Source organism: Caenimonas aquaedulcis (assembly GCF_015831345.1).
Lineage (GTDB): Bacteria > Pseudomonadota > Gammaproteobacteria > Burkholderiales > Burkholderiaceae_C > Ramlibacter > Ramlibacter aquaedulcis.
This window is the reverse complement of record NZ_JADWYS010000001.1, coordinates 3657207-3711571: the sequence shown is the minus strand read 5'-3', so window position 1 is coordinate 3711571 and position 54365 is coordinate 3657207. Positions and strand designations below refer to the sequence as shown.

Genomic DNA, 54365 nt, shown 5'->3' with positions numbered 1-54365 from the left:
TGTGCGGCACGGCGAACTCGATCACATCCTGCCCTGCCGCCGAGTGGCCGCGCAGCATCGCGCGCGTGCTTTGCAGGGCCTGCAGCATCTCGAGCGATTGCGAATAGAGCGTCTCGCCCGCGGGCGTGAGCCGCGTCGGGTACGAGCTGCGGTCGACGAGGTCGGTGCCTGCCCAGGCCTCCAGCGCCTGGATGCGGCGCGAGAACGCGGGCTGCGTCACGTGCCGCAACTGCGCCGAGCGGCTGAAACTGCGCGTCTCGGCCAGGCTCACGAAATCTTCCAGCCATTTGGTTTCCATGGCGCAGATTATGGGGACTGCGCGGCGCGCGCATCGCAGCTCACGCGATCCATCGGGAAGTCGATGCCGCGCAAGGTGCCGCCGCGCATGCCTTCGATGCGCGCGGCCAGTCGTGTCTCGCTCTCCATCCTGTACATGACCCGCTGCGGAAATTCGTGCTGCAGGTTCTCGAAGACGACCTCACGCTCGCCCAGCCGCAGCACGGGGAAGGCATCGGGCGGCTTGCCCGAGGGCATGGCGAAGAAGGTGAGCGCGCCGCCGGGGCCGGGGCGGATCTGCATGAACTCGTGCGACACCGTCCTGCCCTGCTTCACGGTGCGTCCCATGCCGAGCATGGAGTCGCCGGCGGGAGACATCCAGTGCTCCTCGGTGCCCGCTTCGGCGTCGGCGGCGCGCCAGCAACCGGCGAGCCACGCAACGCGCGACAGCTCGGATTGCGCGTACGAACCGGCGGCGCACGTTGCGATCAGGGCGGCCGTCACGATCCGGCGCGCCGAAGGTTGCGCAGCGCTCATGGCTGTCTCCTCCAGGTTCTCAATAGGGCTCGAAATCCACGCCGTGCTTCTTCAGCGTCGCAACGATGAAATTCTTCCAGCGGCCGTCGGGGGTCCACACTTTCGACACGGACGGATAGGCGGCTTCCGGGTTCTCCTTGCCCACGATCACGCGGTACAGGAACACCATCGAGGAGGCGCGCATGTTCACCTGGCAATGCACCAGGACCTTCTTGCCCTGCAGGCCCGCGAGCGCGTCGGTAAAGGCCTCGAAATCTTTCTCGCCCGGCTGGTTGAAGGTGATCGGGATGTTGGTGAACGAAATGCCCTGGCGCCGCAGGATCGCGGCTTCATCGGGCACCGCGTCCGGCACGGTCAGGGGTGCGAGGTAGATCACGCCCTGGTAGCCCGCCGCGCCGAGCGACGCGAGCGATTCCCGCGTCGGCTGGCCCGATGTGGTCAGCTGCGGCGTGATGGGCACGACGTTGGGTGCGGTGACACCCGCCTGTTGCGCGAACGCGGGGATGGAGACAGTCATCGCGATGCACGCCAGTGCCGTGAGGAGGAAGCGGCGAATCATGGAAACCTTCGGAGCCGTTGCAGCGGCCCCCATGCTACTGCGGCGCCGCGCGCGCTGCACGCAGGCGCTCGCCGTACAGCCTGGCGCGAGCCGTGTCGCCCGTCGCCGCGTACAGCTGCTCCAGTTCCTCGAACACGTACGGGTCCGGCTCGCCGGCCGCGGCCCATTCCTGCTCGAGCCGCAACTGGATGGCGATCGCGTCGTCGAACTTCTTCTGGTCGCGATAGGTCCGCGCGATCATCCAGTGCGCGACGCGCACCGCGTAAGCGTTTCCCTTGCGCTCGTGCGCGGCGAGCGACAGCCGGAACTGCCGCAGCGCTTCCTCGTAGTCGCCTTGCAGGCGCTTGGCATGGCCGACGTTGTTGCGGAGCGCCGCCTCCCACCCCTTGGCGTCGGGTTGGTCGGACTGCTCCATGTAGGCGATCGCCTTGAGGTCCCAATCGAGTTGCGCGGCGGGCTCGGTGTCGACCATCGGCATCATGTGAAGCGCATCGACCGCGAGCACGTCGATGCGCGCCTGCTTGGCCAGTTCGAAGGCGCGAAGGTAATGCAGGCGCGCCGCTTCGCGTGCTTCTGGCGACTGCGACTCGGCGGCGTGGGCGGGCGACGCATAGGTGCGCCCCATCTCCAGGTGCCAGCGCACCTTCGCCTCGGGCGAAGCGCTGGCCACCTGGAGCTCGATGGACTGCAACAACTCGCGGGCTTTCGCGAAATCGTGGCGCAGGCCGTACGTGCGGGCGATCTGCGTCTGCAGGATCAGCACGTCATCGGACGAGGCGCCCGCCATCGCGGCGCGAAATCGCCCTTCGCTCACGGCAGGTTTCGCGTAGTCCCACAGGCCGGACAGGATGTTGCTCATGGCATGGCTCCACGAGGGCAAAAGCGCGCACAAGGCGATCGCAAGGCGCGGGGCTGCGGCACTCGCGTCGCGGATCTTCACGCCAGGACACGCCGCACCTGGCGCACGGGAATCGGCTGCGCAAGCATCTGCTGGGCCTGTGCGCGCCGATGCAGCTGGAAGACGACTTCCCGGCCCTTGACGACCCGGCCGAACGCGGCGAAACCCTGACCATCCGGATTGCGCCGCCCGCCGAAGTCGAGTTCCGGCTGGTCGCCGATACAGATGAAGAACTCCGAGGCTGCCGAACCGGGCGTGCTGCGCGCCATCGAAACGGTTCCGTCGAGATGCTTCAAGCCCGTGTCGCGCGTGGTCTCGTGGGGGATCGGCGCAAAGGGAGGCGCCTTGCCGTCCGGCAAGTTCATTCCCCATTGCACGACCTCGATCTTGTACGGCGTCTCGGGCGGCTGGTTCGCCATGGTGACCAGCCGGTACACGGCGCCGCCATCGAGATAGCCGCCGTCGACATAGGCGAGGTAATTCGCCACCGTCGCCGGTGCGACGTAGGGGTCGACGGCGATCGTGAAAGCGCCGAGGGCGGTGTCGACGCGCGTGAGTACCTGCGCATCGGCACCGCGCGCGAGCCCCGGCAGCGCGATCAGCGCGCCTGCGGAGCCGGCGAGGAACTCGCGGCGGTTGAAGGGAGCGGAATCCATGGGGCTCGCTGCGATCTTCAGCCCGGGATCTCCGGCTCGACCAGCTGGTTGAGCAGGGTCAACGACTGTTGCCAGCCGAGGTAACACGCCTCCAGCGGGATGACCGCGGGGATGTTCTCCTGGCTCACATGCATCTCGACGCCCATCGGCGTCTGGCGCAGGGTGACGGTGGTCACCATCTCCCCCGGGAGGTTCGGGTCATCGAAGACGCTGCTGTAGCGCAGGCGTTCGTTCGGCACGAGCTCGAGGTACTTGCCGCCGAAGGAGTGGCTGTTGCCCGACGTGAAGTTGGTGAACGACATGCGCCAGGTGCCGCCGACCTTCGCGTCCATCTGGTGGACATGCCCGGTGAAGCCGTGAGGCGGCAGCCACTTGGCCATCGCATCCGGGGTAAGGAATGCACGGTAGATGCGGTCGGCCTTTGCTGCGATGACGCGATGCAGGCGGACGGTTCTGTCGGACATGAATGAGCTCCTTGAATCGGATCGAGTGATGGGGCCGAGCTTCGCCGATTCGCGCGCCGCGGGCAAGGTCAGGCGGCCGGGCGGGTCTGCGTGCCCGCGCCCCGCGTCACGTGCAGCATCCGGGTCGGCACGTGGATCTTCGCGGAGGTGAGCCAACCCTCGCCCAGAGCGGCGAGGGCCTCGGGAAGAGCCCAGAACGCGTCGCCACCCGGCAGCTGCTGCGCCTCTCCACCGGTGCCGAGATGCACGTAGGTCGACTTCGGATCGAAGGGCATTCAGGCCTTCGCCTTCTTCGCCGGTTTGGATTTCTTCGCGGCCGTATTGAACGAGGCCGCCTCACGCACCAGCGCCTTGAACGCCGTGGCGTCCACCGTCTCGCCTTCCTTGATGTCGATGGCGCGGCGCACGTTGCCGTCGAGGCTCGAATTGAAGAGGCCCGCGGGATCCTTCAGCGAGGCACCTTTCGCGAAGGTGAGCTTCACCACGCTCTTGTACGACTCGCCGGTGCAGATGATGCCATCGTGCGACCACACCGGAGTGCCCATCCACTTCCATTCCTCGACCACATCGGGCACGGCCTGCTGAATCAGCTTGCGCATGCGCGCGAGCGTGTCGCCGCGCCAGTCGGCCAGCTGGGCGATCTTGCCGGTGATCAGCTCCGAGGCCGCCGGGCCCGTGTTTGTTTCTGTCTTCGCCATCGCGCCTCCCTGGCACTACGCGTCGGAAAGGATCTGCTGCGAGAGGTTGTCGACGAGCACCGGGCTGTCGAAGTAGGTGACGGACGGATCGGTGCCGTACTTGCCGCGCACGAATGCCCGCCAGGCATCCGTGTACATCGCCTCGGCCTCCGCTTTCGAATTCCAGAGGTACACCCCCCCGGCCGTGCCCCCGTCTTCCGACAGCACATAGTGCTTGCGGAACAAGCCCGGCACACCGCGGTATGTGGGTGCCGTGCTCAGGAAGATCGCCCGCGCTTCCTCGCGCGTGATGGGCTTGGGCAACTTGAAGGATGTGAAGGCGACGATCATCGGGAATCCTCAACGACAGGTCGAGGAATATTACCGCGCGGCCGTGAAAGCCGCGCGAGGCGAGATCAATGCCGCGTGACCACGATGGGATCGGTTTCGATGGTCATGGGATTATTTTCGCGCGAGCATGGTCCAAAGAAATGATTTCCCGAAAACACCGCCGCCCTGCGGAGCTTCCTGCATCTGGCGCACGCCCACGATCGTGAACGCACCGGACCACAACTCGCGCAGCCGGGCCTCGGTGTAGCCCAGGCCCCCGCCGAGTGTCTCGCGCTCGTAGACCTCTTCGTCGGACAGCCCGCTACCGCCTTCGGGCCGGAAGCAGGTCATGCCCAGCCAGCCGCCGGGCTTCAGCGCGCCGGCCACCAGTGCAATGTAGTCGGCGCGCCGGTGGGGCGGCATGTGATGAAAGCAGCCGGAGTCGTAGACCAGGTCATAGGATGCGGGCGGAATCGAAACGTCGAACACGGACGCCTGGGTGAAGCGGACGTTGGCACCAGCTTCCCTGGCCCGTTGCTTCGCCCATTCGACCGCGTTGGCGGAGTAGTCGATGCCCTCCACGTCGAAACCGGATTTTGCGAGGAAGATGGCGTTACGCCCATTGCCCGAACCCAGGTCGAGGGCCTTGCCCGGCGCGAGCGTTCCGTCGCGAACCCAGGCCGCCAGGTTTTCGTCGGGCTGGGGCCCGAAGAAGGGCACGGGCCGGGTGCGGTTCGCGTAGAACTCGTCCCACCACTCGTTTTGCCTCCCGGTGAACAAGGCGTCGAGTTCCGCCGTGCTCCGGCCCGCCCACGGGTGCTGGTCGACTTTCATCCGCACTTCACGCCACGCGCTCGAGCGCGCCGACGGGGTAGATTTGTACGGAGCCCGGATGCGCCTCGGACTCCACGGCATAGCCTTCGGGGGTGAGCGTCGTGCTGTACCAGCCGACAACGCGGCCCTGCCACGCAGCCCCGGACTTTTTCCGCACGTGATCTCCCAGTCCGAACGTCTTGAATTCCCGCTGCGGACGTTGGCGCTCGTGTGGAGAGCCGGGCGCTTGATCGATGGGTCCCATATTGCTTCTCGCTCCTGGTCCTGCGACATCGCATCAGCTGAGTCTACCGGTGCCGCAGGCCGACTTCACGGCGCATTCCAGATCGCGACGACGCCCGCGGCGTAGACGACCCACCGCATCGCCGCGGGTTACAAGGCAGCGGGGTTGCGTTGCCATACGGACCAGGTGAGCGCGGTCGCCAGCGAAACCCACGCCAGATACGGGACCATGAGGACGCCGGCGAGTCGGTTGATGCGCCAGAAGACGATCAGCGTCGCGACGATCAGCGCAAGGAGAATCAGCACCTCCATGAAAGCAGCCGCCCCGTTGCGCCATGCGAAGAACAACCAGGACCAGAGCGCATTGGCACAAAGCTGGGTGATGAACAGGCCCAGCGCCAGGCGCAGATGCCCAGCGCTCCTCTCGCGCCACACCAGCCACATGGCAACCCCCATCAGCGTGTAGAGAGCGGACCAGACAGGGCCGAAGGCCGACGCAGGGGGCGCCCAATCGGGAAGGGCCAACCGGCGATAGAAGGACGCGGCGTCGACCGAAGCGATCGCGCCCGCGGCGGCCGCGACAAAGACAATCGCGAGCCAGCCGATGAGGCCCAGCGCTTGGTGGAGGTTGGATCGTTGCGGCATGGTTCGACGCGCCATGTTATGCGGACCGCGGCCCGGCGGGGAGGCCATGGTGTTCCTGGAGATAGAAGCGTAGCGCGGCAACGTCGCGGGTGGCGTCGTCGAAGTGGAACGTATGGAACCCGAGCGCGCGGGGGGCGATCAGGTTGGCCGGGCTGTTGTCGATGAAAACGGCTTCTCCCGCTTCGACCCCGGCACGCGCCAGCGCGGCCTCGAACAGGACGGGGCCCTGCTTCGTGGCGCCGAATTCGGCAGACACCACGATCGGGTCGAACAGGCTGTCCAGCTGCTGGGCCTGGCGCAGGTAGTCGATCCGGTCCTTCTTGTTGTCGGTGATGATGCCGACCCGGCAGAACTGCTTCAGCGCTCTCGCGAGGCTGAACATCGGCTCGTCGACGGGAGTGCTCCCGAATGCCGGCGCAAGCAAGTCCATGGAAATCGACTGGCCGAGCGCCTTGCACACGTCAGGCCACACGTCCGCATGCGACACCCGGCCGAGCGTGAGATCCTCGTTGTAGGGGCGAAGCGCATCCGAGAGGGTGGCCACATCGATGCCCGTGCGCTCACTCAGGTACCGGCAGGTGGTGAGCGAACCCGTCTTGTCGGTGGTGAGCACGCCGTCGTAGTCGAAGAAGACGGCTCGAATTCGCTTGGTGGAATCCTTGAGGGGCATGAACGCTTCTTTCGCCAAACGCCTGAGGAGCTTCACTGCGATGGCTTTTGAACGTGCTACGAAGCACTGCGGTCCAACGGATGATGCACGCCATCGCTGACGCGAATGTTCGGAATTTGGTACGGGTCCACGCCCTCGAGACACCCCACGTTGTAGCCGTATTCCTGTGGATTCGATCGCCGCTGGTGGTGTGTATAGATGCCGCAGACAGAGCAAAAATAGTGTTTGGCTGTCATGGAACCAAACTGATACAGCCTCAATGCTTCCGCGCCCTTCACGACTCTCAGGGCAGCCAGGGGGACGGCGGCGACCACCGCCCCCTTTCGCCTGCAGATCGAGCAGTTGCATCGGCCTGGATCGACGATGCCATCTGGCAAGTCCAGTTCCAGAATGACCGCGCCACAGTGGCAGCTCGCTCGATGCTTCGCCTCGATCAACGTGTTTCCGACCTGCTTGATCATCACGACACACCTCCTGCTTCACTTCGTTGGCGTTTCATTGCCTTGCCGATAGGCGCTGGCGCGAAGAGCCTCGATGGGGCGGATCTCATAGGCCAAGCCATACGCCAGGCACGGATTCCTGGCCGCGATGGATGCGGCCTCCTCCAGGCTCGAGGCAACGATGAACCAGTAGCCACCAATGACCTCCTTTGCCTCGGCGAATGGACCGTCGGTGACACCTGATCGCGAAACGACTTTGCCTCCGGTAGCCAGTCTTTGCCCAGGCTTGAACTTGCCGGCGGCAACGAGCTGCTCGTGCCAAACGTAGAAGCGGTCGATCGCCTCCTGAATTTCCTCGGGAGACTTGTCCGGGTCCCACTGGCCCCGCGAAAGAAGCAGGTATTCGCTTTCTGGGTTATCTGACATGTGAATCTTCCAAATTGATGCGGACGGGATGGGTGAGGCACTCCGGACATGAGCGGTCGCCGCCGCAGGCCCATTCGAGCGAAGGGCTACGCATCCGTGCGACCGCGTGCCAAGGCCTGCGACAGTTGCTCGACCGGCGCTCCCTCCGGCCACGCGGGTACGTCCCGGGGCAAATCGAGCCAGGGTTGCTTGCGCTTGACCCAGATGTGGGCCACGACCTCCAGATGATCGCTTCGGTCCAGTGTGCCGGCACGAACCACGACGACTCCCGGGCGAGCGCTGTTGGTGTTGAAGATGCGGGTGTGGCAGATACCGCACACACGTTGCCGGGAAACCCTGCCGCTCGGGGTTGTGAGTTCGTACACGCTCACGGGCCCGGTGACAGCAAGCGAATCTTCAGGCAGAAAGGTCTGCTGGCTGAAGGCGCTCCCGGTCCACGTCTGGCAGTCGAGGCAATGACAGGCATACGTCGTTGGCAAGGCGTCCAAAGCAAGCGTGTAGCGAACGGCACCGCAACGACATCCCCCGGCGATGGTTGACATATCGAGCTCCATAGACGTGAAACCTTCACCGCTTCAAGATTGACCTGTTAGGCGGCACCCTGCACCTCCCACCAACACTTGTGGCGAAGCCGCCTTCTGCCGGTGTGGGTCCGCGTCGATTGGCATGTTATCGGAGCACATATTCCAACCCTTGAGCGATCATCGACAGCGATGAAAGTGCGAAGGTGGCTGCTCCCGCGAATGAGACGAGCCCCCCAGGAATCAGAAGGAGTGTGGAAATTGCTCTGCCAACGCCATCTTCGTTCCTCATCTGGACGATCGCGCCATATGCAGCCCAGAGCGAAATGAATGCGAGGGCACCAAGGCTGAAGAACGGCAGCAAACTACCCGTGCTGCAGCCGCCCCAACACGATGCCGCCCCATACAACATGCTGATCAGTTGCAGGAACGCGAGGATGCAAGTAAGAAGTGCAAGACCGAGACTCATCTCACATTCCGGTGTCACGATAACGTTGGAGTTCAGCGGCGACCGAAAGCCGTCCGATGGAACGACCTGTTCGACAGCAACTCACGCGGGCGCCGCATGAAACTTCACACCGAGAGCGCGCACGACCTTGAGGATGGTTGCGAAACTTGGATTGCCGTTCTCACCTAACGCTTTGTATAAACTTTCGCGGCTCAAGCCTGCGTCGCGCGCGACCTGGGTCATTCCCTTGGCTCGCGCAATGTCGCCAAGAGCCCGCGCGATACCCACCGCGTCATCCGGCGACTCCACGAGCCACGCATCCAGATACGCGGCCATCTCCTCAGGCGTGCGTAGCTGCGCGGAAATATCGAAGGAGATCGTCTTCGTCTCCTTGGCCTTTAAAGCGACTCTTGCCATTACTACTCCTTCAGCCCCTTCGCCAGGGCAGTTGCCATTTGGATGTCCTTCTGCTCTTCAACTCGTACACACCATCGGTAGACGTCCGAAACTGACCCGGATTGCCGTGGACCAACCGGTCCACCCGCACTTGGACACGAGCACGGCCTAAGCGGTCTTTGAGCGAATTGATCCAGTCTTGGTAGACCTCCGTCATCTCCACGCGCATGGCCACGATTGTGGCCTTTGGGATACGGACTATGCAAGCTGAACGCTATGACTCTGCGGTCTAACGTCGGAGTTGAGCGGAGGACGCAACCACGCGAAGGGTGCTTGGGACGTCCGCTCGAATGACGGGTTAGACAGCAGCATGCGACTCAACCCAAGCCAGCAACGGCAGCTCCAGCGACCGTACGCCGCTGAAGCTACGCCACAGACCCACAGGTTCGAGAACCTCGCGTTCGACGCGATCCACATGAAATTGGCCGCGATCACGGACCACCGAGAAGGAAAGGGGACCGCGGACGAAGCCGACCTCGAAGTTGCCAAACGACTCGGACTGCTCGCAGTGAACCGGAACCAGCCCGCGAGCCGCAAGCGCCTGCACCAAGGTACCGATCTCCCGAGCGACAGGTGATGGCAGAGCAGTGATGGACATGTGCTGTCTAACGTGAAGCTGACCGGAGGACAACAACTTGCGGCGAAGCCGCTTCCTGCTGTTGTGGGCCCGTGTCGAATGACATGTTATCCATCACGGCCGGGGGGTCGGAGGCAAGCATTGACGACCTTCCGCGATTAGATATTCAACAAGCTCCACCGGCACATTTTCCTCAAAGCACGAAACGAAGAACTCCCCCGTCTTGTCCGAATAAAAGACCTCCGCAAGAGTGCGCCGCTTCTCGCCTCCAAGAAGGTCAGCTTCCAGGAACATACCGTCGCGAACGATGTCACTCCCCCGCGTAATTCGGTATTCAGAGCCGCCGATATTCACACTCTTCCTTGTAAGGAATAACGTCGGACTTGAGCGGCGCCGTTAGGCGTCCGTCTCGACGGAACAGTTAGGCGTCGTCCTGGCGCCGTCACCACAATGCGGCTCCATTCGCCCGAATGTTCTGTCCTGAGACCCACCGGGCGGCGTCGCTCGCCAGGAAGGCGACAAGATCAGCGATGTCTTGAGGCTCGGCGAGCCGCTTGAACGGTGAGCGCTGCTTGGCGGCCTCCCGCGCCGCCTCCGGAGCCAGACCGTGGTAGAGATCCGTGTGCGTGGCGCCGGGTGAAACGGAATTGCAGACGATGCCTCGCTTTCCGAGTTCTTTGGCAGCAGCCAAAGTGAACTGCTCGAGCGCACCCTTCGTTCCCGCATACATCATCGTGTTGTCGTAACCGACCGAGGTCAGCGCCGCCGAGATGCTGACGATTCGGCCGCCATTGGCCAGGTGCTTCGCGGCTTCCTGAAAACAAAAGAACGCCGCTTTCACGTTCACCGCGTACATGGCATCGAAGTCCGCTTCTGTCACGCTGGTCACCGGTCCAAATCTCGCCGACGCAGCGTTGAGAACAAGGATGTCCACTCGGCCGAAAGCAGCCTGCGCAGCCGCAAACAGCTCAGCTGCAGATCGTGGTCCATCCAGGTGCAGCCTCGCCGCTTCTGCCCGGGAGCCGTGCGCTCGAATGGCGTTGACCACCTCTTCAGCCGCTCCAGAATTGGATGAGTAATTCACCAACACTGAAGCACCTTGCCGCCCCAAGGTCTGGGCGATGGCGCGGCCGATGCCGCGCGCAGCGCCTGTGACGACAGCTACTTTTCCGCGTAAAGGAAGATCCGTGCAATGTTCCATATGGATGCTCGAAAGTATGACGTGCTGTGTGCGCGCCGTCTAACGTAGACGTAGCCGGCGCACACGGACAGGTGCGACCGAAGGGAGCGGACGCTCGCGAGCGTCCGTGTTGACGGGCAAGTTAGACAGCATGGTACGAAGCGGCCTCCCCGGAACTGAACACTACGAACACGTGGCCGTTTTCTAGCTTGAACTCTACGCGGACATTCGGCCACTGACCAGAGACACTAAAGCCACTGATGGCTGTTGGCAGCTCAAGCTCCCGGTCCATGCTCCGCCAAGGATATGCGGCATTGCCAACCGAATTCGGCGAAACAGGATGGGAGCTGAGATCGCGCCAGTGAATGGTGCCGTGGTCGATGGCGAAACGATGCCACTGCCTTTCGCTGAGAAGGTAGATGACGTTTGCCAGCGTCACAGGTTCGCTATCGTGCACGAAACCCTCGACAATCAGAGACGTGAGCTGCGTGCCCACGAGCACTGGCTGACGTCCGAAAGTCTCAACATCGTTCACTGCGGTCTAACGTAAAGATGACCGGCGACCAAGGCCTGGTGCGCGCGAAGCGCGCTGAAGCACTTGGGCGTCCGTGTCGATTGAAAAGTTAAAGCTCATTGCTTCGAGATGTGCGATTCGGGCCAACCAGTCAATCGCAACCTAAACGATTCGTTTGAGCGCCGCTTCGTGGGACGTGCATTGCAAACACCCGCGTTCCCTTCATCGGCAGCGACTGCAACACCCACCGTCATTGCTGCCAGGAGTTTGCCACATCGATGAAGCCGTCCAAAGAGTGTACGGGAGCAATGTGGTAGACCTTCGAGTAACGCGAAATCGGCTATCGATAGCGGACAAACTCTGAATAAAGCATCAAGCAGATGGCGAGAACAGCAATTAAGCCCACGATGACCAGGACGATAGAACAACCGACGGCATTCGATGTCGGAGAGGGCGTTGGCTTGATGCCCTTGGCAAAGATTGTGGGACAACTCGTGCATTTCGTTGCGTCCGCCGGCACCTCGCTTGAGCAGATCGGGCAGTAGAGCTTCATGAGCTTTAACGTAGACGTAACCGGCGCCCGTGGACCGGTGCGACCGAAGGGAGCGGACGCACATGGGCGTCCGTGTTGACGGGCATGTTAAAGCTCATTTCGTTGGCCCGCCCAGATCGAACCCCGCGTCCACAACCTCGCCGCGCGCACGGCTTAAGGCATGTTGCCAATCCACAATCGCGGCTGGGTCAGCCGATGTGCCGCCCGGGAGCAGGGTGAGATCTCCGAGGAGAGCACCGATGTCGTCGGACTTAGTGCGCTGGTAGTGCGCTTCGAGAAACGCGAACATGGCGAGATAGGCCTCTCTCGACGTGAGCACTGCCTCCGAGCTTGCGTCACCGGTAATCGATAGCTCCACGCCGTCGTTTGTGCGATTAACGAAGAGGCGCTCACCGTCCTTGAACTCAACGAAAACTTCAGCCTGGTGTCGAACGACCCGCGCCACAGTCTTCCCTTGCAGGAGTTCGGTTGCCCGGATTGATTCAGCCGCCAACTGCTTGGGATTGAGCATTGAATGAGCTTTAACGTGAAGCTAACCGGCGTTGCGCCGCAGTTTGCGCAACGTCCGTGTTGAGTGACATGTTAAGCCTCACTGCGCACGCCTCCCGTGACTACGAAATGCCAAGCGAGCTGGCCAGGACTCATGTGGTGTGAGCCGGAAAATATGACCGGCTCGAAGGCAGTCGGTTCAAGTTTGAATCGCAGGCGCCTACCACCGTCTAGGAAGACATCGAGTTCTTCTTGGTTCAATTCAACCCTCTCTACAGTTGCGCCCCTGAGTGCGACGAGTTCTGCTACAGCGACTTGCATCAATTTTCCGGAGGGATCAAAACTGGCAGTTCTATTCACACCCGAAGTTGTCAGCTCAACCCGTGTGTTGACTTGCATGAACGCGGCGTACTCGCCTATAAATTCGAGCTGTATCCACTCCGGGCCAAACATGAGGCGGGCAAGTGGAACGCCCTTCAATGCCGCCAAGGCTCCGTGCAGGTCGAGTGCCGCATTCATGTGAGGTTTAACGTAGAGGTGAGCGGCGCCCAAGGAACCAGAGCGCCGACAGGCGCGGGCGCCCTTGGGCGTCCGTCTCGACTGCCCAGTTAGGGCGATGAGCGCGACTTCGCAATTGCAGCCTCCCCGGGGAAGTGAACTTCCAGACTCCGAATGTGCTTCGACTCACCTCGAGTCTGCCACCACGCGTCGAGTTCGGGAAGCAGCGCTAAGCAAGCGCCAACCGCTCCGGCTGCCCCCGGAGTGGCGCCCAACAGCCGCTGCCACAACGAAGCGTCCGCGCGAAACCATGAGCCCGAAGAGAAGCCGGCGTGAGGTTGAAGCGAACCCTGGACTACGGTTCCACCATTTGCCGTAATGGCCTCCATACCCTCGGGCGGTTCGACAAAGAAAAGCAGGAGAAAGCGAGGTTCGCCGTACTTCTCGAGTTGGATCGTGACGTGATGCGTGCCTACGGCGCTGCGACGGGAGTATTTGTGCAGAAGCGCGTTGCCGGAGATGGAGGCCGGGCCACTGAATCCCCGCGAAATGAGCGCAGGCACGAGTAGGCCGGAAAGCCCCGCGCGTAGTTCTTCTCGCAACGTCAAAACCCGCGCCCTAACGTTGGAGTTGACCGGCGCGCAAATCAGGTGCGACCGAAGGGAGCAAACGCATTTGTGCGTCCGTGTCGAAGGACCAGTTAGACCGCTTGCTACGGCTCATAGCGAATGGCGACTCCTTCAATTTCCCCCTCCTTCTTGAAAACTCGTCCGCTACCAAGGTTTTCAACCAGCAACGTGCGCTCGGAGAGCCATTTGACACGAGCTGCGGACTTGCCGTCAACGATGACGACATTGCCAACGATGCCGGCACTCGCGCCAGCCGGAACAATTGCGATTTGAGTGTTGAACCCCACTGTCGCCCCACACTCTCGGTGAAAGACCATAGCCTTCAATGCGCCAGTTGGCGACCAGGCCGAATCCAGGATTTGGTTCTGGCAATCGCTGCAACCAGCCAGTGCTCCGGCCATGGCTACCAGCATCGAGAGGGCACACCGGTTTTGCACGCGGTCTAACGTAAAAGTAACCGGCGACCAAGGCCCGGTGCGCGCGAAGCGCGCGGACGCACTTGGGCGTCCGTGTTGACTGACAAGTTAGACGGCATGGCCCAAAGCCTTCAATAGACCGCGGAGTTCTTCCAAATGGAGCATAGGGAATGGATGTTCGGCCCACTTCTCAGCGTAGCCAGGCTCGCCGACTGATTCTAGGACCTGTTGCGCTGCGTCGAATACTGCCGCACCAAACGTTTCGGGCACACAGCGAACCCGAAAGATTTCCCGGCCTTGCTCGTCTGGCAGACTACTCCAAAGATTGCCAAAAGTCAGAATGACTATGTCCAGCTCGTTGAGACGGAGGCTGCGAATGACCCACCTGTATTCGCCGGGCTCTTCATCGAAGCTGAACGTAACTGCGCTGAATCCCGAAAGCAATGCGACTGCCGCTCTGACAAGATTCCCTAGCGCGTCGGACAGGTAAGACGCAGTGATGGTGCATGAGGCGTCCCCTGCTTTCACCTCGCATTCGGACCAGCCAACGCCGGTTAGTCGATATCGAATGGTGAAGTGCATCGTGCCGTCTAACGTCGGAGTTGACCGGCGCGCATGCAATAGGAGCCGCGCAGCGGCGGACGCGCTTGCGCGTCCGTGTCGAACAACCTGTTAGGCATCTGGACTCCCGGCGGGAGGTTCTCCCGGTTCCGTGTAACCCTCCGGCTTGACTGCACCGGCGTTGAACAACTCGTTCAGCATCTTCCACGCGCGACGGCGGGCACGCTCGGAAAGGTCGGCTGCGCGAGGAAGGTTGTTCGCTGTGATTTCGCGCTGCACAAGTGTGTTGAGATGGTTGATGTGCAACGCCGCGTCGGCCCACTCCGTGAGCTGCTCCACTGTGATGTGCGCGGGAGTCTGCATTTCTGATGCCTAACGTAAAGCTGACCGGCGCTGCGCAGCAGTTCGCGCAACGTCCGCGTCGAGTGACAAGTTAGGAAGCATTTTGCGCGAACGGTTCACTTGTGGCAGGGTATGCAAACCCCGCAATTGCCGCAACAGCCATGCTGGAGAGCCATAAATAATAGCCGAGCGACACGTGGTATTTGTAGCTGCCCGCGCTGCCTACTGGGACCGTCTCCCCTACGAGGAAAAGAATCGCCGGTATGAACGCAATTAACGCTAAAGGAAATGACGGGCTAATACCCTGGCGCGTTCGTGTGAACCACGAGCCCCACAAAAGTGGGTTTGCCAACCATGAGAAGTGGCCCGCAAAAAAACCAATGGGACCGAGCACGAGGGCCTCCGCTCCAAAATGGTCCTGCGAGCTTGCGCCTTCCACCGTGACGTAGGCAGTAGTGGCCAAAGAAGCCACGTAGAGCCCAACACTTACCCAGAACATCCCGGTCGAGAAGCGATAGCGCGTCGTTCGTGCCACGTGCTTCCTAACGTTGGAGATCACCGGCGCACGACTCAGGTGCGACCGAAGGGAGCGGACATACTTGTGCGTCCGTGTGGATTGACATGTTATCCAGCACGTCTTGGCTCGCCCGTTCGCTGCTTTGACCACAGGTCTTTCGCGCGCTCATAGCAAGCCCCACACAAGAGTTGAATATTCAATTGTTCCTCAACTTGATCAGTCCATTCTCCGCCTGCAGCGACTCGAGCCCGTTCGCACGAAGTGCACCAGGCGTCAGGATGATCGCTTGAACTCTCCGATGACCAATGAAACCCCACCGACACCTCATTGCGAAGTGATTCAACGATGTGTTCGCAGACGAACGACTCGTGTTGCGTGCCGTGGATGGGACATTCAACTGTGTGGGACATAGCTTCGTGCCGGATAACGTAATGTCTGCCGCACACCCAAACCTGATATCCCGCAACCGTCAGATATCAGCTCGGCCATCGGCTTCAAAATTTGGCGTGGCTGCGTCAAAGCGCCGCGAACTTGCGGGATAACACTTCCCGAAATCCGAGAGCTGTTCTGCCGCAAACGTGGGAAATGCAGCAGTGCGTGATAACACTGCGCGATAACACCAATAAACCTCGTCGGTCGATTCATCACCTCTCCCCTGGCCTTATCGGAAACGGCCCCGTCTTGACTACTGTATATAGTTACAGTATAAATTGGCCATGACAAGCCGCGCGCCGCCTCTGCATTCGACCCGCCTCTTGGACCAAGTCCGGGAGCGGGCTCGCTATCTGCACTATAGCCTTGCAACCGAAAAAGCCTACCTGTATTGGGTGCGCTTCTACGTGCGTTGGCACGGCTTGCGGCATCCGCGCGACATGGGCGCGGCGGAAGTCCAGGCTTTCCTTACGATGCTCGCCACGCAGCGGCGCGTTTCTTCGTCGACGCACAACCAGGCGCTCAGCGCTTTGCTGTTCCTTTACCGCGAAGTGCTCACCGTCGATCTCCCGTGGCTTCAGGACCTGCAGCGCCCCGCGCGCACGCGCCGCATCCCAACTGTCCTGACGCGCGATGAAGTGGCGGCGGTGCTTGCCAGGATGGAAGGTCCCATCGCCCTCGTCGCCCACCTGCTGTATGGCACCGGCATGCGCCTGATGGAAGGTTTGCGCCTGCGCGTGAAAGATGTCGACTTCGACCGCAACGTCATCGTCGTGCGCCAGGCCAAGGGCAACAAGGATCGCGTCGTCATGCTGCCCCGCTCGCTGGCGGACAGGCTTCGCGCACAACTCACCGAGGCGCGCGCCGTATGGGAGCGAGACCGTCAGGCGGAACAACCCGGCGTGGAAGTGCCTCACGCGCTGGAGCGCAAATACCCCAAGGTCTCGCAGACCTGGGGTTGGTTCTGGCTGTTTCCCTCGCCCACCCTCGCGATCGATCCACGCTCGGGCGTCGAGAGGCGTCACCATCTTTATGAGGAGCGCCTGCAGCGTGCAGTAAAGAAAGCGGTGGCCTCCGCGGGCATCCATCGCCACGTCTCCGCACACACACTGCGCCACTCGTTCGCCACGCACCTGCTCCAGTCCGGCACGGATATCCGCACGGTCCAGGAGCTGCTGGGGCACAGCGATGTGAGCACCACCATGATCTACACGCACGTCCTCAAGGTGGCCGCCGGGGGCACCTCCAGCCCGCTCGATTCCATTCCCCCGCCACCCATGGCGAGGGAACCCGAAGCTCCTTACCGGATCGCGGCAACCGCGCTCGATCAGGCGTCGACGCGCTCACACCGGCAAATCACCACCCCGCCCCAGTTCGCGCTCGCCTCCGCCACATAGAGCTTCAGCCCGAACGGCAGCGCGATCACCGTCTTCATGTTGAACGCGAACGCCTCGGCGGTGTGGGAGTAGCCGCCCTGCTTCTCGGTGCAGCCATGCGGACATCGCTTGTCCGGCTGCGCATGGGCGCAGTTCTTCGCGTTGAACCAGGCGCGGCCGGCGGCGATGGCCTTGGCCAGGGCGGCGGCTCCCGCCGCGTCGTACGCGGCCTGGGGATTTCCCAGCGCGATCCCCGTGGCCTGGACGATGGTGGACCCATCCTGCTGGGCGTAATACGGCTCGTTGCACTTGAACGGCATGACGACCTCCGCTGCAGCTGTGGCGCTGCGCAGCGGATGCTAGTCACCGCTTCGTCAAATTTCAAGGATGAGCTGCCGAGCGGCGCCGGCCCGGCCTGTCCTAGGCGTTGCCGCTGGCCTGCTGCTGCAGCTTCCACATCTGCGCATACCGCCCCGCCTTCGCCAGCAGCGCCGCGTGCGTGCCCCGCTCCACGATGCGCCCCGCATCCAGCACCAGGATTTCATGCGCATCCACGACCGTGGACAGCCGGTGCGCGATCACCAGCGTGGTCTTGTTCTGCGCCACGCCTTTCAATTCCGCCTGGATCGCGCGCTCGTTCGCGGAGTCCAGCGCCGACGTCGCTTCGTCGAAGATCATGATCGGCGGGTTCTTCAGCAGCGTCCGCGCGATCGCCACGCGCTGCTTCTCGCCTCCGGACAGCTTCAGCCCACGCTCGCCGACCATCGTCTGGTAGCCCTTCGGCGTGGACGCGATGAAGTCGTGGATGCGCGCGGCGCGCGCCGCCTCTTCCACCTGCTCGTGCGTGGCGCCGGGGCGGCCGTAGGCGATGTTGTATTCCACCGTGTCGTTGAAGAGCACGGTGTCCTGCGGCACGATGCCGATGGACTGGCGCACGCTCGCCTGCGTGACTTCGCGAATGTCCTTGCCCGCGATCGTGATGCGGCCGTCCTGCACGTCGTAGAAGCGATAGAGCAATCTCGCGAGCGTGCTCTTGCCGGAACCGGACGGGCCGACCACGGCGACCGTCTTGCCGGCTGGGATCTCGAAGGTGACGTCGTGGAGGATGGGGCGGGCGGGCTCGTAGGCGAAGTTGACGTGCTCGAAAGTGACATTCCAGTTCGCGATGCCCCCACCCCCACCCTCCCCCAGCGGGGGAGGGAGCGATTCAGCACCGGGCCGGTCCGCGACTTCGCGCTCCTTCTCCATCAGCACGAACATCTTGTCCAGGTCCGTGAGGCTTTGCTTGATCTCGCGGTACAGCACCCCCAGGAAGTTCAGCGGGATGTACAGCTGGATCATGAAGGCGTTCACCATCACGAGGTCGCCCAGCGTCATGCGGCCGTCCACCACGCCCTGCGTCGCGCGCCACAGCATCGCGACCAGGCCCGTCGCGATGATCAGCTGCTGGCCGGTGTTGAGCATCGACAGCGTCGTCTGGCTCTTGAGCCGCGCGCGGCGCAGGCGCTGCAGGCTCTCGTCGTAGCGCTTCGCCTCGAAGCCCTCGTTGTTGAAGTACTTGACCGTCTCGTAGTTGATCAGCGAGTCCACCGCCTTCTGGTGCGCGGCGGAATCGAACTCGTTCGCCTCCTTGCGGAATTTCGTGCGCCACTCGGTGATGCTCACCGTGAAGGTGATGTAGACCACGAGCGCGACGAGAGTGATCCACGCGAACCACGCGTCGAACTTCACGCCCAGGATGCTGAGCACGAGGATCACTTCGATCAGTGTCGGCACGATCGAGAACAGCGAATAGGAGATCAGCGATTCGATGCCGCGCACGCCGCGCTCGATGTCGCGCGTCATGCCGCCGGTCTGCCGCTCCAGGTGGAAGCGCAGGCTGAGCGCGTGCAGGTGCTCGAAGGTCTGCAGCGCGATGCTGCGCGCCGCGCCCTGCGTCGCCTTGGAGAACACGAATTCACGCAGCTCGGTGAAAAGCGAGGTCGACAGGCGCAGCAGCCCGTACGCGATGAGCAGGCCCACCGGCACCACCAGCACCGCCGCCGGGTCGCCGGGCTTGAAGGACATCGCGTCGACCAGGGTCTTGAGCAGCACCGGCACGCCCACGTTCGCAAGCTTCGCGCCCACCATGAAGACGAGCGCGGCGACCACGCGCAGCTTGTATTGCCAGAGATACGGGAAAAGGCGTTTGAGCGTCGCCCAGTCGGTGTGGGTACGCACGGGCGTTCCCGGCGTAGCGGAAAGAGGGGGGGCGGCTAGTTCGCCGGCGCGGCGCATGGTGGACAATCGGTCGAGTTACTTCGAGAGATTGTGCCCATGTCCACGAACTCAAGCGCCTCGGCCGCCCTCCCCACCGACAAGGAGCTCGTGCTCAAGGTGATTCCCATGCCCGCCGACTGCAATGCCAACGGCGACATCTTCGGCGGCTGGGTCATGGCCCAGGTGGACCTGGCCGGCTCCGTCGTGCCGGCGCGCTACGTCGACGGCCGGATGGCGACGGTGGCCGTCAACCAGTTCATCTTCAAGCAGCCGGTGCGCGTGGGGGACATCCTGTCTTTCTTCGCATCGGTCACGCGCATCGGTACGACGTCGATCACCGTGCAGGTCGAGGTGTACGCAGAGCGCTTCCGCGCCCAGGGGCAGTACGTGAAGGTCACGGAAGCTTCGCTCACCTACGTAGCTATCGACGAAAGCGGTAAGCCGCGGCCCATTCCGCCTGCTGGACGCATGCTAACGACCTAGGGGCTGATACACCTTGCAATGTATGTGACGGCTTGCCAGAATCGTCCGGCGCGCCAACACAGCGCGGACCGATGACACAAGGAGTACGTCATGATGCGCAAGCTGCAAGGGGTGGGGATTCTCGTGGCCGGTCTCGTGCTGGCCGCGTGCGGTGGGGGCGGCGACCAAGCCGCTTCGGATGCCGGAGCGAAATTCGCGGCGGCCCCGATGGCGGTCGTCGACAAGGCCCAATGTGAAGGTCCCGCGGCCACCGGCCACCTCGAAGGCGGGCAGTGCATCGCACGGTTTCCCGGCTTGACGCCGCCGCAGGCCGCGGCGCGCCATGAGAACGCGCAGAAGCAGGGCGCCCGGAAGTCCTCTGCGCCCAAACTCGCGGCGCAGCAGCCGCTGACCACCCCCGACAAGACGGCCCTTTTCAACTGGGCGTCTTCCTCTTCGGGCTACCCGGGCATCTTCTACGGCAGTTACTTCGACGACGCCATCTACATGCCCGGCTTCGGCACGTTCAACTACCGCTATTACTCCAGCGGCAATTACCTCGCCGTGCTCGGCAGCGGCGTCTACGCCTATGGATGGGCGACGGGCTACACGATCTACTACGTGGGCACGCTCAGCGACTTCTCCTGCTATGTGTACAGCTGCGGCGGCGGTGGCGGGGGCAGCGGCGGCTCGCTCGCGGTGGGCGGCTCGGTTAACGGCGCCTTCTACACGAGCGGTGCGTATGTCGACCACACGGTCTATCTCTACGCCGGCACGACCTATACCTTCACGATGATGGCCAACACGCTGTACGACCCGTACCTGGAGCTGTACAACCCCTATGGCAACTTCGTCACCTACGACGACGACAGCGCGGGCAACCTGAACGCGCGCATCACGACGACGGCCGCCTACACGGGCTACTACATCCTTCGTGCGAGCTCCTACACCACGGGCGACACGGGCTCCTACACGCTGTACGCCACCAGCGGCACCAGCGGTGGCGGTGGCGGCGGTGGGGGCAGTGGCGGCTACATCAGCTGGACCAACAGCAACAACGGCGTGACGGTGCTGGATGCGAACAACGAAAGCTTCGCCTTCGAGGCCAACTCGCGCTGCCTGTACAGCTACAACACGCAAAGCACGACGACCAATTTCTGCCTGTACTCGGGGGCCGCCTACGGCAGCTTTGCCGGCCAATACGTGCAGGTGATGCTCGTGGCCAGCACCACGGGCGGTTGCATCGCTGCCCTGGCGGACGCCTACGGCTACCAGATCGACATCTACACCAACAACGGCGTCCAGACGGTGACCACCACGAATTCGAAGTACAACACCACGGGCTGTACGTATTAGCGACAATCGCTGCTTGCCCACACCCGACCCACTCAATTCGCCCGTCCTCCAGAGCAAGGCCCTCGTCTGGCTCCTGCTGGGCGTCACCCTGCTCTTCCTGGTGGTCCTCTGGCCGCTCAGCGGCGCGCTATCCTGGGCCGTGTTCATGGCGATCGTGTTTTCGCCGCTGCAGGAACGTTCGGCCCTCGTGTGCCGCGGGCGGCGCGGCTGGGCGGCTTTCGGGACGCTCGTGGTGATCATCGTGAGCGTCCTGCTGCCCACCGCCCTGCTCTCGGCCTCCATCACGCACGAGGCCACGGCGTTCTACGCCCGCTTCAAGTCCGGCGACATCCAGCTGGCGGAATACTTCCAGCGCTTCATCGATGTCATGCCCGCCTGGGTGCGCGGCCTGCTCGACCGCTTCGGACTGGCCGACCTTGCCGCGCTGCAGCGCAAGCTGGTCGATGCGCTGGGCACCAGCAGCCAGGCGCTCACCTCGCGCGCCTTCCTCATCGGACAGGGCACGCTCGATTTCGTCGTGAGCTTCTTCGTGATGCTCTACGTGCTCTTCTTCTTCCTGCGCGACGGTCGGGCGCTCGCGGAACGCGCGGCGGATTCGCTGCCGCTGGAACCGCGCCACACGCGCCGGCTGCTCGCGCAGTTCGCGACCGTCGTTCGCGCGACCGTGAAAGGCAACGTCGTCGTCGCCCTCGTGCAGGGCACGTTAGGCGGCCTTGCATTCTGGGTGCTGGGCGTGAATGGCGCGCTGCTCTGGGGCGCGCTCATGGCGCTGCTGTCGCTGCTCCCCGCGGTCGGCGCGGCGCTGGTGTGGGGGCCCGTCGCGCTCTACCTGCTGTCCGTCGGCTCGACTTGGCAGGGCGTCGCGCTCGCGCTGTGGGGTGTGCTCGTGATCGGGCTCGTGGACAACGTCCTTCGCCCCATCCTCGTAGGCAAGGAGACGCGCCTGCCCGACTACCTGGTGCTGGTCGCGACGCTGGGCGGCCTGTCGGCCTTCGGATTGAACGGCTTCGTGATCGGCCCGGTGATCGCGGCGATCTTCCTCGCGACCTGGGAGATCTTCGTGGAGACGCGCAAGGAAGGTTGACGGATTGCGGGTCGAGCCCGCAATGACGGACCTCGCCTTATTTGCGCTTGCTCTTCGCGGCGGCCGGCGCGGGCGCGGCGCTTGCCTCGCCGCCCATCCCCTGCGCCATCCCGATCAGCACGCCGCTCGCGAGCGCCGCATAGGAATCGAGCAGCGTCTGCGCCGCCTTCATTCCCGCGGCGCGTCCCTGCTTCAACGCGTTCTGCGCGTGGTCGGTAAGTTCGCCGATGGTTTCCGCCGCGTGCGCGCCGGTGCCGCTGCCCTTGACCTGCAGCTTGTCCAGCGCCTGCTGCCACATCCCCTGCAAGGGGTTGGAGGTGTCGCCCACCGCCTTGCGCACGGTCGAGAAGAACATCTCTTCCATCTTCTCGATGTCGCCCATCGCCTTTTTCACCTGCGTCTCGCGCAGGCCGGCGCCGTATTCCATCAACTGGTTGAGCGCGCGGCGATTCGCCTCGACGGCCTGCAGCAGCGCGGCGTCCATGCCGGCCACGGCTTTTTCGAGCAATGGAGCCATCTGCTGCGGGCCCAGCGGGTTCTGGCCGGCGCCCTGCGCCGCGGCAGCGCTCACCTTCTCGACCACGCCCTTGATGTTCTTCAGCGTGAGCTCGCGGCCCTGCAGGGCCTTGAGCGTCGCCTGCTGCACGGCGGTGCGCAGCTGTTCGCCCTGCCGCGCCGAAGCTTCGGCGAATTGTTGGATCAATGCATCCTGGTCGAATCCGAACTTGGCCATGGCAGCTCCTCGCGGCATGTGATTGGAGTTGAGACTATACGTTGCAATCAGGACACGATGTAAGCCCCGGCGCCGTCGAGACCCACTTACCCTGCCCGTCGTGGAGGGCCGCGGGGAAATCGGGCTCGGATCGCACGGTCATGTCACCACCGCGGCGAATGCCGCTCCTATACTCAGGCGCTCCGTCCTCCCCATGCGCCAACTGCTTGCCCATTTCCTTCTCGTGCTGGTTGCGCTGGGTCTCCCCGCGCCGCAGGCATGGGCGCAGGCGCCCACGGAGTCCTCGGTCAAGGCGGCCTTCCTCCTCAAGTTCGGCGCTTTCGTGGAATGGCCCGCGGGCGTGTTCGCGCGCCCGGACCAGCCCATCGTCATCGGCGTCGCGGGCGACGAAGCCATCGCCGCGGACCTCGAACGACTGGCCGCCGGCCGCCAGGTCGAGGGGCATCCCGTCATCGTTCGCCGGGTCGCGGACAGCGCGGCCGGTGCCGGCCTCCATGTGCTGTACGTGGCGCCGCGCCGCGAAAGCCGGCTGCAGGAGCTGCTGGACACGGTCACCCGGCCCGTGCTCGTCGTGACCTCCCAGGCGGACGGCCTGCAGCATGGCGGCGTCATCAACTTCATCACCGAGGGCGGCCGCGTGCGGTTCGCGGCTTCGCTCACCGCCGCGGACACACGCGGCATCAAGCTGAGCGCGCGCCTGCTCGCCGTCGCGCAATCGGTGGAGGGCCGCGCGCGATGAAGCTGCCCGCCGTGCGCTCGATCAGGCAGAAGCTCAACTTCATCCTGCTGGCCACCACGCTCGCCGCGCTGCTCATCGCCGGCATCGCGCTCGTGCTGTTCGACCTGCGCAGCGAGCTGCGCTCGATCGAGAACGACCTCGTCACCCAGGCCGACATCATGGGCCTCGTCAACGGGCCCGCGCTCTCCTTCGACGACCCCCGCGTCGCCGCGGAAAACCTTCGCGTGCTGCGCCTGAAGCCCAACCTCGCCGCCGCCGCGCTCTACGGCGCGAAGGGCAAGCTTTTCGCGTCTTATGTCGACACGGCCGCCGAGGGGGTCGCCGTGCCGTCCGTGGCCGGCACGCCCGGCGTGAGCTTCGATTCGCAATGGGTCAGCGTGTGGCGGCCCGTGCTCATGGGCAAGGAGCCCGTGGGCATGATGTACCTGCAGGCCCGCCACGAGCTGCTGGACCGCGCCTTCGACTACCTCGGCGTGCTGGCCATGGTGCTCACGGGCAGCCTGGTCGCGGCGCTCCTGCTCTCCAACCGCCTGCAGGCCGCATTGACCGGCCCGCTGCTGGCCATCAGCGAAGTCGCGCGGCAGATCCGCCACGGGGAAAGCCTCGCCGCGCGCGCGCCGATCGAGGACGACGACGAGATCGGCGAGCTGGCCGGCGTGTTCAACGCGATGCTCGACGAACTCGCGCTGCGCGCGCAGACGCTGCAGCAGGCGAACGAGGCGCTGCAGCAGAGCGACGAGCGCTACCAGCTCGCGGTGCGCGGCTCGAGCGCGGGCCTCTGGGACTGGGACATGGTGGCCGACACCATGTTCTATTCCCCGCGTTTCAAGGCGCTGCTCGGCTACGACGCGCAGGAGTTCCCCGACCTGCCCAGCTCGCTCGTGAACATCATGCATGCGGACGACGTGCCGCGCATCCGCAGCGCCCTGCGCGACCACATCGCGCACGACGCGCCCTACCAGTTCGAGTGCAGGCTGCGGCTGAAATCGGGGGAATGGCGCTGGTTCCTCGTCACCGGCATGGCGCAGCGCAACGCGATGGGCAAGGCCTTCCGCATGGCGGGCTCGGTGATCGACGTGACCGAACGCAAGATGGCCGAGCAGGTGCTGCAGGAGTCCAACCGCGCGAAGGACGAATTCATCGCCACGCTCGCGCATGAGCTGCGCAACCCGCTCGCCCCGATCCGCACGGGCCTGGAAATCCTCAAGAAGGACACCGCCAACGGCCCGGCGTCGCAGCGCGCGCGCGACACCATGGAGCGGCAGCTCGCGCACATGATCCGCCTCATCGACGACCTGCTGGACATCTCGCGCATCAACAGCGGCAAGATCCGGCTGGAGCCGGGCCGCATCCGCCTCTCCGGCGCGCTGGAAAGCGCGGTGGAGATCAGCCGCCCCGCGATGGAGGCGCGCGGCCACGAGCTGACCGTGCGGCTGCCGGCGCCGGACATCGAGCTGATGGGCGATGCGACACGTATCGCGCAGGCCGTGGGCAACCTCCTCAACAACGCCGCCAAGTACACACCGCCGCGCGGCCACGTGAAGCTCGAGGCGCGGCAGGAGGGCGGCGCCGCGGTGATCGAGGTGAGCGACGACGGCGTCGGCATCCCGCCCGAGATGCTGGAAACCGTGTTCTCCCTCTTCACGCAGGTGGGCCGCACGCTCGACCGCGCGCAGGGCGGATTGGGCATCGGCCTGTACCTGGTGCGCAGCCTGGTCGAGCTGCACCGCGGCACCGTCACGGCGCACAGCGACGGCCCCGGCCAGGGCAGCCGCTTCACCATCCGCATCCCCTGCCTGCTGCGCGCCGCGCCGGTGGCCGAGCCGCAGGAGCCGGTGGCTGCCGCGCCCGCCGGCGGCATGAAGGTGCTGGTGGTGGACGACAACGAGGACGCCGCGGAAACGCTGGCCACGGTGCTGGAAATGACGGGCCGCAGCACGAAGACCGTCTTCACCGGCGAGGACGTGCAGGCGGCGGCCGAGGCCTTCCGTCCCGACGTCGTGCTGCTGGACATCGGCCTGCCCGGCATCAGCGGCTACCAGGTCGCCCGGCAGCTGCGCGCGGACCCGCGTTTCGCCCGCACCGTGCTGATCGCCGTCACCGGCTGGGGTAGCGCCGACGACCGCCGCAGGTCCGCCGAGGCCGGCTTCGACGAACACCTGACAAAACCGATCGACCTGGCAGCCCTTGAGCCGCTGCTGGCAAAGCTAAGCTCCGCGCCCTCCGCGTAACCTTCGCGTCCTCTGCGTCCTCTGCGTCCTCTGCGTCCTCTGCGTCCAAAAGTAGCCGGCGAGCGCCTGGAACCCATTTGCCGGACAATCCCGGATTCGACCCCGTTTTTAGAGGAATCACGCGATGAGCTACCCCAACACCCAACTCTTCATCAACGGCGAGTGGCAGGATGCCGCGGACGGCAAGACCATCGCCGTCTTCAACCCGGCCACCGGCAAGGAAATCGGCCGCGTCGCGCATGCGTCCACCGCCGACCTGGACCGCGCGCTGTCCGCCACGGTCAAGGGGTTCGAAAAATGGCGTGACACGCCCGCCATCGAGCGCAACAAGATCATGCGCAAGGCCGCCGGCCTGATGCGCGAGCGCGCGGCCGCCATCGGCGCGATCCTCACGCAGGAGCAGGGCAAGCCCCTGGTCGAAGCCAAGGGCGAGGCCATGGCCGCCGCCGACATCATCGAATGGTTCGCCGACGAAGGCCTGCGCACCTACGGCCGCATCGTGCCGTCGCGCTTCAACCTCGCCGCGCGCCAGATGGTCCTGAAGGACCCGGTCGGCCCCGTCGCCGCGTTCACCCCGTGGAACTTCCCGATCAACCAGGTGGTGCGCAAGATGGCCGCCGCGCTCGCCACCGGCTGCTCGATGATCGTGAAGGCGCCGGAAGAAACCCCGGCCGCGCCCGCCGAGCTGATCCGCGCCTTCCACGACGCCGGCCTGCCGCCCGGCGTGCTGGGCCTGGTGTACGGCAACCCGGCCGACATCTCCAACTACCTGATCCCGCACCCGGTGATCCGCAAGATCACCTTCACCGGCTCCACGCCGGTGGGCAAGCAGCTCGCCGCGCTCGCGGGCAAGTACATGAAGCGCGTGACCATGGAGCTCGGCGGCCACGCCCCGGTGATCGTCGCGGAAGACGCGGACATCGCGCTGGCCGTCAAGTCCGCCGGCGCGGCCAAGTTCCGCAACGCGGGCCAGGTGTGCATCTCGCCCACGCGCTTCCTGGTGCACGAGAGCATCAAGAAGGACTTCGCGGCCGCGCTGGTGCAGTACTCGCAAAGCCTCAAGGTCGGCAACGGCGCCGAGGAAGGCACGACCATGGGCCCGCTCGCGAACCCGCGCCGCGTGACCGCGATGGCCGAATTCACGCAGGACGCGGTGAAGCACGGCGCGACCGTCGCCACGGGCGGCGAGCGCATCGGCGACTCCGGCAACTTCTGGCAGCCCACCATCCTCACGGACGTGCCGCTCGAAGCCAGGGTGTTCAATGACGAGCCCTTCGGCCCGATGGCCGCGATTCGCGGCTTCAACACGCTGGAAGAGGCGATCGCCGAATCCAACCGCCTGCCCTACGGCCTGGCAGGCTACGGCTTCACCAAGTCCCTGAAGAACGCGGACCTGCTCGCCCGCAAGGTGGAAGTCGGCATGATGTGGATCAACATGCCCGCCCTCCCCTCGGCCGAGATGCCTTTCGGCGGCGTGAAGGATTCCGGCTACGGCTCCGAGGGCGGCCCCGAGGCGATGGACGCGTACCTCAATGCGCGCGCCGTCACCATCATGAACGTGTAGGCCGGCCCAACGTGAAGTAGATCGTCGCGCCCAGCCCGGGCGCGGCCTCGCCCCAGACGCGCCCCCCGTGGCGCGAGACGATCCGTTGCACCACCGCGAGCCCCAGGCCCACGCCCGGGAAGTCGTCGGCCGCGTGGATGCGGTGGAAGGCCTCGAACATCTTTGACGCGTAGGCCATGTCGAAGCCCACGCCGTCGTCGCGCACGAAGTAGATCGCCTCGCCGTCGGGGCCCGCCTTGCTGCCCAGCTCGATGTGCGCGCTCTCGCGCTTCGAGGTGAACTTCCAGGCATTGTCGAGCAGGTGGAACAGCGCCTGCGACACCAGCCGCGCATCGCCGCGGACCGGCAACACCTGCGGAATGACGACATGCACGACACGATGCGGGTCGCGGCGGCGCATCGCATCGATCTCGCGCCGCGCGAGTTGCGCGAGGTCGATCCCGGCCGGCTGCAGGTCCGCACGCGAGAGGTGGGCGAGCGACAGCAGGCCGTCCGTGAGATCGCTCAGCTGGCGCACGCCGGCGCGGATGCGCCGCAGGTAGTGCAGCGATTTTTCGTCGAGCACCGCGCCCGCGCTGGCTTCCAGCGTATTGCTGAACCCGTCGATCGAGCTGAGCGGACCGCGCAGGTCGTGCGCGATCGAATAGGAGAACGCTTCCAGCTCGCGATTGGCCGATTCCAGCTGGGCGGTGCGCTGCAGCACGCGTTCCTCCAGCTCGGCGTTGAGCCGCAGGATCTCGTGGCGCGCGGCACGGGCCTCCGAGATGTCCTGCACCGCGCCCTGAAGGCGCCGCACCTGCCCCGAGCCGTCCCACTCGGCCTCGCAGATCACCCGCACCCACAGCCGGCGGCCCCGCGCGGCGACGATCTCGACCTCCGTGTCGAAGGGGCTCCCGCTGCGCAGGCACTGCGCGATCGTCGCGCGCAGGCTCTCCCTCTGCGCAGGCACCGTGAAGTCCACGGCCTGGTGCGGCGTGGGCATGAAGCCGGGGGGCACTTCGTAGATGGCGCAAGCCTCGGCGGACCATGCGAGCGTGGGCGAGCCCACTTCCCACGCCCAGGCACCGAGGCGGCCCACCTGGGCGGCCAGGTGCAGCATCGACTGCATGTCGCGCAGCTGCTGCTCCGCGCCCTTGCGTTCGGTGATGTCCAGCACCTGCGTCACGAAAAAGAGCGGCGCGCCCTGATGGTCCCGCGCGAGCGTGCAGCTGAAGTCGGCCCACACCGCATGCCCATGCTTGTGCATGTAGCGCTTGTCGCGCCGGTAGCTTTCCTTGGCGCCGTCGAGCAGGAGCGCGAACTGCCGCCAGTCCTCGTCGATGTCCTCCGGGTGCACAAGCTCGCGCATGGACATCCCTTCGAGCTCCTGCGCGCTGTAGCCGACGAACTGGCAGAACGCGCGGTTCACGGCCAGCCGCTTGTGGTCCAGCCCGAGCACCGTCATGCCCACCAGCGCGTCCTCGAACGCCCCCGCGTACTGGCGCAGGCGCGCCTCGCGCTCGCGGGGGGCGGACACGTTGAGGGGGAGCGGGCCGGCGCCGGTCATGGCCCGAGATTGGACCCGAGTGCGCGCGCGGGCGCAAGTTCGATTCGCTTCGGATCGGCTCAGGGCCGGGTGAGGTGCGGATGCCGCGCGAACAGCTCGGCCGCCCAGTCGACGAACGCGCGCGTCTTGGCGTTCAGGTGGCGGTTGGGCGGATACACCACGTGCACCGCCAGCGCCGGCCGCTTCCAGTCCGCCAGGACTTCCACCAGTTCGCCGCTGGCGAGGTAGGGCGCCGCCGCGAACACCGCGGTCTGCGAGACGCCCAGGCCCGCCAGGATCGCCATGGTGTGCGCATTGCTGTCGTTCACCGCGACCTTGTAGCGGGCGGTGAGCTCCAGCGTCTCGCCGTCCTTCTCGAAGACGTGCGGATGCGGCCGCCCGGTGGCGGAGGAAAAGAAGCTCACCGTGCGGTGATTGCCGTTCTCCAGCTCGGAGGGGTGCAGGGGCGTGCCGTGCAGCTTCAGGTAGCCGGGCGACGCCACGGTGAGCAGCGACAGGTTCCCGATGCGCCGCGCGACGAGCGACTGGTCGGTGAGGTCGCCCACGCGGATCACGGCGTCCACGTTGTCGCTGATCAGGTCGACCACGCGGTCGCTCACGCCCAGGTCCAGCTGGATGTCCGGGTAGCGCTCGTAGAAGCCGGGCAGCGCGGGCACCACGATGTGCCGCGCCACCGATGCGCCCACGTCCACGCGCAGCCGCCCGCTGGGCGAGGCCTGCGCGTTGGCCATGCCGGCCTCGATGTCGTCCAGGTCGTTGAGCAGGCGCGCGGTGCGCTCGTAATACGCCGCGCCGTCGGGTGTGACGGTCACGCGGCGCGTGGTGCGATTGAGCAGCTTGACCTTCAGCCGTCCTTCCAGGTGCTGGACGAGCTTCGTCACGGTGCCCTTGGGGAGGGCGAGCGACTCCGCCGCCTTGGTGAAGCTGCCCGCTTCCACCACGCGCACGAACACACGCATCGTCTGTATCTGGTCCATCGGCCCTCCTGGCTCGCAACCCCGGCATTGTTCCCGGATTGGAAACACAGAACTGGCGGGAGGGGTCTTTATCCGCAGGCGGGGCGTGCCTATATTCGACGCATGGAAAAGGACACCACCCTCGATACGCCCGGCCGCGCACCGATGCAGGCGCGCATCTACGGGCGCAAACGCGCCGGGACGGGCTCGCCGGTGGTGCTGCACTTCCACGGCGGCGCCTTCGTGAGCGGCGACCTCGACAGCGGCGCGTGCATGGCCCGCCTGCTGGAAGAGGCAGGCGCGGTCGTCGTGTCGGTGGCCTACCCGCTCGCCCCGGAACACCGCTTTCCCGATGCGGTGGAAGCGGGCTACGCCGCGCTGGAATGGATATACAAGCAGCGCACCAAACTGGGCGGCGCCGGTGCGCGCGTGCACCTGGCGGGTGACGAAGCGGGCGGCAACCTGGCCGCGGCCGTGGCGATGGTTGCGCGAGACCGCGGCCATCCGCCGCTCGCCGGCCAGATCCTGGTGGCGCCGATGCTGGACCCGTGCGTGGGCACGGCGTCCCTGCGCGAAACCATGGCGTGCGGCACGGCCTGCAAGTGGGCCGATGGCTGGCAGCAATACCTGCGCAAGCCGAACGACGCCGAGCATCCCTACGCGGTGCCGGCCCACGCGACGCGGCTGGCCGGCCTGCCGCCCGCCCTCGTCCTGAGCGCCGCGGACGACCCGATGCGCGACGAGGCCGTGGCCTATGCGCAGCGGCTGCAGGCCGCGGGCATCGCCGTCACGAGCGGAATGATCCCCCAGGAAACGGGCTGGCCCGATGCCTTGGCGGACAGCTGTTCGCAGCGTCCCTGCCAGGCTGCGGTGCTCGGCCACCTGCGCACGTTCCTTAACGCAGCGACGCCGCCGCCCCACTAACGACCCTTCGATTGACATTGACACGGTGTCCATCCCGAGACTTCTCGGAACGGCGCCGATGGCCCCGCTTTGCCCGGACATTTTGAAAAGGAAGAAACCATGACCGACAACCACGACGACAACAAGACCCACTCGCCTCGCCAGCGGCGGCTGTGGGCTTCGGTGGGCGCGCTCACCGCATTCACCGCCATCGCTTCGGCGGTGGTGGGCCTGGGCGGCCCGAAGGCACAGGCCACCGCCAACGAAGCGGCCGCGCAGGCCGTCCCCGTCTCGGTGGCCGCCGTGGCGGAACGCGAGGTCACCGCGTGGGACGAATTCTCCGGGCGCCTCGAAGCGGTCGAACGCGTCGACGTGCGCTCGCGCGTCGCCGGCGCGATCCAGGCCGTGCACTTCCGCGAAGGCGCGCTGGTGCAAAAAGGCGACCTGCTGATCACCATCGACCCCGCCCCCTACGCGGCAGAAGTCGAGCGCGCGGACGCGCAGGTCGGCGCCGCGCAGGCGCGCCTCACGCATGCGCAGAGCGACCACGAACGCGCGCAGCGCCTGTGGGACGACAAGGCGATCTCGCAGCGCGAATACGAAGACCGGCTCAACGGGCTGCGCGAGGCTCAGGCCAACCTGCGCGCGGCGCAGGCCCTGCGCGAAAGCGCGCGCCTGAGCCTGGGCTACACGCAGGTGCGCGCGCCCGTGTCCGGGCGCATCGGTAAACTCGAAGTGACGACGGGCAACCTCGTCGCGGCCGGCCCCGGCGCGCCCGTCCTCACCACGCTGGTGTCGGTGAGCCCGATCTACGCGAGCTTCGACACCGACGAACAGATCGTCACCAAGGCCCTGGGCAGCATGCCCGGCGGCTCCAGCGCGCGCACGCTGATCGGCAACATCCCCGTGCAGATGGGCACCAGTGCAAGCAGCGAGACGCCCTACCAGGGGCGGCTGCAGCTGATCGACAACCAGGTCGATGCCAAGAGCGGCACCGTGCGCGTGCGCGCCGCCTTCGACAACAAGGACGGCGCGCTGATGCCCGGCCAGTTCGCGCGCATCCGCATGGGGCAGGCGCAGACCGTCCGCGCCCTGCTGGTAAACGAGCGTGCGGTCGGCACGGACCAGAACAAGAAGTACGTGCTCGTGGTCGGCGAGGGCAACAAGGCCGAGTACCGCGAAGTCACGCTCGGCGCTTCCGTCGACGGCCTGCGCATCGTGAGCAGCGGCCTGAAGACCGGCGAGCGCATCGTCGTCAACGGCCTGCAGCGCGTGCGCCCCGGCGCGGTCGTGCAGCCCCAGGCCGTCCCCATGGAAAGCAAGGCATGAACCTCTCCCGCTTCTTCATCGACCGGCCGATCTTCGCCGGCGTGCTCTCGCTGCTGGTGTTCCTCGCGGGGCTGATCGCCCTGCCGGGCCTGCCCATCTCCGAATATCCGGAAGTCGTGCCGCCCTCGGTGGTCGTGCGCGCCAACTACCCCGGCGCCAACCCGAAGGTGATCGCCGAGACAGTGGCCACGCCGCTGGAGGAATCCATCAACGGCGTGGAAGGCCTGCTCTACATGAGCAGCCAGGCCACGACCGACGGGCTGATGACGCTCAACGTCACCTTCAAGCTCGGCACCGACCCCGACAAGGCCACGCAGCTCGTGCAGAACCGCGTGGGCCAGGCCGAACCGCGCCTGCCCGAGGAAGTGCGGCGCCTGGGCGTCACCACGATCAAGAGCTCGCCCGACCTCACGATGGTGGTGCACCTGCTCTCGCCCAACCACCGCTACGACATGACCTACCTGCGCAACTACGCGCTGCTCAACGTGAAGGACCGTCTCGCGCGGGTGCAGGGCGTGGGCGACGTGCAGCTCTTCGGCTCGGGCGACTATTCGATGCGTGTCTGGCTCGACCCGCAGAAGGTCGCGCAGCGCGGCCTGTCCGCGGGCGACGTAGTGCGCGCGATCCGCGAGCAGAACGTGCAGGCGGCCGCCGGCGTGGTCGGCGCCTCGCCGGGAGTCAAGGGCGTGGACCTGCAGCTCTCCGTGAATGCGCAGGGCCGCCTGCAGACCGAGGATGAATTCGGCGACATCATCGTCAAGTCCAGCGCGGACGGCGCGGTGACGCGGCTGCGCGACGTCGCGCGGCTGGAACTCGGCGCGTCCGGCTATTCGCTGCGCTCGCTCCTGGACAACAAGGACGCCGTGGCCGTGCCGATCTTCGCCGCGCCGGGCTCCAACGCGATCCAGATCTCCGACGGCGTGCGCGCGACGATGGCGGAGCTGAAGCAATCCATGCCCGAGGGCGTGGACTACGAGATCGTCTACGACCCCACGCAATTCGTGCGCGCCTCCATCGAATCGGTGGTGCACACTCTGATCGAGGCGATCCTGCTGGTCGTGCTCGTGGTGATCCTGTTCCTGCAGACCTGGCGCGCGTCGGTGATCCCGCTGCTGGCCGTCCCGATCTCCGTCGTGGGCACCTTCGCCGTGATGCACCTCTTCGGCTTCTCGATCAACGCGCTCAGCCTCTTCGGGCTGGTGCTGGCGATCGGCATCGTGGTGGACGACGCGATCGTCGTCGTGGAGAACGTGGAGCGCAACATCGAGGCTGGCCTCTCTCCGCGCGACGCCACCTACCGCGCGATGCGCGAAGTGTCCGGGCCCATCATCGCGATCGCGCTGGTGCTGGTCGCGGTGTTCGTGCCGCTCGCGTTCATCAGCGGCCTCACCGGGCAGTTCTACCGCCAGTTCGCGCTCACCATCGCGATCTCCACGGTGATCTCAGCCGTCAACTCGCTCACGCTCTCCCCCGCGCTCGCCGCGCTGCTGCTCAAATCGCACGACGCACCCAAGGATGCGCTCACGCGCGGCATGGACCGCGTGCTGGGCCGCTTCTTCGCGGCATTCAACCGCGGCTTCGGCCGCCTGGGCAAGGGCTACTCGACAGGCGTCACCGGCGCGGTGTCGCGCAAGACGATGATGCTCGGCGTCTACCTCGTGCTGGCCGCCGCCACGGTCGGCGTGTTCAAGCTCGTGCCGCACGGCTTCGTGCCCGCGCAGGACAAGCAATACCTGATCGGCTTCGCGCAGCTGCCCGACGGCGCCACGCTGGACCGCACCGAGGAAGTGATCCGCCGCATGAGCGACATCACGCTCAAGCAGCCCGGCGTCGAACACGCGGTGTCCTTCCCCGGCCTGTCGATCAACGGCTTCACCAACAGCTCCAACGCGGGCATCGTGTTCGCGACGCTCAAGCCGTTCTCGGAGCGCCGCGGCGCGGACCAGAGCGCGGGCGCCATCGCGGGCCAGCTCAACGCCAAGTTCGGCCAGATGCAGGACGCCTTCGTCATGATGTTCCCGCCGCCCCCGGTGCAGGGCCTGGGCACGACGGGCGGCTTCAAGCTGCAGCTGGAAGACCGAGGCTCGCTCGGCTACGAGGCACTCGACGGCGCGCTGAAAGCTTTCATGGCGAAGGCGTACCAGGCGCCCGAACTCGCGGGCCTGTTCTCCAGCTTCCAGCTCAACGTGCCGCAGCTCTACGCCGACATCGACCGCACCAAGGCGCGCCAGCTCGGCGTGTCGGTGCCCGACGTGTTCGACACGATGCAGATCTACCTGGGCAGCCTGTACGCCAACGACTTCAACAAGTTCGGCCGCACCTACTCCGTGCGCGTGCAGGCCGACGCGCCCTACCGCGCCCGCGCCGAGGACATCGGACTGCTGAAGGTGCGCTCGTCCACCGGCGAGATGGTGCCGCTGTCCGCGCTGATGAACGTGAAGCCGAGCTTCGGCCCGGAACGCGCACAGCGCTACAACGGCTACCTCACCGCCGACATCAACGGCGGGCCTGCGCCCGGCTACTCGTCGGGCCAGGCACAGGAAGCCGTGAAGCGCATCGCCGCGGAGACGCTGCCCAAGGGCATCTCCTTCGAATGGACCGAGCTCACCTACCAGGAAATCCTCGCGGGCAACTCCGCGGCCTGGGTGTTCCCGCTCGCGATCCTGCTGGTCTTCCTCGTGCTCGCGGCACAGTACGAAAGCCTCACGCTGCCGATCTCGATCATCCTGATCGTGCCCATGAGCCTGCTGGCCGCGATGACCGGCGTCTGGCTCTCGCGCGGGGACAGCAACGTCTTCACGCAGATCGGGCTGATGGTGCTGGTGGGGTTGTCCGCGAAGAACGCGATCCTGATCGTGGAATTCGCGCGCGAGCTGGAATTCGCGGGGCGCACGCCGGTTCAGGCTGCGATCGAGGCCGCGCGCCTGCGGCTGCGGCCCATCCTGATGACGTCGCTCGCGTTCGTCATGGGCGTGCTGCCACTGGTGCTCTCCACCGGCGCAGGTTCGGAGATGCGGCAGGCCATGGGCATCGCCGTGTTCTCCGGGATGATCGGCGTCACGGCCTTCGGCCTGTTCCTCACGCCCGTGTTCTACGTCGCGCTGCGCGCGCTCGCCGGCAACCGCCCGCTGAAGCTGCACGGCGAAGTCCCGCACGCCGAAGCGTTCGCCACCCCGGCCCTCGAATCATGAAACCCCTGCAAGGAGGAGTCGCCATGAAGCGATCCACACTTTCCGCGCGCCACCTGCTGGCGCCCCTGCTCGCCGCCCTCGTCCTCGCCGGCTGCGCCACCGCTCCCGCGGAATACGCCGCGCCGGTCGAAGTGCCCGCGAAGTTCAAGGAGGCATCGGCCGTCTGGGCCGTGGTCGCCCCAGCCGAATCGCAGGACCGGGGCACCTGGTGGAAGGTCTTCGCCGACCCGGCGCTCGACGCGCTGGTCGAGCGCGCAGGCGCCGCCAATACGAGCATCCAAGAAGCCGCATCGCGGCTGGCGCAGGCGCGCGCTGCACTGGGCCGGACGCAGGCCGACCGCCTGCCGCAGGTCGGCCTCGGCAGCGGCGCGGTGCGGCAGGCCGGCGCGAACACGGCCAACGGCGCGGCGCCCGCGACCCTCACCACGGCGGGCGCCACGCTGTCCTGGGAGCTGGACCTCTTCGGCCGGCTTGCCCGCGCCAACGACGCCGCGACGCTGGACGCCCAGTCGCGCGCGGCGCTCCTGCAAAGCACGCGGCTGCTCGTTCAGTCCGAAGTCGCGCAGACCTACCTGTCGCTGCGCGCCATCGACGTGGAGCGCGCGCTGGTGCGCGAAACCGTGACGGCCTATGAAGGCACGCTGCGCGTCACGCAGCGGCGGCACCAGGCCGGTGACATCGCCGAACTCGACGTCGCACGCGTGGAAAGCGAATTGGCGGCGACGCAGTCGGAAGCGCTCGCGCTCGACAGGCGCCGCGCGGAACTGGAGCACGCGCTCGCGGTGCTGGTGGGCGACGCGGCCTCGACTTTCGCCCTCACGCCCGGCGACTGGACGACGGCGCTGCCGGCGATCCCCGCGGGCATCCCGGCCACGGTGCTCGCGCGGCGCCCGGACGTCTCCGCCGCGCAAAGCGGCATGCTCGCGGCGCAGGCGCGCCTGGGCGTTGCGCGCGCCGCGTGGTTCCCGAATGTGTCGCTCACCGCCGCGGGCGGCTATGCATCGCCCGAGCTCGGCGACCTCTTCAAGTGGACGGCCCGCGCGTGGAGCGTCGGTGCGCTGTTGTCGCTGCCGATCTTCGACGGCGGCAAGCGCCAGGCGGGCATCGACGATGCGCGCGCGCAACTCGAGGGCGCGTCGGCCTCGTACCGCGGGCAGGTGCTCACCGCGTTCCGTGAAGTCGAGGACCAGCTGTCGTCCCTGCGCTTGCTGCAGGAGCAGGCCCAGGCGCAGGCGCGCGCCGTCACCTCCGCGAGCCGCGCCACCGTGCTGTCCGAATCGCGCTACCGCAACGGCATGGACAGCCAGCTCGAACTGCTGGATGCGCGCCGCAGCGAACTGCGCAACCGGCGCCAGGCGCTGCAGGTGCGCGCGGGGCAATACCAGGCGACGGTGGCGCTGATCCGCGCGCTGGGCGGCGGGTGGGGGACGCCGTCCTGAGGCGAGCGCCCGGCGCTACTGCCAGTCCCCGCCCAGCGCCTTCACCAGCAGCACCGCCACCAGCATCCGCTGCCCCTGCAACTGCGCCAGCTGCCGCTGGCTCGTGAGCAGCGACTGCTGCGCGGTGATCACGTCGAGGTAAGTCGCCACGCCGCCCTCGTAGCGGTCGGTGGCGAGCTGCAGCACGCGCCGGGCACTCTGCTCCGCGAGGCGCGCCTGCGCGAGCGCGCGGTCGAGCGCGGCGCTGCCGCTGATGCCGTCCTGCACTTCCTGCATCGCCACCAGCACCGTGCGGCGGTAGTTCGCGACGGTGAGCTGGTAGCCCGCCTCGGCCATCGCCACGTTCGCGTCGGTGCGGCCCGCATCGAAGAGCGGCTGCGCGATCGAGACGCCGAGCGACCACAGCAGGCTCGGCGCGTCGAAGAGCGTGGACAAGGCGCGGCTGTCCACGCCGAGGGAGGGGCCCAGCGTGATGTTCGGGTAGTAGGCCGCGCGCGCCACGCCGATCTGCGCGTTGGCCGCGGCCATAGCCCGTTCTGCGGCGGCGACATCGGGCCTGCGCTGCAGCACGTCCGCGGGCACGCCGAGCGGCACGGGCGGCGCGGTGCGCGCGCTCGCCTCGGGTGCGAGCGAGAAGAGCTGCGCGGGGCGGCCCGTGAGCGCGGCGATCGCGTTCTCGAACTGCGCGCGCTGCCGGCGCAGCACGTCCACCTGCGTCAGCGTCGAATCCAGCAGCGCCTGCTGCTGCGCGACATCCAGGCCCGAGGTCGCGCCCAGATCATGGCGCGCCGTCGCGAGCTCCAGCGCCTTTCTCTGCAGCGCGATGGATTGCGCGAGCACGTCGAGCTCGATGTCCAGCTCGCGCAGGTTGAAGTAGTTCGCGGCGAGGTCCGAGGCGAGTACGAGCCGCACGTTCTGCAGGTCCGCGGCCGACTGCTCCGCCGTCGCGCGCGCCGCGTCGACGGAACTGCGCACGCGGCCCCACAGGTCGGCCTCGTACGCCACGTTGAACGACAGCGCGAAATCGTTCTGCACGGTCGAGAAGTTGGGCGAGTTGTAGTTGCTGAGCGGCCGGTTCTCCGACGACTTCTGCCGCTGCACCCTTCCCCCCAGCGACAGCTGCGGAAACAGCCCCGCCGACGACGCGTCCGCGGCGGCACGCGCCTGGGCGAGCCGCGCGACGGCGGCCGCGAGCGTGGGGCTGGCAGCGAGCGCCTGTTCCTGCAATGCATCGAGCTGCGCATCGCCGAAGCGCTTCCACCACGGGCCGCGCACGGCGGCATCCTGCGGGCGCGCCTCCTGCCATGGCGCTTCGACCTTCCACGCGGCGGGCATGTCCAGTGCGGGGCGCTGGTACGCCGGGCCTGCAGCGCATGCGCTCAGCGCGGCCGCAGCCGCCACCCATGCAAGACGCCAGCTCATGGCTTTGCCGGCGTGCTGGCGGCAGGCTTGGCGTCCGCGACCACCTGCACTTTGTCGCCATGGGCGAGCGAGTCGGACGGGTTCAGCACCAGCGATTCCTTGCCGCTGAGGCCCTCGAGGATCTCCACCGTCTCGCCGTAGTTGCGACCGACGCGCACCGGCTGCAGCTGCACCTTGCCTGCCGCGTCCAGCTTGGCGACGAGCACGCCCTGGCTGCGGAACAGCAGCGTGTTCGACGGCACGGTGAGCGCGCCGCTGGGTGCGGCGGCCAGCGCGACGTTGACGAATGCGCCCGGCAGCAGCGCGCCATCCTTGTTCGGCAACGACACCTCCACCTGCATCGTGCGGTTGCTGGCGTCGATGGACGCGGCCGTGCGTGCGACCTGGCCGGTGAAGCTGCGCCCGCGGATCTCCGCCTGCGTCACCACCGCCTGCTGCCCGGGCTTCACGAGCTGCGCGTAGGCCTGCGGCACGTTGACGTAGACGCGCAGCGGGTCGGTCTGCGACAGCAGGAAGAGCGGCTTGTTGCTGTCGATGAGGTCGCCGATGTCGACGTTGCGTTTGGTGATCACCCCGGAGAACGGCGCGACGACGCGCTTGAAGCTTTCGAGCTGCTTGAGCCGCTCCACGTTCGCGTCAGCGCCCGCGAGGTTGGCACGCGCCTGCGTGTACGCGCTGCGGCGCTCTTCCAGTTCCTGCTGCGACACCGCGTCGCGCTTGCGCAAGGCTTCCCAGCGTTCCACCGTCGTGCGCGCGAGCTCGAGGCTCGCGGCCGTCTGGTTGCGCGCGGCCACGGCCTGCGAGAGCTGCTGGTCGAGCTCGGGCGTTTCCACTTCGGCCAGCAGGTCGCCCTGCTGCACGCGGCTGCCGATGTCGTGCACCCACCGGCGCAGGTAGCCGCCCGCGCGCGAGGACACGGGCGCCTGCACGAAGCCCTGCAGCGTGCCGGGCAGCGTGAGCGTCTGGCCGGCGCCGCCCGACTTGACGGTGGTGGTGCGCACGTACTGCAGCGCGCCCTGCGCGGCGCCCTGTTCCAGGTTGCGCGCGGATGCGATGCGGCTGATGACGGTGCGCGCGGCGCCCAGCGCCAGCAGGACCAGGACGGCGATGAGGGCGATGCGCGCGCCGCGCGAGACGCGCCGCCTCTGCGCGTCGTCGGCGGGTGGCAGGGTGGAATCGACGGACATGGGAGTCAACCTTCTTGCGGCAGCGCGGCAGGCGCCTGCGGTGGTGCGCGGCGCGCGTGGCGTCTCGCGAGGCGTTCATGGATGCCGGCATAGAGCACCGGCACGAACAACAGGGTGGAGACGGTGGCGAAGAGCAGCCCGCCGATCACGGCGCGGCCGAGCGGCGCGTTCTGCTCGCCGCCCTCGCCCAGGCCGATCGCCATCGGGATCATGCCGATGATCATGGCGAGGGCCGTCATCAGCACGGGCCGGATGCGCGTCGCGCCCGCGTCCAGCGCGGCCTGCAGGGGCCCGACGCCTTCATCGCGCTGCTGGCGCGCGAAGGCGATCACCAGGATGCTGTTGGCGGTGGCGACGCCCATCGTCATGATCGCGCCCGTCAGCGCGGGAACGCTCAGCGTCGTGCCGGTGATGAAGAGGATCCACGCGATGCCCGCGAGCGCGGCCGGCAGCGCCGCGATGATGATCGCGGCGTCGATCCAGGACTGGAAGTTCACCACCACCAGCAGGTACACCAGCACGATCGCCATCGCGAGGCCCAGGCCGAGGCCGGCGAAGGAGGACTGCATCGTCTGCACCTGGCCGCGCAGTTCGATCTGGTTGCCGCGCTTGAGCCTCGGCTTCATCTCGTCGGCGATGCGGCGCACCTCCGAGGCGACGCTGGCGAGATCGGTGCCCTGGACGCTCACGTAGACATCCAGCGCGGGCGCGATGTTGTAGCGCGTGACGATGGGCAGCTGCCGCCCCTGCTGCGCCTGCACGAGATTGCCGAGCAGTTGCGGCGAACCGGTCGCGCCCGCGCCGGCCGGCGCCACGGGGATGCCGAGCAGCGAGTCGATGGAGTCGAGCTGGTATTGCGGGCTCTGCACCACGATGTTGTAGACCACGCCGTTCTGCGGATTGAGCCAGAACGCGGGCGCGGTCTGCGAACTGCCCGAGAGCGCGATCAGCACGTTTTGCCCGACGTTCGTGGCCGACAGGCCGAGCTGCTGCAGGCGCGTCCGGTCCATCTGGAGGCTGAGCGCGGGACCGTCCATGCGCTGGTGCAGGTGCGCATCGACGGCGCCGGGGATCGCGCGCACGCGCTTGACCAGTTCGGCGGCCAGTGCCGCATTGCCCTCGAGGTCGTTGCCCGTGAACTGCACGTCGATGGCAGCGGGCAGGCCGAAGTTCAGGATCTGCGTGACGATGTCCGCGGGCTGGAAGAAGAATTCCACTCCGGGGAAGCGCTTGGGCAATTCCGCGCGCAGCAGCGTGACCCAATGCTCGGTGGGCCGGTGACCTTCGCGCAGCGACATGAGGATCTCGCCGTCGAGCGTGCCGATGGTCCCCGCGTTGCTGTACGAGAGGTTGATGCCGCTGTTGGGGATACCGAGGTTGTCCAGGACCGTTTCGAGCTCCTCGCGCGGGATCAGCTCGCGGATCGCCGCCTCGACCTGGTCGGCCAGGCGCGCGGTTTCCTCGATGCGCGTGCCGGTGGGTGCGCGCATGTGCAGGCGGATCTGGCCCGCATCCACCGTGGGGAAGAAATCCCGTCCCAGCAGGGGCACGAGCAGGCAGGACAGCACGCAGAACGCCATGAAGGCCAGGCCGAAGTTGCGGCGATGCGCGAGCAGCGACGTGAGCAGCACCGCATACGCGCCGCGCAGCCGCTCGAACTGCCGGTCGAACGCGAGGTAGACCCTGCGCAGCGGGCCCGGCGCGTCGTCGTTCACGTCGTGCGACTTCGTCATCAGCATCACGAGCGTGGGCACGAGGCTGCGCGAGAGGAAGTAGGAGGCGATCATCGCGAACACCACCGCCTCGGCGAGCGGCACGAAGAGGTAGCGCGCGACGCCGGAGAGGAAGAACATCGGCACGAACACGATGCAGATGCACAGCGTGGAGACGAAGGCCGGCACGCCGATCTCGCCCGCGCCGACCTCGATCGCGTCCAGCAGCGTCCGCCCCTCGTGCATGTGCCGCTCGATGTTCTCGATGGTCACGATCGCCTGGTCCACCAGGATGCCGACCGAGAGCGCGAGGCCGCCCAGCGTCATGATGTTGAGCGTCTCCCCGAGCGCGAACAGCACGAGGATGGACGCGAGGATGGACAGCGGAATGGTGATGGCGATGATGAGCGTGCTGCGCCAGTTGCCCAGGAACAGCAGCACCATCAACGCCGTGAGGCCGGCCGCGATCACGGCCTCGGCCACCACGCCCTTGATCGCGGCGGTGACGAAGATCGACTGGTCGAAAAGCGGCGTCACCTTGATGTCCGCGGGCATCTGCGCCGTGGCGATGGGCAGCATCGCGCGCAGGTTGGAGACGATGTCCAGCGTGGACGCGCCGCCGTTCTTCAGCACCGACAGCAGCACGCCCCGCTGGCCGTCTTGGCGCACCACATTGGTCTGCGGCTGGAAGCCGTCGCGCACGTAGGCCACGTCGCGCAGGTAGGTGGTGGCGCCGCCGCTGGTGCGCACGGGCAGGTCGTTCAGCCCCGCGAGCGCCTCGGGCGAGCCGTTCATGCGCACGGTGTATTCGGTATCGCCGAGCTTGGCCGTGCCGGAGGGCAGGATCAGGTTCTGGGTGTTGACCGCATTCACCACGTCGGCGGGCGACAGCCCGCGTGCCTGCAGCGCCTGCGTGTCGAGGTCGACCGAGATCACCTTGACCTTGCCGCCGTACGGGAACGGGATCGCGACGCCGGGCACCGTGACGAGCCTCGGCCGCAAGGTGTTCACCGCCGCGTCGAATACCGACTGCTCGGGCAGCGTGCCGCTGGAGAGCGCGAGCTGGAGCACCGGGATGCTGGAGGCCGAGTACTTGATGACGAGCGGCGGCGTGATGCCCGGGGGCAGCTGCCGCACCTGCGTCTGCACCGAGGCCACCGTCTGGGCGATGGCGTTCTGGATGTTCGCGCCCGGCTGGAAGAACACCTTGATCACGCTGATGCCCGGCAGCGAGGTCGATTCGATGTGCTCGATGTCGCTCACCACGGTGGTGAGGCCGCGCTCGCTCGACGACGCGATGCGCTGGCCCATCTCCTGGGCGGGCAGGCCGTTGTAGTTCCAGATGATCGAGATCACCGGGATGTTGATTTCCGGGAAGATGTCCGTCGCCATGTTGCGCAGCGCGAGCGGGGTCGCGAGCACGATGAGCATCGCCATCACGATGAACGTGTAGGGGCGCCGCAGCGCCAGCGAAACCATGGACATCCGGGGGACCGCCTGACGGGACAATGACCTTGCGGATAATACGTGAGCGTACGGTTTCCAGCGTGTAAAGTAGGCCCGGTCCGCAGCCCACCAGCGAGAAGTACAGATGGACGATTTCAGCTTCACCGACAACCCCGCCGCGCACCGGTTCGAGCTGCGCCACGGGGGTGCACTCGCCGCGCACGCGGACTACACGCTGGGGGGCGGCACCATCACCTTCGTGCACACCGAGGTGCTGAAGGAATACGAGGGCCAGGGCCTCGGTTCGCGGATCGCGAAATCAGCTTTCGAGGAAGTCCGCAGGCGGGGCCTCGAGGCCATCCCGGTCTGCAGCTTCATGGCGGGCTACCTGCGCAAGCACCCGCAGGAGCAGGACATCCTGGGCGAGCGGGGCCGCAGCGCGATGGAGCGCTGAGGCCATGACCATGGAGGTGCGCCTGGTGCGCCTGCGCGACTACCTGGACGTCGTGCTCGACGGAAAGCTCGACCTGGAGCAGCTGCTCGCCGTGATCGATCGCGTGGGTACCCTCACCCGCGACCACGGCGACGATCGCCTGCTGTTCGACCTGTCCGGCATCGACGGCATGCCGCATGTGGCCGGGCAGATGCAGCTGGGCGAGCAGGTCGTGCGCTCGCTCTCGCACCTCACCCGGGTCGCGTCGGTGGTGCCGGCCGAGCGGATCACCCGCTCGAGCGAGGCGATCGCCCAGGCGCGGGGCTTGCGGCTGAAAGTGTTCGCCACGAGAAGGGAGGCGATTTCCTGGCTGCGCGAAACCGAACGCGGCGCGCCCGAGCCGGACGCGATGGATCCCGCGCGTGCGGCCATCTGGGACGTGGTGCGGCACCTCTTTCCGCAGCACGCGCAGGCGATCCAGCTGCCGAGCGGCACGCTCGCCATTTCCTGGGCCGTGGCGCGGCATGCCGGCGCGGCGAGCGAGATGGCCACGCCCATCACCGTGCGGCTGGAACCGGAGCTCGAGCGGCGGATGGAAGGCGCGGACGAGGAGCAGCGAAAGCGGATCGCCGCCTCGCTGGAGGCGGAGTTTCGCGCGGGACTGATGGGCTACGACCCGTTCACCGACGTGCCGCGTGCCCGCGTCATCGTGCTCGGCTGATCAGCGGCGCGCGATGCCGCCGCCCACCGGCAGGTAGCGCAGCAGCTTGCTCACGCCGTCGCGGCCGCTCGCCGCGCGTCCCACGAGGGCGGTGCCCGCCATGAGGCCCAGCGTGCGGACCATCATCGACGGATGGCGGCGCGTGAGCAGCCAGGCGCCCAGGCCGGCGCCCAGCACCATCCAGTGCTCGCCGGGCACGCCCTCGCGGGCGTCGTCGTAGTCCTTGATCTTTTGCAGCGTGCTCGGCTGCGGATAGTCGCTGTCGCGCATGTCGTTCTTCTCCGGTGTGTGCATGTGAACCCCCATCGTACGAACGCGCGCGGCGCGGGCTCGTAGGAAGCCGCCGCGTCCAGCACATCCGTACGTGCAAGGACAAATAGACCACCACGCGTCGCGAATCTGGGCGACGATGGCAGGCCCCGCATCACCTATCTGCAGGAACACCATGAGCCCCAAGATCGCCGTCATCGTCGGCAGCATCCGCAACGACTCCCTCAACCGCAAGCTCGCGCTCGCGCTGGCAGCGCAGGGCCCGCAGGACTTCAGCTTCGAGCACGTCCGCATCGACGACCTGCCCAATTTCAACCAGGACCTGGAGAAGGATCACGGGGAGGCGGTGAAGCGCTTCAAGGGCGAGATCGCTTCGGCGGCCGGCCTGCTGTTCGTCACGCCGGAATACAACCGCTCGATCCCGGGCCTGTTGAAGAACGCGATCGACCACGGCTCGCGGCCTTACGGCCAGAGCGTGTGGGCGGGCAAGCCCGCGGGCGTGATCGGCATTTCATCCGGCGCGATCGGGACGGCACTCGCGCAGCAGCACCTGCGCAACGTGCTCGCCTACCTGGACGTGCCGACGCTCGGCCAGCCCGAAGCCTTCATCCAGAACAAGGAAGGCCTGCTGGACGACAAGGGGAACATCGGCGTCGAGGCGACGCAGAAGTTCCTCAAGTCGTGGATGGACAAGTACGCCGCCTTCGTCAAGCAGCACACGAAGTCCTGATCAGGGCTTGCGGCCCTCGCCCCGCGCTTCGCTGGCGGCCTCGCGCCGCGCCTCGCTCGCCGCTTCGCGGCGGCCGAAGCCGCGCGGCGTGCGCGTCTCCGACGCACCGGCCGCGGGCGGCTGAGCCGGCGGGCCGGAGCGCGCGTTGGGCGCTTGCGGTGCGGCGGGCGGTGCAGCCGGACGCGAGTCGGCAGGACGCGCCTCCGCGGCGGGCGGCTGCGGCGGCGTGTTGCGGGCTGCGGGCGGCTGCGGGCGTGAGGCTTCCGGCGCAGGCGGCGTCACGGCAGGCGGCGTGGGCCGCGCCGGTGCAGGCGTGGGTGCAGGCGCAGGCGTCGGCGTGGGTGCAGCCGCCGGTGCCGGTGCCGGCGTTGGCCCCGGTGCGGGCGCGGCCGCAGGCGGCGGCGTCAATGCCGGGCGACCGCCGGCCGATGCACCCGGCCGTGCGCCACGCTCTTCGCGCGACCTTTCTTCCGAACGCTGCTCGCGGCCGCGTCCCGGCCCGCTCGCGCCCGGCGCAGCCTGCGGCGGTGTCGGTGCGGCCGCGGGTGCCGGCGCAGGAGCCGGTGTGGGCGCCGGAGCCGGCGCGGGTGTCGGTGCAGGCGCCGCCGCACGGGGGGCCGGCGTGGGCGCAGGAGCCGGCGCGGCGGACTGGACCGGCGGCACCATCGGCGCGGGCGCGGAAGCGCGGGCGGGCGGCGCAGGCGGGGTCGCCGGCGTGGCGGGCGCGGGGGGGGTGGGCGGTGTGGCAGCGGCAGGCTGCGACGCGGTCCTCGCGGGTGGCGGGGGTGTGCCCGGTGCGGACGCAGGCGCCTGCGGCGCGGACGCTCCGGCCGCGGGCATCGGCGCACTCGCGGGCTTGGGCGGCGCCGCGACGGCCGCGACCGGCGGCACGACGGTGATCGGCGGGGCCACTGCGGCAGGCGCGGGCGACGCAGGCTTCACCGCGGCCACCGCGGCCGCGTCATGCGGCTTGCCGGTGTTGTCGGCGATGGTCTTCTGGCGGACCTCGAAGGCGACGGGCGGGGGCGGCGGCTTCACTTGCGCGACGACAGGACGCGTCTGCGCGGCTTCCGGCGGCTTGGCGGCCTGCGCGGGTGCGCCACCGACGATGCTGGTGCGCGAGGGCGCGACATTCGCCACGGCGCGCGGCGGCCCGCTCGAGAACATCTCGCGCGTCACCTGCACGCGCTCGCGCTCCACCGGGCGCGACTGCGCGAAGGCGGCGGCGAGCATCGCCACCACGGCGCCGGGCACGCCCTGGTTCACGTACGTCACGTTCGCCGGCGGCGGCGCGTTGTACTGGTTGACGATCACCGTGCGGTTGCTGATGTAGGTGTTGCTGGTGTTCACATTGGTGAAGTACTCGCGGCTCACGGCGTAGGACGGCCGGTACACCTCGCGCGGGGCGAGCGGGAACCAGCCGACATTGCCGCCGCCGCGCGGCCCGTCGCCGCCGACGAAGGCGACGAGCGCGGGCGCGTACACGGGCCGCACCGTCGCCGGGCCGGGCACCCAGGCCCAGCCGATGTCGAGGTGGACCCAGCGGCCGTAGTGCGAAGGCGCGAAGCCCCACGCGGCGTCATCGACCCAGGTCCAGCCCCAGGGCTCCACCCAGGACCAGTGCCCGTCGCGGTAGGGCGCCCAGTCGCGCGACACGCGGCTGGGGATCCACACGTTGCCGTAGTCGTTCACCTTGCGCCACGTGCCGTTCTGGTCGAGGTCCTCGTAGCCGATCATTTCGGCAGACACATAGCGCCGCGACGGCGAGGAATCCCAGCGGCGGTCGCGCTCGGCCGCGAAGCGGTCGAGGTCGTCCTGCCGCCACACGGCATAGGTTTCGTAGTCGCGCAGGCCGTTGCCGTAGAAGCGGTAGGTCTGCTTGTCCTTCACGATGAAGGCGCGGCCTTCGCCGTAGACATTGGCCAGGCCGCCACGCACGGAGACGGTCGTCGCGCGGCCGTCGGGATCGACCACCACGCGGTAGGTGCCCGGCGCCTTGATGGAATAGGCGAGGTTGGGCGTGTCGATCTCCACCACCTGGTTGCGGTCGAGCTTGCGCACGCGGATGCTGAGGGTGCCCTGCGTGAGCTGGACCTGCGCGGTGCGGTCGTCGATGTTGAGCAGCGTGAGGCTGGTCGCGCCGCCCACGCGGATCGCGGTGGACCCGAGCTGCAGCTCGGCGCGTGCGCCGTTCTCCACCCACAGGCGGTCGCCCGTCACCATCGGCCGGTTGATGTTGGCGCGCACCCAGTCGCGCTCGCCGCCGGGAGAGAAGCTGGAGGCTCCGCTCAGGTAGGAAAGCCGCGCGACGCGCGAAGGAGGGTCGGCCAGTGCGATGCCGCCGATGGCGAGCAATGCAGCGAGGATCGTGGGGGCGAAGCGCTGGCGCAGCGTCTTGTGGGTCATGTCGTCTCCTGGAATCGCGGGGATGCGATACGCCTTCGTAGGCTACGTCCGACGTGGCTGAGCTTGCGTGGGAGAGCGCGCCGCGCAGGTGTCGGCGGTTTCCGACGGATGGGCTGGCCTAAAGAGCCCGGGCGCGGGCCAGCAGCAGTTCCTTTTCGCGCGCATTGCCCGCCAGCGCGGCGGCGCGCTTGAATTCCTCGCGGGCCTCGTCGGCGCGGCCGAGCTTCGCGAGCAGGTCGCCGCGCACGCTGGGGAGCCACTGGTAGTTGCGCAGCGACTTGTCCGCCTGCAAGGCATCGACGATCTCCAGCCCCGCAGCCGGCCCGAACGCCATGCCGACGGCGACGGCCCGGTTGAGCTCCACCACGGGCGAAGGCGCGAGTTGCGCCAGCGCGTCGTAGAGCGCGGCGATGCGATTCCAGTCCGTCTGCTGCGCCGTCGCGGCGCGCGCGTGGCAGGCCGCGATGGCCGCCTGCAGCGCATACGGCCCGAGCGCACCGCCGAGCTTCTCCGCGCGCTCCAGCGCGACGAGCCCGCGCCGGATGAGCAGGCGGTCCCACCGCGCGCGGTCCTGCTCCATCAGCAGGACGGGATCGCCCTTCGCATCGACACGCGCCTTGGCGCGGGACGACTGCAGCTCCAGCAAGGCGACGAGGCCGTGGACTTCCGGCTGCGCGGGCGCGAGTTCGGCGAGCATGCGGGCGAGCCGCAGCGCCTCGTCGCACAGCGCGGGGCGCATCCAGTCTTCCCCGGCGGTGGCCGTGTAGCCTTCGTTGAAGACGAGGTAGACGACCTCGAGCACGGAGGCGAGACGCTCCCCGAGGTCGTCCCCGCGGGGCAACTCGAAGGGCACCTTCGCCTCCCCCAGCGTGCGCTTGGCGCGCACGATGCGCTGCGCGATGGTGGGCTCCGGCACGAGGTACGCACGCGCGATTTCGTGCGTGGTGAGCCCGCCGAGGAGCTTGAGCGTCAGCGCCACGCGCGCCTCGGTCGACAGCACCGGGTGGCACGCCGTGAAGATGAGCCGCAGCAGGTCGTCGCCGATCTCGTCGGCGCGCGCTTCGTCCAGGGCATCCACGAAGTCGGGCACGATCAATGCCTCCTGCGCTTCGAGGTCATGGCCCAGCTGCTCCAGCTTCTCGTCGAGGTTCCTGTTGCGCCGCAGCCGGTCCAGCGCCTTGTTCTTGGCGGTGCGCATGAGCCAGGCGCCGGGGTTGTCGGGCACGCCGTCCGAGGGCCAGTGCTCCAGGGCGGAGACCAGCGCGTCCTGCGCGAGTTCCTCCGCGAGGCCCACGTCCCGCACCATGCGCGCCACGCCGGCGACGATCTTCGCGGACTCGATGCGCCAGACGGCGGCGATGGCCTCATGGGTGGGGGACAGCATGCTCAATGGGCGGCCCCTATTCCATGCCGATCTTCTGGAAACGGTCCCGCGTCGCCTGCGACGTGTGCGGCTCGAAGTCTTCCATCCCGTAGACCTGCCGCACCTCGATCTCGGCCGGCTGGTTCTCGCCCACCGGGTTCGGGAAGCGGCGCGACCATTCCAGCGCCTCGGCGCGGTCGCGCACCTGGATCAGCGTGTAGCCCGCGATGAGTTCCTTCGATTCGGCGAAAGGCCCGTCCACCACCTGGCGCTTGCCGCCTTCGTAGCGCACACGCCAGCCCTTGCTGGAGGGCTGCAGGCCCGCCGCGTCGAGCAGCACGCCGGCCTTGGTGAGGTCTTCGTGGTAGGCGGCCATGGACTGGAACAGCGCCTCCGCGTCCGGCGGGAAACGACCCGCTTCGGAATCGGCGGTGGCCTTGACGATGATCATGAATTTCATGGGGTGCTCCTTGTGCGGATGAATCGCCGGGGTGCCACTCGCATGGCGTCCCTGTTCATACGACGAAGGGCGGGGCGGCAAATCGACAGGCGCCCCCCACTTTGCATTCAGGTGTAGCAGGGGCCGGTGGCGCGCACTTCGACCGTGGCCCATTCGGCGGCGGGGCACTCGCGCGCGATGGCGACCGCTTCTTCGCGCGTCGCCACATCCACCAGGAAGAAGCCGCCCACCATTTCCTTGGCTTCGGCGAAGGGTCCGTCCAGCACCTGCGCCTTACCGCCCCGCACCTGGACGCGCGCGGCGCCTTCGCGGGGCGAGCTCAGCGATTCGACGCCGCGCAGCACCCCGCGCGTCTTCAGCTCGTCCGCGAACCGGAGCATGCGCGCGAACACCGCCTCGCCTTCGGCCTGGGTGCGCGTCGCGCGCTGGCCGACGGGCTCCTGGATCAACAACATGTAGGGCATCGCGCGTCTCCTGGGGATGGAAGGCGCCAGTCTACAAAACCCGGCGCGTCAACCGGTCGATCATCGACCGCTGCATGTCAGGAGTGATTTCGTGGGCGGCGGAGGGAAAGAAGTCCGCCGTGACGTCCGCGCCCAGCACCCTGAGCCGCTCTGCCGCGATCCGGGTCTGCGCGGCCGGGATCACCGGGTCGGCCTCGCCATGGATGAGATGCAGCGTTGTATCCGGCGGCGCCTGCTGCGGCAGCACCGAGAAGCGTCCCGCGAAGGCGACGATGCGGCCGGCCAGTGCCTGGCCCAGGCGCGCGGATTCGAGCGCCATGATCGAGCCTTGCGAGAAGCCCACGAGCGTCGTGGCTTGCGGGCCCACGCCGAAGCGGGCCTGCCATTCGCGCACCGTGGCGGCGAAAGCCGGCATCGCCGCCTCGACGCGCGCCAGGCGGTTCGCTTCCGTGACGCCGCTCACCGAAAACCATTGCCGGCCACTGCCGAAATCCGAGACATGCGGCGCGGCCACGCTGATGACCGCGGCCCGCGGAAACGCCTGCGCGAGCGTGCGGCCCAGGGGCGCGAGGTTGGGCGCGTCGGAGCCAACGCCATGGAACAGCAGGAAGAGATGCTCCGCGGCGCCCTCGGGTTGCTGGACGACGACGGCGCCCTGGGCGGTGCTCACGCCGCGGCAGCCTGCGCGTCGCCGAAGAGATAGGACTCCATCGCGAGCATGCCGTAGAGGATGCCACCGTCGAGGACCTTCACCTCCCCGCCCTGCGGTGCCGCACCGTAGGCGAAGGGCAGCGGCAGGTAGTGGTCCGGCGTCGGGTGCGCGCGCTTCGCGTGCGGCGCGGATTCCAGGTAATGCGAGAGGGCATTGGCGTCGTGCCCACGCACCGCCTTGCGCGCCCAGTCGACGAACTCCACTGCGTAGGGCGCGGCTTCGGTGGCGCCGCCACGGAATTCGTAGAGGTTGTGCGTGAGGCTGCCCGAGCCGATGATCAGCACGCCTTCATCGGCCAGCGGCGCGAGCGCGCGGCCGAATGCGAGGGCGGATTCGCCGTCGAGCGTGTGCGGCATCGACACCTGCACCACCGGCACGTCGGCGTCGGGATACATGTGACGCACGGGCACCCACGCACCATGGTCCAGGCCGCGGCTGGGGTTGGCGCGGGCCTTGAAGCCGGCGGCCTGCAGCAGTTCGATCGCGCGTGCGGCGACTTCCGGCGAGCCGGGAGCGGGGTACTGGATCTGGTAGAGCTCGTCGGGGAAGCCGCCGAAGTCGTGGATCGTCTCGGGCGCCGCCGCGGTGCTCACTTCCACGTCGCGCGTGATCCAGTGCGGGGACAGGATCAGCACGGCCTTGGGACGCGGCAGGCTTTGCGCGGTGTCGCGCAGCAAGGGGCCGGCGCGGCCGGGCTCGGTCGCGAAGGTGGGCGCGCCGTGGGAGACGAAGAGCGAAGGCAGGCGGGTCATGGTCTTTCCCTGTTGGAAGCCGAAGGACGGCATGCCACCAATGTAGGGCTTATGGGGCCCGGTATAAAGATGGCGCAACGGGATGCACTGTTGCGCTCACGGGGACAATGCCGATCGACCCGGCACCAGGATGCACTCAGCGCTTGGTCACTTCCTTGATCATCGCCTCACGCAAGATGGAGTTGAGCCGCGTCTGGTAGCCCTTGCCTTCGGACTTCAGCCAGAGCAGTACGTCCGAATCCACCCGCACCGTCGTCGCCGTCTTGGTCGGTTTGTAAAACGGGTTGCGCACGGCGTTCCGCCAGAACTCCCTGGAGAGCGGTGGAACATCGCTCGTGTCCACCTTGCCCTCCGGCCGGTGACGCAACGCAGCGGCCTGCGCCTTCTGCTTCGCAGTGAGTGCGGGTGGATTCGCAGGATCGAATTCACGCCTGACCATTTTCTTGCTCATAGTCACGTTTCTCCTTGCGCGTCGCTTGCCGTGCCGAAATGATGCGGATGACCTCGCCTTCCTCGTCGTCCCACACAGTATGTGCAACCAGGAGGAGGAGCACGCCGTCCACCCTGCCCAGGGTTTGCCACCTCTGCTCGCCGCCCTCGATCCGGTCCTGATGGCTGAATGCCAGGGGGTCGCCAAAGACATGCATTGCCAGTTCGAAGCTGACCCCGTGTTTGCGAAGATTCGAGGCGGCCTTTGCCGCGTCCCATTCGAACCGGATGCCCATACGAAATTGTACATACAATCCCGTAGGGCGGCAATCTCAGCAGCGCACAGCGCGGGCCTCAGTCGATGAAAAAGTCCGGGATGAAGTTCTTCGTGCCCGGCTTCACGGAATACTTCTCGAGATCGGTGATCTCGTTGTCGCGCAGCACTTCGTCGTCGATGAAGAAGTTGCCGGTGTTGCTGCTGGCGCTGGTCAGGATGAAGTACGCGGCGTCGGCCAGGATCTCCGGCTTGCGGCACATGTCGGTGTTCACACCCGGGATCATCTGCAGCGCGGCGGTCGCGATCGCGGTGCGCGGCCAGAGGCTGTTCACCGCGATGCCGTATTTCCGGAACTCGCCCGAATGGCCCAGCGTGCACATGCTCATGCCGTACTTGGCCATGGTGTAGGCCGTGTGCGGCGCGAACCAGTGCTGCTTCATGGAAAGCGGCGGCGACATGTTCAGCACGTGCGGGCTGCGGCCGGCCTCGGCCGAGCGCTTGAGCTCGGCCAGGCAGGCCTGCGTGCACAGGTAGGTGCCGCGCGCGTTCACGCCGTTCATGAGGTCGTAGCGCTTCATCGGCGTGTGCTCGGTGTCCGTCATGCTGATCGCGCTGGCGTTGTTGACGAGGATGTCGATGCCGCCGAAGGCCGCCACAGTGGCCGCCACGGCTGCGATGACGCCCTCCTCGTCGCGGATGTCCACCTGCAGCGGAAGCGCCTTGCCGCCGGCCGCCACGATCTCCTTCGCGGCCGAGTAGATCGTGCCAGGCAGCTTCGGGTTGGTCTCGGCCGTCTTCGCCGCGATGACGACGTTCGCGCCATCGGCTGCCGCACGCTTGCCGATCGCGAGGCCGATGCCGCGCGAGGCGCCGGTGATGAAGAGGGTTTTTCCTTTGAGCGTCATGTTCACACCTTCGAAAAATCGGGTTTGCGCTTCTCCATGAAGGCCCCGAAAGCTTCCTTCGCGGCCGGCTCGCCCAGCATGCGGCCGAAGCTCTTGCCCTCCTCGGCCATCTGCTGCAGCACGAGCTGCTGCTGGCCCTGCTTCATGAGGCGCTTGGTCTCGATGAGCGAGCTTTGCGGCTTGGCCGCGAGCTTGCGCGCGGCGGCCTGCGCCACGCCATTGGCTTCCGTCGGCGGCACCACGCGGTTGACGATGCCGACTTCCAGCGCGGCCTCGGCCATGAAGGGCTCGCCGAGCAGCAGCGCCTCCGCCGCGCGGTGGTAGCCGAACATCTGCGGGACCAGCAGGCTGGACGCGGCCTCCGGGCACAGGCCCAGGTTGACGAAGGGCAGCGAGAAGGCGGCGTTGTCGCCGGCATAGACGAGGTCGCAGTGCATCAGCAGCGTCGTGCCGATCCCCACCGCGGGCCCGCACACCGCGGCGATCAGCGGCTTGGGGAAGGTCGCGATCCCGTGCAGGAAGCGGAACACGGGCGAATCCATCCCGGCGGGCGGCTTGTTCAGGAAGTCCCCGATATCGTTGCCCGCGCTGAACACGGTCTCGTGCCCCTGGATCACGACGACGCGCACGGAAGCATCGGATTGCGCCGTGGCGAGCGCCCCGGCCATCGCGCCGTACATGTCGGAGGTGATGGAGTTCTTGCGCTCCAGTCGGTTCAGGGTGATGGTCATCACGCCGGATTCGACGTGGGTGAGGATGTCTGTGCTCATGATGTGGCTTCCAATGCTTGCTTGACGAAATCGAGACGGTCCTGGCCCCAGTACATGCGGCCATGGACGAAGAACGTGGGCGCGCCGAAGACGCCGCGCGACACCGCCTCCTGCGTGACCGACTTGAGGCGGTCCTTCACTTCCTGCTCGGCGGTGAGCGCGAGCAGGGACTGCGGATCGAAACCGGCCTCCTTCAGCACCGCGCCGACCGTGGCGGGGTCGTTCATGTTCCGGCCGTCCACCCAGATCGCGCGGTAGATCGCGTCGCCGTAGGGAACGAGCTTCGCCGGCTCGCGCATCTGCAGGCCGACCGCCCCGCGCATCAGCATCAGCGTGTTGATCGGGAAGTGCGGGTTGTGCCGGTACGGCACGTCGTAGCGTGTGGCGAAGCGCTGCAGGTCTTCCTGCATGTAGGCGCCCTTGGCCGGCACCTCCATCGGCGAGCGGTTGGACGTCGCCTGGAACACGCCGCCGAGCAGCATCGGCTTGTACTCGATGCGCGCACCGGTCTCCTGCGCGATGCGCGGCACCTGCGTCCACGCGAGGTACGCGGCCGGGCTGCCGTAGTCGAAGTAGAACTCCAGGGTCTTCGCCATCAGAACTTCTCCATCCAGGGTCGCAGGTCGAGCTCGTGCGTCCACGCATCGCGCGGTTGCATGTGCAGCATCCAGTAGGCGTCGGCGATGTGCTCGGGGTTCAGGATCCCGTCCTGGTCCTTCAGGGCATATCGCTGCGGAAAATTCTCGCGGATGAACTCGGTGTCGATCGCGCCGTCGATGATCGTGTGCGCGACGTGGATGCCGCGCGGGCCGAGCTCGCGCGCCATGCTCTGCGCGAGCGCGCGCAGGGCATGCTTCGCGCCGGCGAAGGCCGCGAAGTTGGCAGAGCCGCGCAGCGACGCGGTCGCGCCGGTGAAGATGATCGTGCGCCGCACGCCGTCGCCTTCGCGCGCCACCATGCGCTTCGCGACT

The 54365-nt window shown here is 67.0% G+C and carries 60 protein-coding genes (2 of these 60 cut by a window edge); 14 read left to right on the top strand and 46 right to left on the bottom strand.

Annotated elements, in window-relative coordinates; genetic code table 11:
- The 25 genes from I5803_RS17840 to I5803_RS17720 form a co-directional block, all read right to left on the bottom strand.
- A protein-coding gene (locus I5803_RS17840) for a LysR family transcriptional regulator (RefSeq protein WP_196987667.1) crosses the window boundary here: on the bottom strand, positions 1-298 show its 5' end (the start). The gene continues 635 nt to the left of window position 1, outside the view; the window shows 298 of its 933 coding nt (coding positions 1-298); it begins with the start codon at positions 296-298; the stop codon falls past the left edge of the window.
- An 8-nt stretch (positions 299-306) separates the two neighbouring features.
- A complete protein-coding gene (locus I5803_RS17835; protein WP_196987666.1) occupies positions 307-813 on the bottom strand; it encodes a DUF6265 family protein in 507 nt (168 codons plus the stop codon).
- A gap of 19 nt (positions 814-832) precedes the next feature.
- Positions 833-1372 (bottom strand): protein tyrosine phosphatase family protein, encoded by a 540-nt coding sequence (locus tag I5803_RS17830; RefSeq protein WP_196987665.1) that lies wholly within the window; start codon positions 1370-1372, stop codon positions 833-835.
- Positions 1373-1406: 34 nt separating this feature from the next.
- Positions 1407-2231, bottom strand: coding sequence for a tetratricopeptide repeat protein (locus tag I5803_RS17825; protein WP_196987664.1), 825 nt, complete (start codon positions 2229-2231; stop codon positions 1407-1409).
- A 77-nt stretch (positions 2232-2308) separates the two neighbouring features.
- The gene (locus I5803_RS17820; protein WP_196987663.1) at positions 2309-2926 is read right to left on the bottom strand and encodes a peptidylprolyl isomerase; all 618 of its coding nucleotides are present in this window, start codon (positions 2924-2926) and stop codon (positions 2309-2311) included.
- 17 nt (positions 2927-2943) lie between these two features.
- Positions 2944-3390: an SRPBCC family protein gene (locus I5803_RS17815; RefSeq protein WP_196987662.1), complete on the bottom strand. Its 447-nt coding sequence runs from the start codon at positions 3388-3390 to the stop codon at positions 2944-2946.
- A 68-nt stretch (positions 3391-3458) separates the two neighbouring features.
- The gene (locus I5803_RS17810; protein ID WP_196987661.1) at positions 3459-3665 is read right to left on the bottom strand and encodes a hypothetical protein; all 207 of its coding nucleotides are present in this window, start codon (positions 3663-3665) and stop codon (positions 3459-3461) included.
- A complete protein-coding gene (locus I5803_RS17805) occupies positions 3666-4088 on the bottom strand; it encodes a DUF1801 domain-containing protein (RefSeq protein ID WP_196987660.1) in 423 nt (140 codons plus the stop codon).
- A 15-nt stretch (positions 4089-4103) separates the two neighbouring features.
- A complete protein-coding gene (locus I5803_RS17800) occupies positions 4104-4418 on the bottom strand; it encodes a YdhR family protein (protein ID WP_196987659.1) in 315 nt (104 codons plus the stop codon).
- Between the two features lie 111 nt (positions 4419-4529).
- Positions 4530-5231, bottom strand: a complete 702-nt coding sequence (locus tag I5803_RS17795) for a class I SAM-dependent methyltransferase (protein WP_196987658.1) — start codon at positions 5229-5231, stop codon at positions 4530-4532.
- A 7-nt stretch (positions 5232-5238) separates the two neighbouring features.
- Complete coding sequence (gene dfrB / locus I5803_RS17790) at positions 5239-5475, bottom strand: trimethoprim-resistant dihydrofolate reductase DfrB (RefSeq protein WP_196987657.1); 237 nt, start codon at positions 5473-5475, stop codon at positions 5239-5241.
- A 128-nt stretch (positions 5476-5603) separates the two neighbouring features.
- Positions 5604-6098, bottom strand: coding sequence for a TspO/MBR family protein (locus I5803_RS17785; protein WP_196987656.1), 495 nt, complete (start codon positions 6096-6098; stop codon positions 5604-5606).
- Between the two features lie 16 nt (positions 6099-6114).
- A complete protein-coding gene (locus tag I5803_RS17780; RefSeq protein WP_196987655.1) occupies positions 6115-6768 on the bottom strand; it encodes an HAD-IA family hydrolase in 654 nt (217 codons plus the stop codon).
- A 56-nt stretch (positions 6769-6824) separates the two neighbouring features.
- Positions 6825-7229, bottom strand: coding sequence for a GFA family protein (locus tag I5803_RS17775; protein ID WP_196987654.1), 405 nt, complete (start codon positions 7227-7229; stop codon positions 6825-6827).
- 18 nt (positions 7230-7247) lie between these two features.
- Positions 7248-7634, bottom strand: a complete 387-nt coding sequence (locus tag I5803_RS17770; RefSeq protein ID WP_196987653.1) for a YciI family protein — start codon at positions 7632-7634, stop codon at positions 7248-7250.
- 86 nt (positions 7635-7720) lie between these two features.
- A complete protein-coding gene (locus I5803_RS17765; RefSeq protein ID WP_196987652.1) occupies positions 7721-8176 on the bottom strand; it encodes a GFA family protein in 456 nt (151 codons plus the stop codon).
- Positions 8177-8705: 529 nt separating this feature from the next.
- Positions 8706-9020, bottom strand: coding sequence for an addiction module antidote protein (locus I5803_RS17760; RefSeq protein ID WP_196987651.1), 315 nt, complete (start codon positions 9018-9020; stop codon positions 8706-8708).
- 337 nt (positions 9021-9357) lie between these two features.
- Positions 9358-9657, bottom strand: a complete 300-nt coding sequence (locus tag I5803_RS17755; protein WP_196987650.1) for a hypothetical protein — start codon at positions 9655-9657, stop codon at positions 9358-9360.
- A 421-nt stretch (positions 9658-10078) separates the two neighbouring features.
- A complete protein-coding gene (locus tag I5803_RS17750; protein WP_196987649.1) occupies positions 10079-10837 on the bottom strand; it encodes an SDR family oxidoreductase in 759 nt (252 codons plus the stop codon).
- A gap of 121 nt (positions 10838-10958) precedes the next feature.
- Entirely contained in the window at positions 10959-11312 is a 354-nt protein-coding gene (locus I5803_RS17745; protein WP_196987648.1) for a hypothetical protein, read from the bottom strand.
- Positions 11313-11977: 665 nt separating this feature from the next.
- On the bottom strand, positions 11978-12394 hold the full coding sequence (locus I5803_RS17740; RefSeq protein ID WP_196987647.1) for a hypothetical protein: 417 nt from the start codon (positions 12392-12394) through the stop codon (positions 11978-11980).
- A gap of 71 nt (positions 12395-12465) precedes the next feature.
- Positions 12466-12891 carry a hypothetical protein gene (locus tag I5803_RS17735; protein ID WP_196987646.1) on the bottom strand — a complete coding sequence of 142 codons (426 nt, stop codon included), beginning with the start codon at positions 12889-12891 and terminating at the stop codon, positions 12466-12468.
- 691 nt (positions 12892-13582) lie between these two features.
- Positions 13583-13900 (bottom strand): hypothetical protein, encoded by a 318-nt coding sequence (locus I5803_RS17730; RefSeq protein WP_196987645.1) that lies wholly within the window; start codon positions 13898-13900, stop codon positions 13583-13585.
- 687 nt (positions 13901-14587) lie between these two features.
- On the bottom strand, positions 14588-14839 hold the full coding sequence (locus tag I5803_RS17725) for a hypothetical protein (protein ID WP_196987644.1): 252 nt from the start codon (positions 14837-14839) through the stop codon (positions 14588-14590).
- A 70-nt stretch (positions 14840-14909) separates the two neighbouring features.
- Positions 14910-15353: a hypothetical protein gene (locus tag I5803_RS17720; RefSeq protein ID WP_196987643.1), complete on the bottom strand. Its 444-nt coding sequence runs from the start codon at positions 15351-15353 to the stop codon at positions 14910-14912.
- 698 nt (positions 15354-16051) lie between these two features.
- On the opposite strand from I5803_RS17720, the gene I5803_RS17715 reads away from it, so the two are divergent.
- Positions 16052-17164: an integron integrase gene (locus I5803_RS17715; protein ID WP_196987642.1), complete on the top strand. Its 1113-nt coding sequence runs from the start codon at positions 16052-16054 to the stop codon at positions 17162-17164.
- Here I5803_RS17715 and I5803_RS17710 read toward each other — a convergent pair.
- Positions 17095-17463, bottom strand: a complete 369-nt coding sequence (locus I5803_RS17710; protein WP_196987641.1) for a hypothetical protein — start codon at positions 17461-17463, stop codon at positions 17095-17097. The genes I5803_RS17715 and I5803_RS17710 overlap by 70 nt on opposite strands.
- A 100-nt stretch (positions 17464-17563) precedes the next feature.
- A complete protein-coding gene (locus tag I5803_RS17705) occupies positions 17564-19420 on the bottom strand; it encodes an ABCB family ABC transporter ATP-binding protein/permease (protein WP_196988607.1) in 1857 nt (618 codons plus the stop codon).
- Between the two features lie 39 nt (positions 19421-19459).
- Between I5803_RS17705 and I5803_RS17700 the strand changes: the two genes are divergently transcribed.
- The 3 genes from I5803_RS17700 (at position 19460) to I5803_RS17690 (ending at position 22304) form a co-directional block, all read left to right on the top strand.
- Positions 19460-19885, top strand: coding sequence for an acyl-CoA thioesterase (locus I5803_RS17700; protein WP_196987640.1), 426 nt, complete (start codon positions 19460-19462; stop codon positions 19883-19885).
- Positions 19886-19975: 90 nt separating this feature from the next.
- On the top strand, positions 19976-21220 hold the full coding sequence (locus I5803_RS17695) for a hypothetical protein (RefSeq protein ID WP_196987639.1): 1245 nt from the start codon (positions 19976-19978) through the stop codon (positions 21218-21220).
- A gap of 13 nt (positions 21221-21233) precedes the next feature.
- A complete protein-coding gene (locus I5803_RS17690) occupies positions 21234-22304 on the top strand; it encodes an AI-2E family transporter (protein ID WP_196987638.1) in 1071 nt (356 codons plus the stop codon).
- Positions 22305-22341: 37 nt separating this feature from the next.
- Here the strand turns inward: I5803_RS17690 and I5803_RS17685 are convergent, their stop codons facing one another.
- The gene (locus I5803_RS17685) at positions 22342-23037 is read right to left on the bottom strand and encodes a DUF6781 family protein (RefSeq protein WP_196987637.1); all 696 of its coding nucleotides are present in this window, start codon (positions 23035-23037) and stop codon (positions 22342-22344) included.
- 193 nt (positions 23038-23230) lie between these two features.
- Here I5803_RS17685 and I5803_RS17680 point away from each other — a divergent pair, with 193 nt between their 5' ends.
- The 3 genes from I5803_RS17680 to I5803_RS17670 all read left to right on the top strand — a co-directional run bounded on the left by I5803_RS17680 (position 23231) and on the right by I5803_RS17670 (position 27571).
- Entirely contained in the window at positions 23231-23776 is a 546-nt protein-coding gene (locus tag I5803_RS17680) for a TOL_0243 family YfiR-like periplasmic protein (protein ID WP_196987636.1), read from the top strand.
- Positions 23773-26007: a sensor histidine kinase, YfiR-like protein-associated gene (locus tag I5803_RS17675; protein ID WP_196987635.1), complete on the top strand. Its 2235-nt coding sequence runs from the start codon at positions 23773-23775 to the stop codon at positions 26005-26007. Before I5803_RS17680 ends, I5803_RS17675 begins: the two co-directional genes overlap by 4 nt.
- A gap of 124 nt (positions 26008-26131) precedes the next feature.
- Positions 26132-27571, top strand: coding sequence for an NAD-dependent succinate-semialdehyde dehydrogenase (locus I5803_RS17670; RefSeq protein ID WP_196987634.1), 1440 nt, complete (start codon positions 26132-26134; stop codon positions 27569-27571).
- Here the strand turns inward: I5803_RS17670 and I5803_RS17665 are convergent.
- Complete coding sequence (locus I5803_RS17665; RefSeq protein ID WP_196987633.1) at positions 27558-29117, bottom strand: sensor histidine kinase; 1560 nt, start codon at positions 29115-29117, stop codon at positions 27558-27560. The genes I5803_RS17670 and I5803_RS17665 overlap by 14 nt on opposite strands.
- A 59-nt stretch (positions 29118-29176) precedes the next feature.
- Positions 29177-30094 (bottom strand): LysR family transcriptional regulator, encoded by a 918-nt coding sequence (locus tag I5803_RS17660; RefSeq protein ID WP_196987632.1) that lies wholly within the window; start codon positions 30092-30094, stop codon positions 29177-29179.
- Positions 30095-30196: 102 nt separating this feature from the next.
- On the opposite strand from I5803_RS17660, the gene I5803_RS17655 reads away from it, so the two are divergent.
- From I5803_RS17655 to I5803_RS17640, 4 genes are all read left to right on the top strand, one after another.
- Positions 30197-30997: an alpha/beta hydrolase gene (locus tag I5803_RS17655; RefSeq protein WP_196987631.1), complete on the top strand. Its 801-nt coding sequence runs from the start codon at positions 30197-30199 to the stop codon at positions 30995-30997.
- A gap of 99 nt (positions 30998-31096) precedes the next feature.
- A complete protein-coding gene (locus tag I5803_RS17650) occupies positions 31097-32305 on the top strand; it encodes an efflux RND transporter periplasmic adaptor subunit (protein ID WP_196987630.1) in 1209 nt (402 codons plus the stop codon).
- Positions 32302-35496, top strand: coding sequence for an efflux RND transporter permease subunit (locus I5803_RS17645; protein WP_196987629.1), 3195 nt, complete (start codon positions 32302-32304; stop codon positions 35494-35496). The genes I5803_RS17650 and I5803_RS17645 overlap by 4 nt, the downstream gene beginning before the upstream one ends.
- 23 nt (positions 35497-35519) lie before the next feature.
- Entirely contained in the window at positions 35520-36935 is a 1416-nt protein-coding gene (locus I5803_RS17640; protein WP_196987628.1) for an efflux transporter outer membrane subunit, read from the top strand.
- Between the two features lie 15 nt (positions 36936-36950).
- On the opposite strand, the gene I5803_RS17635 is transcribed toward I5803_RS17640, so the two are convergent.
- From I5803_RS17635 to I5803_RS17625, 3 genes are read right to left on the bottom strand one after another with little or no spacing between them, the layout of a single operon-like run.
- Complete coding sequence (locus I5803_RS17635; protein ID WP_196987627.1) at positions 36951-38357, bottom strand: efflux transporter outer membrane subunit; 1407 nt, start codon at positions 38355-38357, stop codon at positions 36951-36953.
- Complete coding sequence (locus I5803_RS17630) at positions 38354-39544, bottom strand: efflux RND transporter periplasmic adaptor subunit (protein WP_196987626.1); 1191 nt, start codon at positions 39542-39544, stop codon at positions 38354-38356. The genes I5803_RS17635 and I5803_RS17630 overlap by 4 nt, the downstream gene beginning before the upstream one ends.
- Before the next feature lie 5 nt (positions 39545-39549).
- Positions 39550-42741, bottom strand: a complete 3192-nt coding sequence (locus I5803_RS17625) for an efflux RND transporter permease subunit (protein WP_196987625.1) — start codon at positions 42739-42741, stop codon at positions 39550-39552.
- Positions 42742-42847: 106 nt separating this feature from the next.
- On the opposite strand from I5803_RS17625, the gene I5803_RS17620 reads away from it, so the two are divergent.
- Both I5803_RS17620 and I5803_RS17615 read left to right on the top strand, forming a co-directional pair.
- Positions 42848-43156, top strand: coding sequence for a GNAT family N-acetyltransferase (locus I5803_RS17620; protein WP_196987624.1), 309 nt, complete (start codon positions 42848-42850; stop codon positions 43154-43156).
- A 4-nt stretch (positions 43157-43160) separates the two neighbouring features.
- A complete protein-coding gene (locus tag I5803_RS17615; RefSeq protein ID WP_196987623.1) occupies positions 43161-43856 on the top strand; it encodes a SpoIIAA family protein in 696 nt (231 codons plus the stop codon).
- On the opposite strand, the gene I5803_RS17610 is transcribed toward I5803_RS17615, so the two are convergent.
- The gene (locus I5803_RS17610) at positions 43857-44150 is read right to left on the bottom strand and encodes a hypothetical protein (protein ID WP_196987622.1); all 294 of its coding nucleotides are present in this window, start codon (positions 44148-44150) and stop codon (positions 43857-43859) included.
- Positions 44151-44301: 151 nt separating this feature from the next.
- Here I5803_RS17610 and I5803_RS17605 point away from each other — a divergent pair, with 151 nt between their 5' ends.
- Entirely contained in the window at positions 44302-44856 is a 555-nt protein-coding gene (locus tag I5803_RS17605) for an NADPH-dependent FMN reductase (protein ID WP_196987621.1), read from the top strand.
- On the opposite strand, the gene I5803_RS22345 is transcribed toward I5803_RS17605, so the two are convergent.
- The 12 genes from I5803_RS22345 to I5803_RS17545 all read right to left on the bottom strand — a co-directional run.
- Positions 44857-47262, bottom strand: coding sequence for a DUF6600 domain-containing protein (locus tag I5803_RS22345; protein WP_196987620.1), 2406 nt, complete (start codon positions 47260-47262; stop codon positions 44857-44859). It lies immediately after the preceding gene.
- A gap of 118 nt (positions 47263-47380) precedes the next feature.
- Entirely contained in the window at positions 47381-48646 is a 1266-nt protein-coding gene (locus I5803_RS17595) for an RNA polymerase sigma factor (RefSeq protein ID WP_196987619.1), read from the bottom strand.
- Positions 48647-48662: 16 nt separating this feature from the next.
- On the bottom strand, positions 48663-49085 hold the full coding sequence (locus tag I5803_RS17590) for a YciI family protein (protein WP_196987618.1): 423 nt from the start codon (positions 49083-49085) through the stop codon (positions 48663-48665).
- A gap of 107 nt (positions 49086-49192) precedes the next feature.
- Positions 49193-49549 carry a YciI family protein gene (locus I5803_RS17585; protein WP_196987617.1) on the bottom strand — a complete coding sequence of 119 codons (357 nt, stop codon included), beginning with the start codon at positions 49547-49549 and terminating at the stop codon, positions 49193-49195.
- A gap of 31 nt (positions 49550-49580) precedes the next feature.
- Positions 49581-50219, bottom strand: a complete 639-nt coding sequence (ypfH, locus tag I5803_RS17580; protein WP_196987616.1) for an esterase — start codon at positions 50217-50219, stop codon at positions 49581-49583.
- Positions 50216-51013: a DODA-type extradiol aromatic ring-opening family dioxygenase gene (locus I5803_RS17575; protein ID WP_196987615.1), complete on the bottom strand. Its 798-nt coding sequence runs from the start codon at positions 51011-51013 to the stop codon at positions 50216-50218. Before I5803_RS17575 ends, ypfH begins: the two co-directional genes overlap by 4 nt.
- Before the next feature lie 136 nt (positions 51014-51149).
- A complete protein-coding gene (locus I5803_RS17570) occupies positions 51150-51464 on the bottom strand; it encodes a BrnA antitoxin family protein (protein WP_196987614.1) in 315 nt (104 codons plus the stop codon).
- On the bottom strand, positions 51439-51738 hold the full coding sequence (locus I5803_RS17565) for a BrnT family toxin (RefSeq protein ID WP_196987613.1): 300 nt from the start codon (positions 51736-51738) through the stop codon (positions 51439-51441). The genes I5803_RS17570 and I5803_RS17565 overlap by 26 nt, the downstream gene beginning before the upstream one ends.
- A 58-nt stretch (positions 51739-51796) precedes the next feature.
- Positions 51797-52624 (bottom strand): SDR family oxidoreductase, encoded by an 828-nt coding sequence (locus I5803_RS17560; protein ID WP_196987612.1) that lies wholly within the window; start codon positions 52622-52624, stop codon positions 51797-51799.
- A gap of 2 nt (positions 52625-52626) precedes the next feature.
- Positions 52627-53394, bottom strand: a complete 768-nt coding sequence (locus tag I5803_RS17555; RefSeq protein WP_196987611.1) for an enoyl-CoA hydratase — start codon at positions 53392-53394, stop codon at positions 52627-52629.
- On the bottom strand, positions 53391-53990 hold the full coding sequence (locus I5803_RS17550) for a 2-hydroxychromene-2-carboxylate isomerase (RefSeq protein ID WP_196987610.1): 600 nt from the start codon (positions 53988-53990) through the stop codon (positions 53391-53393). The genes I5803_RS17555 and I5803_RS17550 overlap by 4 nt, the downstream gene beginning before the upstream one ends.
- Positions 53990-54365 carry the 3' portion of an SDR family oxidoreductase gene (locus tag I5803_RS17545; protein ID WP_196987609.1) on the bottom strand. It continues 368 nt past the right edge of the window, so the window shows 376 of its 744 coding nt (coding positions 369-744); the start codon falls outside the window, past its right edge; its stop codon occupies positions 53990-53992. Before I5803_RS17545 ends, I5803_RS17550 begins: the two co-directional genes overlap by 1 nt.

Excerpts from the sequence above, each read along its gene's own strand:
- I5803_RS17645 (WP_196987629.1), top strand. The coding sequence starts at position 32,302 with ATGAACCTCTCCCGCTTCTTCATCGACCGGCCGATCTTCGCCGGCGTG.
- I5803_RS17575 (WP_196987615.1), bottom strand. The coding sequence starts at position 51,013 with ATGACCCGCCTGCCTTCGCTCTTCGTCTCCCACGGCGCGCCCACCTTC.
- I5803_RS17680 (WP_196987636.1), top strand. The coding sequence starts at position 23,231 with ATGCGCCAACTGCTTGCCCATTTCCTTCTCGTGCTGGTTGCGCTGGGT.
- I5803_RS17740 (WP_196987647.1), bottom strand. The coding sequence starts at position 12,394 with ATGCTCAATCCCAAGCAGTTGGCGGCTGAATCAATCCGGGCAACCGAA.
- I5803_RS22345 (WP_196987620.1), bottom strand. The coding sequence starts at position 47,262 with ATGACCCACAAGACGCTGCGCCAGCGCTTCGCCCCCACGATCCTCGCT.
- I5803_RS17550 (WP_196987610.1), bottom strand. The coding sequence starts at position 53,990 with ATGGCGAAGACCCTGGAGTTCTACTTCGACTACGGCAGCCCGGCCGCG.
- I5803_RS17765 (WP_196987652.1), bottom strand. The coding sequence starts at position 8,176 with ATGTCAACCATCGCCGGGGGATGTCGTTGCGGTGCCGTTCGCTACACG.
- I5803_RS17635 (WP_196987627.1), bottom strand. The coding sequence starts at position 38,357 with ATGAGCTGGCGTCTTGCATGGGTGGCGGCTGCGGCCGCGCTGAGCGCA.
- I5803_RS17815 (WP_196987662.1), bottom strand. The coding sequence starts at position 3,390 with ATGTCCGACAGAACCGTCCGCCTGCATCGCGTCATCGCAGCAAAGGCC.
- I5803_RS17760 (WP_196987651.1), bottom strand. The coding sequence starts at position 9,020 with ATGGCAAGAGTCGCTTTAAAGGCCAAGGAGACGAAGACGATCTCCTTC.
- I5803_RS17730 (WP_196987645.1), bottom strand. The coding sequence starts at position 13,900 with ATGGCCGGAGCACTGGCTGGTTGCAGCGATTGCCAGAACCAAATCCTG.
- I5803_RS17655 (WP_196987631.1), top strand. The coding sequence starts at position 30,197 with ATGGAAAAGGACACCACCCTCGATACGCCCGGCCGCGCACCGATGCAG.
- I5803_RS17640 (WP_196987628.1), top strand. The coding sequence starts at position 35,520 with ATGAAGCGATCCACACTTTCCGCGCGCCACCTGCTGGCGCCCCTGCTC.
- I5803_RS17630 (WP_196987626.1), bottom strand. The coding sequence starts at position 39,544 with ATGTCCGTCGATTCCACCCTGCCACCCGCCGACGACGCGCAGAGGCGG.
- I5803_RS17620 (WP_196987624.1), top strand. The coding sequence starts at position 42,848 with ATGGACGATTTCAGCTTCACCGACAACCCCGCCGCGCACCGGTTCGAG.
- dfrB (WP_196987657.1), bottom strand. The coding sequence starts at position 5,475 with ATGGGACCCATCGATCAAGCGCCCGGCTCTCCACACGAGCGCCAACGT.
- I5803_RS17735 (WP_196987646.1), bottom strand. The coding sequence starts at position 12,891 with ATGAATGCGGCACTCGACCTGCACGGAGCCTTGGCGGCATTGAAGGGC.
- I5803_RS17675 (WP_196987635.1), top strand. The coding sequence starts at position 23,773 with ATGAAGCTGCCCGCCGTGCGCTCGATCAGGCAGAAGCTCAACTTCATC.
- I5803_RS17710 (WP_196987641.1), bottom strand. The coding sequence starts at position 17,463 with ATGCCGTTCAAGTGCAACGAGCCGTATTACGCCCAGCAGGATGGGTCC.
- I5803_RS17595 (WP_196987619.1), bottom strand. The coding sequence starts at position 48,646 with ATGCTGTCCCCCACCCATGAGGCCATCGCCGCCGTCTGGCGCATCGAG.
- I5803_RS17705 (WP_196988607.1), bottom strand. The coding sequence starts at position 19,420 with ATGCGCCGCGCCGGCGAACTAGCCGCCCCCCCTCTTTCCGCTACGCCG.
- I5803_RS17835 (WP_196987666.1), bottom strand. The coding sequence starts at position 813 with ATGAGCGCTGCGCAACCTTCGGCGCGCCGGATCGTGACGGCCGCCCTG.
- I5803_RS17665 (WP_196987633.1), bottom strand. The coding sequence starts at position 29,117 with ATGACCGGCGCCGGCCCGCTCCCCCTCAACGTGTCCGCCCCCCGCGAG.
- I5803_RS17780 (WP_196987655.1), bottom strand. The coding sequence starts at position 6,768 with ATGCCCCTCAAGGATTCCACCAAGCGAATTCGAGCCGTCTTCTTCGAC.
- I5803_RS17820 (WP_196987663.1), bottom strand. The coding sequence starts at position 2,926 with ATGGATTCCGCTCCCTTCAACCGCCGCGAGTTCCTCGCCGGCTCCGCA.
- I5803_RS17695 (WP_196987639.1), top strand. The coding sequence starts at position 19,976 with ATGATGCGCAAGCTGCAAGGGGTGGGGATTCTCGTGGCCGGTCTCGTG.
- I5803_RS17660 (WP_196987632.1), bottom strand. The coding sequence starts at position 30,094 with ATGGACCAGATACAGACGATGCGTGTGTTCGTGCGCGTGGTGGAAGCG.
- I5803_RS17570 (WP_196987614.1), bottom strand. The coding sequence starts at position 51,464 with ATGAGCAAGAAAATGGTCAGGCGTGAATTCGATCCTGCGAATCCACCC.
- I5803_RS17805 (WP_196987660.1), bottom strand. The coding sequence starts at position 4,088 with ATGGCGAAGACAGAAACAAACACGGGCCCGGCGGCCTCGGAGCTGATC.
- I5803_RS17610 (WP_196987622.1), bottom strand. The coding sequence starts at position 44,150 with ATGCACACACCGGAGAAGAACGACATGCGCGACAGCGACTATCCGCAG.
- I5803_RS17700 (WP_196987640.1), top strand. The coding sequence starts at position 19,460 with ATGTCCACGAACTCAAGCGCCTCGGCCGCCCTCCCCACCGACAAGGAG.
- I5803_RS17830 (WP_196987665.1), bottom strand. The coding sequence starts at position 1,372 with ATGATTCGCCGCTTCCTCCTCACGGCACTGGCGTGCATCGCGATGACT.
- I5803_RS17670 (WP_196987634.1), top strand. The coding sequence starts at position 26,132 with ATGAGCTACCCCAACACCCAACTCTTCATCAACGGCGAGTGGCAGGAT.
- I5803_RS17750 (WP_196987649.1), bottom strand. The coding sequence starts at position 10,837 with ATGGAACATTGCACGGATCTTCCTTTACGCGGAAAAGTAGCTGTCGTC.
- I5803_RS17585 (WP_196987617.1), bottom strand. The coding sequence starts at position 49,549 with ATGCCCTACATGTTGTTGATCCAGGAGCCCGTCGGCCAGCGCGCGACG.
- I5803_RS17560 (WP_196987612.1), bottom strand. The coding sequence starts at position 52,624 with ATGACGCTCAAAGGAAAAACCCTCTTCATCACCGGCGCCTCGCGCGGC.
- I5803_RS17565 (WP_196987613.1), bottom strand. The coding sequence starts at position 51,738 with ATGGGCATCCGGTTCGAATGGGACGCGGCAAAGGCCGCCTCGAATCTT.
- I5803_RS17590 (WP_196987618.1), bottom strand. The coding sequence starts at position 49,085 with ATGAAATTCATGATCATCGTCAAGGCCACCGCCGATTCCGAAGCGGGT.
- I5803_RS17685 (WP_196987637.1), bottom strand. The coding sequence starts at position 23,037 with ATGGCCAAGTTCGGATTCGACCAGGATGCATTGATCCAACAATTCGCC.
- I5803_RS17785 (WP_196987656.1), bottom strand. The coding sequence starts at position 6,098 with ATGCCGCAACGATCCAACCTCCACCAAGCGCTGGGCCTCATCGGCTGG.
- I5803_RS17800 (WP_196987659.1), bottom strand. The coding sequence starts at position 4,418 with ATGATCGTCGCCTTCACATCCTTCAAGTTGCCCAAGCCCATCACGCGC.
- I5803_RS17770 (WP_196987653.1), bottom strand. The coding sequence starts at position 7,634 with ATGTCAGATAACCCAGAAAGCGAATACCTGCTTCTTTCGCGGGGCCAG.
- I5803_RS17615 (WP_196987623.1), top strand. The coding sequence starts at position 43,161 with ATGACCATGGAGGTGCGCCTGGTGCGCCTGCGCGACTACCTGGACGTC.
- I5803_RS17755 (WP_196987650.1), bottom strand. The coding sequence starts at position 9,657 with ATGTCCATCACTGCTCTGCCATCACCTGTCGCTCGGGAGATCGGTACC.
- I5803_RS17625 (WP_196987625.1), bottom strand. The coding sequence starts at position 42,741 with ATGTCCATGGTTTCGCTGGCGCTGCGGCGCCCCTACACGTTCATCGTG.
- I5803_RS17555 (WP_196987611.1), bottom strand. The coding sequence starts at position 53,394 with ATGAGCACAGACATCCTCACCCACGTCGAATCCGGCGTGATGACCATC.
- I5803_RS17775 (WP_196987654.1), bottom strand. The coding sequence starts at position 7,229 with ATGATCAAGCAGGTCGGAAACACGTTGATCGAGGCGAAGCATCGAGCG.
- I5803_RS17715 (WP_196987642.1), top strand. The coding sequence starts at position 16,052 with ATGACAAGCCGCGCGCCGCCTCTGCATTCGACCCGCCTCTTGGACCAA.
- I5803_RS17810 (WP_196987661.1), bottom strand. The coding sequence starts at position 3,665 with ATGCCCTTCGATCCGAAGTCGACCTACGTGCATCTCGGCACCGGTGGA.
- I5803_RS17825 (WP_196987664.1), bottom strand. The coding sequence starts at position 2,231 with ATGAGCAACATCCTGTCCGGCCTGTGGGACTACGCGAAACCTGCCGTG.
- I5803_RS17725 (WP_196987644.1), bottom strand. The coding sequence starts at position 14,839 with ATGCAGACTCCCGCGCACATCACAGTGGAGCAGCTCACGGAGTGGGCC.
- I5803_RS17605 (WP_196987621.1), top strand. The coding sequence starts at position 44,302 with ATGAGCCCCAAGATCGCCGTCATCGTCGGCAGCATCCGCAACGACTCC.
- I5803_RS17795 (WP_196987658.1), bottom strand. The coding sequence starts at position 5,231 with ATGAAAGTCGACCAGCACCCGTGGGCGGGCCGGAGCACGGCGGAACTC.
- I5803_RS17650 (WP_196987630.1), top strand. The coding sequence starts at position 31,097 with ATGACCGACAACCACGACGACAACAAGACCCACTCGCCTCGCCAGCGG.